Origin of the sequence: Paraburkholderia sp. HD33-4 (assembly GCF_021390635.1) — a bacterium.
Classification (GTDB): domain Bacteria; phylum Pseudomonadota; class Gammaproteobacteria; order Burkholderiales; family Burkholderiaceae; genus Paraburkholderia.
On sequence record NZ_JAJEJS010000001.1, the window covers coordinates 856,888 to 914,558 of the forward strand.

Annotated in this window: 44 protein-coding genes (1 of these 44 running past the window's edge); 19 read left to right on the top strand and 25 right to left on the bottom strand. The window is 62.4% G+C overall.

All coding sequences use genetic code 11. The features are described 5' to 3' along the window. Positions 1 to 394 precede the first annotated feature (394 nt). Positions 395 to 532 (top strand): hypothetical protein, encoded by a 138-nt coding sequence (locus L0U84_RS03845; protein ID WP_233847879.1) that lies wholly within the window; start codon positions 395 to 397, stop codon positions 530 to 532. Between the two features lie 27 nt (positions 533 to 559). On the opposite strand, the gene L0U84_RS03850 is transcribed toward L0U84_RS03845, so the two are convergent. The 6 genes from L0U84_RS03850 to ppc all read right to left on the bottom strand — a co-directional run bounded on the left by L0U84_RS03850 (position 560) and on the right by ppc (position 9,377). Further along, positions 560 to 739: a hypothetical protein gene (locus L0U84_RS03850; protein WP_233847882.1), complete on the bottom strand. Its 180-nt coding sequence runs from the start codon at positions 737 to 739 to the stop codon at positions 560 to 562. Positions 740 to 973: 234 nt separating this feature from the next. After that, on the bottom strand, positions 974 to 2,281 hold the full coding sequence (locus L0U84_RS03855) for an MFS transporter (RefSeq protein WP_233847884.1): 1,308 nt from the start codon (positions 2,279 to 2,281) through the stop codon (positions 974 to 976). Positions 2,282 to 2,650: 369 nt separating this feature from the next. Next, complete coding sequence (locus L0U84_RS03860) at positions 2,651 to 3,115, bottom strand: energy transducer TonB (protein ID WP_442793970.1); 465 nt, start codon at positions 3,113 to 3,115, stop codon at positions 2,651 to 2,653. Between the two features lie 431 nt (positions 3,116 to 3,546). After that, positions 3,547 to 4,953 carry an argininosuccinate lyase gene (gene argH / locus L0U84_RS03865; protein WP_233847886.1) on the bottom strand — a complete coding sequence of 469 codons (1,407 nt, stop codon included), beginning with the start codon at positions 4,951 to 4,953 and terminating at the stop codon, positions 3,547 to 3,549. Positions 4,954 to 5,104: 151 nt separating this feature from the next. Further along, on the bottom strand, positions 5,105 to 5,917 hold the full coding sequence (locus tag L0U84_RS03870) for a helix-turn-helix transcriptional regulator (protein WP_233847887.1): 813 nt from the start codon (positions 5,915 to 5,917) through the stop codon (positions 5,105 to 5,107). Positions 5,918 to 6,131: 214 nt separating this feature from the next. After that, on the bottom strand, positions 6,132 to 9,377 hold the full coding sequence (gene ppc / locus L0U84_RS03875; RefSeq protein ID WP_233847888.1) for a phosphoenolpyruvate carboxylase: 3,246 nt from the start codon (positions 9,375 to 9,377) through the stop codon (positions 6,132 to 6,134). Between the two features lie 543 nt (positions 9,378 to 9,920). Here ppc and hemC point away from each other — a divergent pair. The 4 genes from hemC (at position 9,921) to L0U84_RS03895 (ending at position 16,107) form a co-directional block, all read left to right on the top strand. Beyond that, on the top strand, positions 9,921 to 10,919 hold the full coding sequence (hemC, locus tag L0U84_RS03880) for a hydroxymethylbilane synthase (protein WP_233847889.1): 999 nt from the start codon (positions 9,921 to 9,923) through the stop codon (positions 10,917 to 10,919). Further along, positions 10,919 to 12,910 carry a fused uroporphyrinogen-III synthase HemD/membrane protein HemX gene (gene hemDX / locus L0U84_RS03885; protein ID WP_233847890.1) on the top strand — a complete coding sequence of 664 codons (1,992 nt, stop codon included), beginning with the start codon at positions 10,919 to 10,921 and terminating at the stop codon, positions 12,908 to 12,910. Before hemC ends, hemDX begins: the two co-directional genes overlap by 1 nt. 2 nt (positions 12,911 to 12,912) lie before the next feature. Then, a complete protein-coding gene (locus tag L0U84_RS03890) occupies positions 12,913 to 14,103 on the top strand; it encodes a heme biosynthesis protein HemY (RefSeq protein WP_233847891.1) in 1,191 nt (396 codons plus the stop codon). A gap of 240 nt (positions 14,104 to 14,343) precedes the next feature. After that, on the top strand, positions 14,344 to 16,107 hold the full coding sequence (locus tag L0U84_RS03895) for a winged helix-turn-helix domain-containing protein (RefSeq protein ID WP_233847894.1): 1,764 nt from the start codon (positions 14,344 to 14,346) through the stop codon (positions 16,105 to 16,107). Positions 16,108 to 16,154: 47 nt separating this feature from the next. Here L0U84_RS03895 and L0U84_RS03900 read toward each other — a convergent pair whose 3' ends face one another. After that, positions 16,155 to 16,427, bottom strand: coding sequence for a hypothetical protein (locus tag L0U84_RS03900; protein WP_233847896.1), 273 nt, complete (start codon positions 16,425 to 16,427; stop codon positions 16,155 to 16,157). A gap of 325 nt (positions 16,428 to 16,752) precedes the next feature. Here L0U84_RS03900 and L0U84_RS03905 point away from each other — a divergent pair, with 325 nt between their 5' ends. Together L0U84_RS03905 and L0U84_RS03910 are read left to right on the top strand one after the other, a co-directional pair. Further along, complete coding sequence (locus L0U84_RS03905) at positions 16,753 to 18,492, top strand: SulP family inorganic anion transporter (RefSeq protein WP_233847897.1); 1,740 nt, start codon at positions 16,753 to 16,755, stop codon at positions 18,490 to 18,492. Positions 18,493 to 18,495: 3 nt separating this feature from the next. Continuing rightward, entirely contained in the window at positions 18,496 to 20,322 is a 1,827-nt protein-coding gene (locus tag L0U84_RS03910; RefSeq protein ID WP_233847898.1) for a diguanylate cyclase, read from the top strand. A 97-nt stretch (positions 20,323 to 20,419) separates the two neighbouring features. On the opposite strand, the gene L0U84_RS03915 is transcribed toward L0U84_RS03910, so the two are convergent. After that, entirely contained in the window at positions 20,420 to 21,946 is a 1,527-nt protein-coding gene (locus L0U84_RS03915; protein WP_233847900.1) for an aldehyde dehydrogenase family protein, read from the bottom strand. 311 nt (positions 21,947 to 22,257) lie between these two features. Here L0U84_RS03915 and L0U84_RS03920 point away from each other — a divergent pair, with 311 nt between their 5' ends. Further along, complete coding sequence (locus L0U84_RS03920) at positions 22,258 to 24,303, top strand: sigma-54-dependent Fis family transcriptional regulator (RefSeq protein ID WP_233847901.1); 2,046 nt, start codon at positions 22,258 to 22,260, stop codon at positions 24,301 to 24,303. Between the two features lie 90 nt (positions 24,304 to 24,393). Here L0U84_RS03920 and L0U84_RS03925 read toward each other — a convergent pair whose 3' ends face one another. Next, positions 24,394 to 25,296, bottom strand: a complete 903-nt coding sequence (locus L0U84_RS03925; RefSeq protein WP_233847903.1) for an NAD-dependent epimerase/dehydratase family protein — start codon at positions 25,294 to 25,296, stop codon at positions 24,394 to 24,396. A gap of 21 nt (positions 25,297 to 25,317) precedes the next feature. Beyond that, positions 25,318 to 26,172: an IclR family transcriptional regulator gene (locus L0U84_RS03930; protein ID WP_233847910.1), complete on the bottom strand. Its 855-nt coding sequence runs from the start codon at positions 26,170 to 26,172 to the stop codon at positions 25,318 to 25,320. A 162-nt stretch (positions 26,173 to 26,334) separates the two neighbouring features. On the opposite strand from L0U84_RS03930, the gene L0U84_RS03935 reads away from it, so the two are divergent. From L0U84_RS03935 to L0U84_RS03950, 4 genes are all read left to right on the top strand, one after another. Next, positions 26,335 to 27,318 carry a hydroxymethylglutaryl-CoA lyase gene (locus tag L0U84_RS03935; RefSeq protein WP_233847911.1) on the top strand — a complete coding sequence of 328 codons (984 nt, stop codon included), beginning with the start codon at positions 26,335 to 26,337 and terminating at the stop codon, positions 27,316 to 27,318. Next, positions 27,315 to 28,589: a CaiB/BaiF CoA transferase family protein gene (locus L0U84_RS03940; protein WP_233847913.1), complete on the top strand. Its 1,275-nt coding sequence runs from the start codon at positions 27,315 to 27,317 to the stop codon at positions 28,587 to 28,589. The genes L0U84_RS03935 and L0U84_RS03940 overlap by 4 nt, the downstream gene beginning before the upstream one ends. A gap of 81 nt (positions 28,590 to 28,670) precedes the next feature. Further along, the gene (locus L0U84_RS03945) at positions 28,671 to 29,978 is read left to right on the top strand and encodes an MFS transporter (protein ID WP_233847914.1); all 1,308 of its coding nucleotides are present in this window, start codon (positions 28,671 to 28,673) and stop codon (positions 29,976 to 29,978) included. A 2-nt stretch (positions 29,979 to 29,980) separates the two neighbouring features. Beyond that, a complete protein-coding gene (locus tag L0U84_RS03950) occupies positions 29,981 to 31,111 on the top strand; it encodes an amidohydrolase family protein (protein WP_233847915.1) in 1,131 nt (376 codons plus the stop codon). A gap of 41 nt (positions 31,112 to 31,152) precedes the next feature. Here L0U84_RS03950 and L0U84_RS03955 read toward each other — a convergent pair whose 3' ends face one another. The 3 genes from L0U84_RS03955 to L0U84_RS03965 all read right to left on the bottom strand — a co-directional run bounded on the left by L0U84_RS03955 (position 31,153) and on the right by L0U84_RS03965 (position 33,164). Then, positions 31,153 to 31,821, bottom strand: coding sequence for a response regulator transcription factor (locus L0U84_RS03955; protein WP_233847916.1), 669 nt, complete (start codon positions 31,819 to 31,821; stop codon positions 31,153 to 31,155). Between the two features lie 18 nt (positions 31,822 to 31,839). Then, positions 31,840 to 32,745: a S1C family serine protease gene (locus tag L0U84_RS03960; protein ID WP_326491184.1), complete on the bottom strand. Its 906-nt coding sequence runs from the start codon at positions 32,743 to 32,745 to the stop codon at positions 31,840 to 31,842. Positions 32,746 to 32,954: 209 nt separating this feature from the next. Further along, on the bottom strand, positions 32,955 to 33,164 hold the full coding sequence (locus tag L0U84_RS03965; RefSeq protein ID WP_233847918.1) for a hypothetical protein: 210 nt from the start codon (positions 33,162 to 33,164) through the stop codon (positions 32,955 to 32,957). A gap of 163 nt (positions 33,165 to 33,327) precedes the next feature. On the opposite strand from L0U84_RS03965, the gene L0U84_RS03970 reads away from it, so the two are divergent. Then, entirely contained in the window at positions 33,328 to 33,750 is a 423-nt protein-coding gene (locus L0U84_RS03970) for an ACT domain-containing protein (RefSeq protein ID WP_233847920.1), read from the top strand. Positions 33,751 to 33,921: 171 nt separating this feature from the next. Then, on the top strand, positions 33,922 to 34,383 hold the full coding sequence (locus L0U84_RS03975) for a hypothetical protein (protein ID WP_233847922.1): 462 nt from the start codon (positions 33,922 to 33,924) through the stop codon (positions 34,381 to 34,383). A 43-nt stretch (positions 34,384 to 34,426) separates the two neighbouring features. Here L0U84_RS03975 and L0U84_RS03980 read toward each other — a convergent pair whose 3' ends face one another. The 4 genes from L0U84_RS03980 to L0U84_RS03995 form a co-directional block, all read right to left on the bottom strand. Beyond that, the gene (locus tag L0U84_RS03980) at positions 34,427 to 37,180 is read right to left on the bottom strand and encodes a UPF0182 family membrane protein (protein WP_233847924.1); all 2,754 of its coding nucleotides are present in this window, start codon (positions 37,178 to 37,180) and stop codon (positions 34,427 to 34,429) included. A gap of 131 nt (positions 37,181 to 37,311) precedes the next feature. Beyond that, on the bottom strand, positions 37,312 to 38,631 hold the full coding sequence (locus tag L0U84_RS03985; protein ID WP_233847926.1) for an MFS transporter: 1,320 nt from the start codon (positions 38,629 to 38,631) through the stop codon (positions 37,312 to 37,314). 130 nt (positions 38,632 to 38,761) lie between these two features. After that, complete coding sequence (locus L0U84_RS03990; RefSeq protein ID WP_062126791.1) at positions 38,762 to 39,520, bottom strand: SDR family oxidoreductase; 759 nt, start codon at positions 39,518 to 39,520, stop codon at positions 38,762 to 38,764. 100 nt (positions 39,521 to 39,620) lie between these two features. Continuing rightward, positions 39,621 to 41,060 carry an aldehyde dehydrogenase family protein gene (locus L0U84_RS03995; RefSeq protein ID WP_233847928.1) on the bottom strand — a complete coding sequence of 480 codons (1,440 nt, stop codon included), beginning with the start codon at positions 41,058 to 41,060 and terminating at the stop codon, positions 39,621 to 39,623. A 231-nt stretch (positions 41,061 to 41,291) separates the two neighbouring features. On the opposite strand from L0U84_RS03995, the gene ppa reads away from it, so the two are divergent. Then, on the top strand, positions 41,292 to 41,819 hold the full coding sequence (gene ppa, locus L0U84_RS04000; RefSeq protein ID WP_233847929.1) for an inorganic diphosphatase: 528 nt from the start codon (positions 41,292 to 41,294) through the stop codon (positions 41,817 to 41,819). Between the two features lie 295 nt (positions 41,820 to 42,114). Next, positions 42,115 to 44,211 carry an FUSC family protein gene (locus tag L0U84_RS04005; RefSeq protein WP_233847932.1) on the top strand — a complete coding sequence of 699 codons (2,097 nt, stop codon included), beginning with the start codon at positions 42,115 to 42,117 and terminating at the stop codon, positions 44,209 to 44,211. Between the two features lie 6 nt (positions 44,212 to 44,217). On the opposite strand, the gene L0U84_RS04010 is transcribed toward L0U84_RS04005, so the two are convergent. From L0U84_RS04010 to L0U84_RS04025, 4 genes are all read right to left on the bottom strand, one after another. Beyond that, positions 44,218 to 44,535, bottom strand: coding sequence for a GIY-YIG nuclease family protein (locus L0U84_RS04010; RefSeq protein WP_233847933.1), 318 nt, complete (start codon positions 44,533 to 44,535; stop codon positions 44,218 to 44,220). Between the two features lie 10 nt (positions 44,536 to 44,545). After that, complete coding sequence (locus L0U84_RS04015; protein WP_442793971.1) at positions 44,546 to 45,550, bottom strand: GNAT family N-acetyltransferase; 1,005 nt, start codon at positions 45,548 to 45,550, stop codon at positions 44,546 to 44,548. A 521-nt stretch (positions 45,551 to 46,071) separates the two neighbouring features. Further along, a complete protein-coding gene (locus L0U84_RS04020; protein ID WP_233847935.1) occupies positions 46,072 to 48,165 on the bottom strand; it encodes a recombinase family protein in 2,094 nt (697 codons plus the stop codon). After that, positions 48,143 to 48,340, bottom strand: a complete 198-nt coding sequence (locus L0U84_RS04025) for a hypothetical protein (RefSeq protein WP_233847938.1) — start codon at positions 48,338 to 48,340, stop codon at positions 48,143 to 48,145. The genes L0U84_RS04020 and L0U84_RS04025 overlap by 23 nt, the downstream gene beginning before the upstream one ends. Before the next feature lie 418 nt (positions 48,341 to 48,758). Between L0U84_RS04025 and L0U84_RS04030 the strand changes: the two genes are divergently transcribed. From L0U84_RS04030 to L0U84_RS04040, 3 genes are all read left to right on the top strand, one after another. Next, a complete protein-coding gene (locus L0U84_RS04030; protein WP_233847939.1) occupies positions 48,759 to 49,733 on the top strand; it encodes a hypothetical protein in 975 nt (324 codons plus the stop codon). Beyond that, on the top strand, positions 49,702 to 50,328 hold the full coding sequence (locus tag L0U84_RS04035) for a hypothetical protein (RefSeq protein WP_233847941.1): 627 nt from the start codon (positions 49,702 to 49,704) through the stop codon (positions 50,326 to 50,328). Before L0U84_RS04030 ends, L0U84_RS04035 begins: the two co-directional genes overlap by 32 nt. Before the next feature lie 384 nt (positions 50,329 to 50,712). Continuing rightward, the gene (locus tag L0U84_RS04040; RefSeq protein ID WP_233847942.1) at positions 50,713 to 51,573 is read left to right on the top strand and encodes a hypothetical protein; all 861 of its coding nucleotides are present in this window, start codon (positions 50,713 to 50,715) and stop codon (positions 51,571 to 51,573) included. Between the two features lie 147 nt (positions 51,574 to 51,720). Here the strand turns inward: L0U84_RS04040 and drt4 are convergent, their stop codons facing one another. The 4 genes from drt4 to L0U84_RS04060 form a co-directional block, all read right to left on the bottom strand. Next, positions 51,721 to 53,376, bottom strand: a complete 1,656-nt coding sequence (drt4, locus tag L0U84_RS04045; RefSeq protein WP_233847943.1) for an antiviral reverse transcriptase Drt4 — start codon at positions 53,374 to 53,376, stop codon at positions 51,721 to 51,723. A gap of 62 nt (positions 53,377 to 53,438) precedes the next feature. Beyond that, complete coding sequence (locus L0U84_RS04050) at positions 53,439 to 54,296, bottom strand: hypothetical protein (RefSeq protein WP_233847944.1); 858 nt, start codon at positions 54,294 to 54,296, stop codon at positions 53,439 to 53,441. Positions 54,297 to 54,326: 30 nt separating this feature from the next. After that, complete coding sequence (locus tag L0U84_RS04055) at positions 54,327 to 55,481, bottom strand: YaaC family protein (RefSeq protein ID WP_233847946.1); 1,155 nt, start codon at positions 55,479 to 55,481, stop codon at positions 54,327 to 54,329. A gap of 100 nt (positions 55,482 to 55,581) precedes the next feature. Next, a protein-coding gene (locus tag L0U84_RS04060) for a hypothetical protein (RefSeq protein WP_233847948.1) crosses the window boundary here: on the bottom strand, positions 55,582 to 57,671 show its 3' portion. It continues 157 nt past the right edge of the window; the window shows 2,090 of its 2,247 coding nt (coding positions 158-2,247); its start codon lies beyond the right edge, outside the window — the gene reads right to left on this strand; it ends in the stop codon at positions 55,582 to 55,584.

The following is a 57,671-nucleotide window of genomic DNA, read 5'->3' on the forward strand; positions in this document are numbered from 1 at the left end:
GAGGAATCGATTACACGTCTGTTAAAACTGTCGCTTTTCGTTGGGCGCCGAAGCGTCCGATGCACGCACAGCAAGGCGGCAAGCTGGCATGCCGCGGTGCGTCGAAGCTTGCCCGGCGCGCCTTTAGCCGCTCCGATGCGGCAACGCTGGCACGGCCAGCAAGGCTTCTATCGCGACAGTGCGCTCAACGGAGTATAGGCGGTGTTTTCCGCCATGGCGGCGATATCCTCCGGCAGCGCGGCGGGTCGATCGAACCCGCCGATCCAGCGCGCCGATCCTGTAACAGCTCGGTGATCTTCCCTTACAAATGGCAACGTTCGCCGCGGCGCGCATCGTGTCCAATCGGGTCATTCGGGGTTTGCGCTCGAATCAATCTGACTCGATGGAGAACAACATGAAACGCTTGATCCTGACTCTCGCGGCCGGCACGCTGCTCGCATCGGCACTCGGCGGCTGCGTCATCGCGCCGGCGCCGGGCTATTACTACGGCGGCGGTGGCTACTATCACCACGGCGGCTACTACTACCGCTAAGCCGCGCTCAGGTACGGGCCGCCAGCCTCACGCGACGAGCATTTCGAACGCGACCACCGCGGCAATGGCCGCGGCGTTCGCGGCGAGAGCCTCGACGACGATGCCTCTCCATGTCGCCGGACGGAAGCGCAGCGCGAGCAGCAGCGAGCCGAGCAAGGCCAGCGCGATGATCATCACGATATCGGCATTGTGAAGATGGACGTTCATGTGAATCTCCCTGTTTTTTATAGGGTTATGTCAGGGAGTATAGGCAAGTCAAAAAGACGCGCAAGGCGGGGGATCTACCCAAAGCCGGCCCGCGGAAACGGCGAGGAAACAACGGCTGCCCGATGCCGCCAAGGGCGCGTAAAAACTGCGTGCCCGTACGACACAGGCCGGGCATCGATCGAATCTCGGCAAACACGCATCGACGCAAGCATGGTTCCGCCGATGCGCATTGCATCATTTCATCAGACTCTCGTCGCGCGTCTCGCGCATGCACAGCACGCCGACCAGGCTCACGGCCGCGGCGACCGACACGTACGCGCCGACCCACGGCAAGCCGCCGTGCGCGGCGAGCACCTGCGCGATATACGGCGCGACCGACGCGCCGAGAATCCCGCCGAGGTTGTACGAGACACCGGCGCCCGTATAGCGGACGTTGGTCGGAAACAGCTCCGGCAGCAGCGCGCCCATCGGTGCGAACGTCACCCCCATCAGGAACAGCTGGATCACGAGGAACAGCAGCACGAGCAAGGGTTCGCCGCTGCCGAGCAGCGGCGCCATCGTGAAGCCGGACAGGATCGCCGCGATGATGCCGACGATCAGCACCGGCTTGCGCCCGAAGCGGTCGCTCGCGCGGGCCGACAGCGGCGTCGCGAGCGCCATGAACACGACCGCGATGCACAGCAGGCCGAGGAACGTCTGTCGCGGAATATGCAGCGACCCGACGCCGTACGACAGCGAGAACGTGGTCGCGTTGTAGAACAGCGTGTAGCAGACCACCATCGCGAGCGCGCCGAGCACGGTCGGCACCCAGTGCTGCGAGAACAGCGTCGCGATCGGCACGCGCACACGTTCCTTGCGCTCGATCGCTGCCTGGAACGCGGGCGTTTCGGCGATCTTCAGCCGCACGTACAGACCGAGCGCGACCAGCACCGAGCTGACGATGAACGGCACGCGCCAGCCCCAGCTACGGAACTGCTCGTCGGACAACGACAGCGAGAGCGCGAAGAACAGGCCGTTGGAGGCGAGAAAGCCGATCGACGGTCCAAGCTGCGGGAACATGCCGAACCAGCCGCGTTTGCCGGCCGGCGCGTTTTCGGTGGCGAGCAGAGCGGCGCCGCCCCATTCGCCGCCGAGGCCGATACCCTGGCCGAAGCGCAGCACGCACAGCAGGATTGGCGCGAGGCTGCCGATCGCGTCGTAGCCCGGCACGAAGCCGATGAGCGTGGTCGACAGACCCATCACGAGCAGCGAAGCAACCAGAGTCGATTTGCGGCCGATGCGGTCGCCGAAGTGGCCGAACAGGAACGAGCCGATCGGTCGCGCGACGAACGCGATGCCGAACGTGACGAACGCCGACAGCGCCTGCGCGGTGGCCGAGCCATGCGGGAAGAACACCGGTCCGATGACGAGCGCGGCGGCGGTCGCATAGACATAGAAATCGTAGAACTCGATCGCGGTGCCGATGAAGCTCGCGAAGATGATCCGCGCGCTACTGTTTTGCCCGCTCGCGGGCTGAGCCGCGGAAATCGGCGAAGTGGACATGCAGGGTCTCCAATTGTCGTGAGGCCGCGTGGCGCTGCGCCGTGCTTCTTGGACAGCCGGCGCGCGGGGGCGGCATCCTCGTTGAGGTATAGGTTTCGGCGCCGCACGCGGGTGGCGCCGCGGCACTGCAGTTGGCTCATGCGTCGCGCCGGCGGGTGTGCGGGCGGCGTGAGCCATGCCGGAAGGCTCCGGCGCGGGGAATCGGAAAATTATAGCGAGCGCGCTCGTCGCGCAGCAATGGCGGCGTAAGCTCGTGCGGCAACGAGGAGGGCTTCAGGAGCTATGCGCAATGACTCGAGCTGGTCACGCGTGGCCGGCTCATGCGGCGATGCGCGGGGAGATGCGTGTCAGCGCACGCGCAACCCGCGCTCAGTCGTACGATTCCGCTTGCGGCGAGGCGAGTTCGCGCAACTGGAACTTGCCGTTGTCGTTGAACAGCCAGTCTTCGAACAGCTCGAGCTGACCGCGGCCGTTCAGCAGCTTGCCGGGCGGCAGCGGCAGCGGCGCCGAGCGGCGCAGCGTCGCGAGCGCGGTGCTTTCGGCTTCGTCGTCGCCGTTCGTGCGATACACCTTGGACTCGACGATGTGTCCATTGCGATCGACCGTGAACGACACCACCACGAGCGAGCGCAGCATCGGCTGCGGTTTGCCTTGCAGCACATACGACGGATTGCGCTCGACGATTCGTCGTGCGACCGCGTCGCGGTATTGATCGAGCGTCACGCTGTTGATCGCGGCGACCGGTGTGCTGACGGTTTCGTGCGGCGCCAGCGACGTGATCGTGCAACCGGCCACGGCGAGAACCCCGAGCGCGGCGAGCAATGTCCGTTGCATGCGAGTCGCCGCGAGCAAGTGCGAAGCCGAACGGAGAGGAACAGTAGGGAGAGAAGTGCGAGAGAGCATCATTGACAAACCGCGATGAGAGCCTGATTGAATGGTAGTCAAAAACCGCCACGATTCAATTGGCGTTCGCCCGCTGAATGTCCTTGCGCGTGCGCCGGTGATGCGCATTGCTTGCCGCTGTAATGGCCGGAAATATGCGCGCATTGGTCGGCGAACGAAACCCGCCTACACTTTGATGGCCTCGTGCTGAGGCATCGGTGGAAGTCTTTTCAGCCCGCTTCTGGCGGGCTTTCTTTTGCCTGCGATTCGCCACTCACACGCGGCAATAAAAAAGGCGAACCCGCCAAACGGGTCCGCCTTTTCTTTATCGATTCAACGTACAACGCCGCAAGCGAAGTCTCACGGCACTACCGAACCGCCGATCACTTCAACGCCGCACGCGCCGCCTTCACCGCGGCCAGCACCTGCTCGGGCGCGGTGCCGCCCGGATGATTGCGGCTCGCCACCGAGCCCTCGAGCGTCAGATACGAGAACACGTCGTCGCCGATCAGATGCGCGACGTTCGGCAGTTCGCTGCGCATTTCGTCGAGCGTCAGGTCCGCGAGATCGCAGCCGCGATCGGCGCACACGCGCACCGCGAGCGCGACGGCTTCGTGCGCGTCGCGGAACGGCAGGCCGCGCTTGACCAGATAGTCGGCGAGGTCGGTCGCGGTCGAGAAGCCTTGCAGCGCGGCGTCGCGCATTGCCTGCGGCTTGACCGTGATGCCGGCGACCATCTCAGCGAAGATGCGCAGCGTGTCGGCGACCGTATCGACGGTGTCGAACAGCGGCTCCTTGTCTTCCTGATTGTCCTTGTTGTACGCGAGCGGCTGGCCCTTCATCAGCGTGAGCAACGCCATCAGATGGCCGTTCACGCGGCCGGTCTTGCCGCGCGCGAGCTCGGGCACGTCCGGGTTCTTTTTCTGCGGCATGATTGACGAGCCGGTGCAGAAACGGTCGGCCAGATCGATGAAGCCGACGCGCGGGCTCATCCACAGCACCAGTTCTTCGGAGAAGCGCGACACGTGCGTCATCACGAGCGCGGAAGCCGCCGTGAATTCGATCGCGAAGTCGCGGTCGGAAACCGCATCCAGCGAGTTTGCGCAGATGCCGTCGAAGCCGAGCGTCTTCGCCACGGCGTGACGGTCGATCGGATAGCTGGTGCCGGCGAGCGCGGCCGCGCCGAGCGGCAGGCGGTTCACACGCTTGCGGCAGTCGATCATGCGCTCGGCGTCGCGCGAGAACATCTCGACGTAGGCGAGCAGATGGTGGCCGAACGTGACCGGCTGCGCGACCTGCAGGTGCGTGAAGCCCGGCATGATCGTCGATGCGTTCTTCTCGGCGATTTCGAGTAGCGCCACGCGCAACTCGGTCAGCAGTTCGCCGATGCGGTCGATCTCGCCGCGCAGCCACAGGCGGATGTCGGTCGCGACCTGGTCGTTGCGCGAGCGGCCGGTGTGCAGGCGCTTGCCGGCGTCGCCGATCAGCGCGGTCAGGCGCGCTTCGATGTTCAGGTGCACGTCTTCGAGATCGAGCTGCCATTCGAACTCGCCGCGCTCGATTTCACCCTTGATCTGCGCCATGCCGCGCTGGATCGAGGCGAGGTCGTCGGCGGAAATGATCTTCTGCGCGGCGAGCATCGATGCGTGCGCGAGCGACCCTTCGATGTCGACGAACGCCAGACGCTTGTCGAAGAAGACCGACGACGTGTAGCGTTTGACGAGCTCCGACATCGGCTCCGAGAAGCGAGCCGACCAGGCTTCGCCTTTTTTGTGCAGTTGGGACGTCATGGTGTTGGGCGGTAAGAACGAGCGGTGAAGAGGCTGGCAACGCGAGTGCAAGTGAAGCGCAACAGCGCCGCCGCAGCGAAGAAAGACAGAGATTTTAACACCGGGCGTGGCGGGTCAAGACCCGGCGGGTGGTCTGGTACCCGTCACACGTTCACTCGCGCACCAGCACCACCAGCTTCAGATCCTCGCGATGGGCGGGCTTGAACGTGATCTGGTCGTAGACGATGCGCCCGTCGCGCGGATGGTTGAATTCGCGCCTGCCGCCTTCGCGGCCGCCGACGTCCTGCGAGGCCCAGTAGCGCGCGAACTCGTCGCTCGCGGCCGCCAGCGAATCGATCAGCCCGCGCGTCGGCGCATCGTTCAGATGGCGGATCGAGTCGGCGCGGAATTCGGCGGCGAGGCGCCGCGCGCGCGTTTCCCAATCGACGATCAACGTGCGTGCGGCCGGCTCGGTGAACGTGTAGCGCAGCAGGTTGCGGTCGTGCGTGCCGTCGAGCCAGCCGACGAACAGATCGGCCGCGCGCTCGTTCCACGCGAGCGCGTTCCATTGCCGGTCGAGCACGTAGGCCGGCGTGTCGACGAGCTGCACGGTCTGCAGCAGCGTGGCGGGCGCGTCGGCGGCGGCGGGGTCGGGCTCGGCCGGATCGCGTTGCGCGGCCAGCTCGAACAGATACGCGCGCTCGGCGCGCGACAGCTGCAACGCAACCGCGATGCGCGCGAGCGCGTCGGCGGAAGCGGACACCGGCCGGCCCTGCTCGATCCACGTGTACCAGGTCGGGCTCACGCCGCACAGCTGCGCGACTTCCTCGCGCCGCAGACCGGGCGTGCGGCGGCGCGGCCCCGGCGGCAGACCGACCGCCTGCGGCGACAGCCGCTCGCGATGGGCGCGGATGAAGTCGCCGAGCGCGCGGGCCGGCGTGGCGTCGAGCGGCGGCGGGTGATCGGCGGAGGACGGCGTGATCATGCTATCGGCTGCGCGTGGAGGGGGTAATAGAGATACCAGAATAATCGTTCAACTTGTACTGGTAGATGGCGGGCTCTATTGTAGCGGCTGGATTCGCGCAATGCGTTGTCATCCGTCAGTCGAGCTCGACGCGTCGATGACCGACGCGCAATGAAAAAAGCCGGGTGTGGCCCGCGTCGGCCACACCCGGCTTTTGCTTGCTGCAGCGTCAACCTCAACCGGTATTGCGCAACCCCGCCGCGATCCCGTTGATACTCAAATGGATGCCGCGCCGCACGCGCTGATTCGTGTCGCCCGCGCGATAGCGTTTGAGCAGTTCGACCTGCAGGTGATTGAGCGGATCGAGATACGGGAAGCGGTTCTTGATCGAACGCGCGAGCAGCGGATTCTCGGCGAGCCGCTCGCTCTTGCCGGTGATCTCCGACAACACCTTCGACGTGCGTTCCCATTCCGCGACGATGCGCTCGAACACGTGCTTGCGCAGCTTCTTGTCGGTCACGAGCGCGGCATAACGCGACGCGACCGCGAGGTCGGTCTTCGCGATGACCATGTCCATGTTCGACATCAGGTTCGTAAAGAACGGCCAGCTCTTGTGCATCTTCTTCAGCAGCGCGAGACGGCGCGCGCGCTCGGCGTCGGACGGCGCGCTGTCCAGATGTTCGGCGACCGCGCTGCCGAAGCCGTACCAGCCCGTCAGCAGCAGCCGGCATTGACCCCACGAGAAGCCCCACGGAATCGCGCGCAGATCCTCGATCTTGCGTTGCTTCGGATCCTGCAGCTTGCGCGACGCGGGGCGGCTGCCGATGTTCAGCTCGGCGATCTCCGCGATCGGCGTCGACTCGAAGAAATACTCCTTGAAGCCCGGCGTTTCGTAGACCAGCGCGCGATACGTGGCCATCGCCGCGTCGGACAGCTGCTGCATCGTTTCCTCGTACGCGGGCAGTTCGGCCAGCGTGTGATCGTGCGGCAGCAGCGACGCTTCGAGCGTCGCGGCCACGACGGTTTCCAGATTGCGCCGGCCGATCTCCGGATTCGCGAACTTGCTCGCGATCACTTCGCCCTGCTCGGTCAAACGGATCTGACCGTCGACGGTGCCCGGCGGCTGCGACAGGATGGCCTGATAGGTCGGGCCGCCGCCGCGACCGACGGTGCCCCCGCGTCCATGGAACAGACGCAGCGTCACGCCGCGTTCGTTGAACAGCGACACGAGCGCCAGCTCCGCGCGATACAGCTCCCAGTTCGACGTCAGGAAGCCGCCGTCCTTGTTGCTGTCCGAGTAGCCGAGCATCACTTCCTGCTCGTTGCCCTGATGTTCGATCAGCGTGCTGATGCCCGGCAGCGCGATCAGATCGCGCATGATGTGCGGCGCGTTGCGCAGGTCGGGGATCGTCTCGAACAGCGGGATCACCATCAGGCCCGCGCGCGCGGGGTCGTGCTCGTCGCCGAGACGTCCGCGCAGCAGGCCGGTTTCCTTCTGCAGCAGCATCACCTCGACCAGATCGCTGACGGTCTCCGTGTGCGAAATGATGTAGTTGCGCACCGCGCGCGCACCGAATTTTTCGCGCGTGATGCGCGCTTGCTCGAGCACCGCCAGCTCGCTCTTCACGAGCTCGGAGTAGTCGGCGTACGGCACCCGCAGCGTGCGCGGCTGCGCGAGTTCGGCGAGCAGCACGTGGAGCTTGTCCGCTTCCGGCAACGCCGCGTAATCGTCCTCGACACCCGCGCGCTTGAACAACTCGGCGATCACCGCTTCGTGGATGTCGGAGCTTTGCCGCAGATCGATGCTCGCGAGATGGAAGCCGAACACTTCGCCCGCGCGTGCAAGCGGCGCGAGACGCGGCGCGGCGAGCGGCGCGCCGTGATGCTCGGCGAGCGAATCCATCAGCACGTGCAGGTCGCGCACGAAGTCGGCGGAGTCGTCGTAGGGGATCGCGCGGATCGGCGCGACGCCGCGGCCGGCGCTGCGCAGCGGCACGATGCCTTCGCCCAGGCGCACGCGCGCGCTCGCCGCGAGCCGCGTGTAGATGCCGATCAGCGCGCGCCGATACGGCTCGTCGGTGCGATGCGGCGAGTGGTCGGGCGAGATGGCCGCCAGCTCATTCAACGCATCGCTCGCGCCGACGAGCAGGTTCGACATCGAGAGCTCCTCGCCGAGCTTGTGCACCTGCACCAGGTAGTGCTCGAAGATCACCGCGGCCTGACGCGTGATCGCGTTTTCGAGCGTTTCGGCGGTGACGTTCGGATTGCCGTCGCGATCGCCGCCGATCCAGCTGCCCATCTGGAAGAACGGCGGCAGGCGTGCTTCGAGGCCATGCTCCTTCAGCGCCTCCTCGATGTCGGCGTACAGCGCCGGCAGTTCTTCGAGGAAGGTGCTGCGGTAGTACGACAGCGCGTTCTCGATTTCGTCGGCGACCGTCAAACGCGCATCGCGCAGCATCCGCGTTTGCCACAGCGACGTGACGCGCGCGCGCAGCATCGCTTCGTTGTGCGCGCGCTCGCGGTTCGTGAGCGGCTGATCGCGCTCGGCGAGCAGCCGCGCGATATCGTGCTGCGCGTCGAGAATGCTCTTGCGCTGCACTTCGGTCGGGTGCGCGGTCAGCACCGGCATGATCAGCGCGTCGTCGAAAAATCGCTGCAGCAGCGGCGTCGCGGCGGCACCGGCCGCGGCGAGCCGCTCGAGCGCATGGGCGATCGTGCCCGGCTGCGAGGTCGAGCCCGCCAGCGCGTGAATCCGGTGACGGCGGTTGCGGTGACGATCTTCGGCGATGTTCGCGAGATGCGAAAAGTAGCTGAACGCGCGCACGACGCTGACGGTCTGCTCGGGCGTCAGCGTGCGCAGCTTTTTGTCGAGCGTCTGCGCGGCGGCGCTGTCGTCTTCGCGACGGAAACGCACTGCGGTCTGCCGGATCGTCTCGACGACGTCGAACACCGCGTCGCCTTCCTGCTCGCGCAGCACGTCACCGAGCAGGCGGCCGAGATAGCGGATGTCCTGGAACAGCGGGTGGTCCTTGTCCTCGCGCGTGCGGCCGGCGTTCTTCGCGGTGGGCGCGGCGGCGGACTCCGCCGGCGACACGGCTTGCAGCTTCGGCGCTTTCGGGGCGCGCGACGGCGTTGCGTCGCCTTCGGACTTGACCTTGGCCTTGGCCGGCTTGCGCGCGGTGGGCGAGGTCGCGGCCTGTTCAGCCTTGCTGGCCTTGCCGGCCTTCGTCGCCTTTTGCGCCTTGGCCTGCTTGACGGGCGCCGAGGTTTGCGCGGCCTTCGGGGCTTTGGTGGCGCGAGCGGCGAGGGCGCGGCGCTTCGCGCGCTGGTCGGCGCGCGTGTCGTCATGTTGAGCGACGCTCGACGATATGCCGTGCGCGGCAGCGTCGGACAGGGCGTCAGGCGCCGCGGCGTCGGCCGGGCGAGCGGTGGGCGAGGCAGTGTTGCGGCGGGCGGGGCGCGCCGATCCGGAAGACGTCACGATGAGTTACCTCAGGGAAGCCAGAGTCTGTTGATTGATGAACTGCGACTGCGGAACTGCAACCAGCGAGTGCAACGTGAACTGCGTGCAACAGGGACTGCGGAACGGACTACAAGACGGACTGCTAGTGCGACTGCAAAGGGGACTGCAAAGAGGACTGCAAACGGCGCTTGCTCGAGTCACTACGGAGGGACCAGCGTGTGCCGCGCCGCCTACGAGGAACGACGCAAGCGCTGCCGATCGCGCGATGCCGACGGGGGAGAAAGGAGCCACGGGTTGCCAGCCCGCGCCGGGACCGAACAGGCGGCAGGCTTTGCCGCAGCATGTTCGCCGCATTGCATCATCCCGCATGCCGCCGCGCGGTGCGCGAACGACCGTGCGTGACGAGGCGCAATGGGGGCCGCCGCGCGCTGCGCGAAGCCCGTCTCCTCCGTCGATACCGCTTGTGCACGGCGCTCCGCAATGCCTTGGAACCCAAGGGCGCGAACGAGGGCGCGTGCTAACATTGATTGTTATTCCATCCCGAGATCAAGCAGCAAGCTAATGAACACCGAGACGTCTTCCACGCCACCCCACACGCTTGTGATTGCGTCGCGAGAGAGCCGCCTTGCCATGTGGCAAGCCGAGCATGTGCGATGTGCGCTGCACAAATTATATCCATCTTGTGACGTAAAAATCCTCGGAATGACGACACGTGGTGATCAGATTCTCGATCGCACGCTGTCGAAGGTTGGTGGTAAGGGGCTCTTCGTCAAAGAGCTCGAAGCCGCGCTCGCCGATGGCCGCGCCGACCTCGCGGTGCATTCGCTGAAAGACGTGCCGATGGAGTTGCCCGCCGGTTTCGCGCTGTCCACGATCATGGAGCGCGAGGACCCGCGCGATGCGCTCGTGTCCAATCAGTACGACTCGCTAGCCGCGTTGCCGGCCGGTGCCGTGGTCGGCACTTCGAGCCTGCGGCGTGAGGCGATGCTGCGCATGCGCTATCCGCATCTCGACGTGCGGCCGTTGCGCGGCAATCTCGATACCCGGCTCGCCAAGCTCGATCGCGGCGACTACGCGGCGATCATTCTGGCCGCGGCCGGACTGAAGCGTCTCGGGCTTGCCGAGCGGATCCGCGCGTTGCTCGATCCTGAGGACAGTCTGCCCGCGGCGGGCCAGGGCGCGCTCGGCATCGAGATTCGCGCCGATCGCGCCGACCTCGCCGCATGGCTCGCGCCGCTGCATCATCAGCACACGGCCGCGGCCGTCGAAGCGGAGCGGATGGTGTCGCGCGCGCTCGGCGGCAGTTGCGAGGTGCCGCTCGCCGCCTACGCAACCTGGGGCGACGGCGCGCTGCATCTGCGCGGCATCGTCGCGACGCCGGACGGCCAGCGGGTGCTGAGCGCGCAGGCGTCGGCGCCGGCGCCCACCGTCGAACGCGCGCTCGCGCTCGGCGAGGAAGTGGCGCACTCGCTCGCGCAGCAGGGCGCGCTCGACATCGTCCGCGCGCTCAGTACGGCGAGCGGTCCCGCGGCCGCCCCCGGCACGGCGGCCAGCGAGTGATGGCCGCCGTCACGCCGCAGAAGGCGCCGTTCACGGTCGTGATCACGCGGCCGGCCGGTCAGTCGAGCGAACTCGTCGAACGGCTCGAAGCAGCCGGGCTCGCGCCGCTCGACTTTCCGCTGATCGACATTGCGCCCGTCATCGACGACGCGCCGTTGTGCGATGCGCTCGCGTCGCTCGAACGCTACGCGCTCGTCGTGTTCGTGTCGCCGAACGCGGTCGATCACGCGTTCGCGCGCCGCCACGATATCTGGCCGCACGCGCTGCCGGTCGGCGTGGTCGGCCCGGGCAGCGTGCAGGCGCTCGCGCGCCACGGCGTCAGCGCGCCCGAGCATCGCGTGATCAGCCCCGCGGCGGGCGCCGACGACGAATCGACGAGCTTCGACTCCGAGAGCCTGTTTGCCGCGATCGAGGCGCAACTGGGCGCCGCGGGCCTCGAAGGCAAGCGCGTGCTGATCGTGCGCGGCGACGGCGGCCGCGAATGGTTGAGCGAGCGTCTGCGCGAAGCCGGCGCCGAAGTCGACGCGGTGGCCGCGTACCGGCGCATCGTGCCGGAGCCGTCGATCGGCGCCTGGGCGCGCGTGCACGAACTGCTCGCGGACACGCCGCACGCATGGCTCGTGACCAGCTCCGAAGGCGTACGCAATCTGCACGAACTCGCGAACGAACATCTGACCGCCGGCGAGATCGAGCAGCTCAAACACGCGCCGCTCGTCACGCCGCATCCCCGCATCGCGCAGACCGCGCGGGCATTGGGTTTTGATAGGATTACGGTGTCCGGCGCGGGCGACGAGCGCATAGTCCGAGCCCTCGTTGCCGCGGCCGCCGTGCCTCCCGTCGTCCAACCGGTATCGTCCAACCCGGCTCAACCACGCATGACTGAAACGAACGCATCCACGAACGCCTCACCCCAGCCGCCGGCAAGCGCCGCCTTGCCGCCGAACCAACCCTTCACGCCGTTCGAAGCGCAAAAGCGCCGCAGCACGAGCGGACCGCTGCTGTGGTTTGTCATCGTGGTCATCGCGTGCGCGGCGGGCGTGGGCGGCTTCGCGATGAACCGCAAGCTGGTGCGCACCGAGCAGGAACTCGCGCAGCGTCAGCAGGCCAACGACACGCAGACCAACGAGCTGCGCATCAAGATCGACCAGGCGCTCGCCACCGTGCATCAATCGGACTCGCAGGTCGCGCAGCTCGAAGGCAAGCTTGCCGATGCGCAGGCCGGGCAACAGGCGCTGCAGCAGCAGTACGCGGATCTCGCGCGCAATCGCGACGACTGGACGCTCGCCGAAGTCGGGCAGATGCTGTCGGCCGCGAGCCAGCAGTTGCAGCTGACCGGCAATACGCAGCTCGCGCTGTTCGCGCTGCAAAGCGCCGATACGCGCCTCGCCGCGTCGGACAGCCCGCAGGCGGTCGCGGTGCGCAAGGCGATCGCGCAAGACATCGACAAGCTGAAGGCCGCGCCGTCCACCGATCTCACCGGTCTCGCCATCAAACTCGACAACGCGATCGATCACGTCGACGCTCTGCCGCTGTCGGGCGAAGCGCCGATTCCGCATGCGACGCCGCATGCGGCCACGTGGGCCGACACCGCGAAGGTGGCCGCGGCCACCGGCAAGCCGCGCTGGGAAGTGTGGATCGACGAGGTCACGCACGGCATCGGCGAGCAGCTGACGAGCCTCGTGCAGGTGCGTCGCATCGACAACGCCGACGCGATGCTGGTCACGCCCGATCAAGGCTACTTCGTGCGCGAGAACCTGAAGCTGCGTCTGCTGTCGGCGCGCCTCGCGCTGCTCTCGCGCAACCAGACCACGCTGAAGTCCGACCTGCAGGCGGCGCAGTCCGCGTTGACGCGCTACTTCGACGCGTCGTCGAAAGACACGCAGACGGTCATCGATCTGGTCAGGCAGGTGGACGCCGGTTCGGCCGCGGTCGATCTTCCGAACCTCGATACGAGCCTGCAGGCCGTCAATCAATACCGGAACCGGGGTTAATCATGGCGATCCGGGGACTCCTATGGCTCGCGGCGCTGTTCGCCGTCGCGGTCGTGCTCGCGGTGGGCGGGCGCTTCGACGCGGGGCAGGTGCTGCTGATCTATCCGCCTTACCGCATCGACATGTCGCTGAATCTGTTCGTCGTCGGGCTGGTGGTGCTATTCATCCTGCTCTACGCGCTGTTGCGCATCATCCGCAATATCTGGCGCATGCCGCAGCGCGTCGCCGCATACCGCGCACGTTCGCGTGTCGCGAAGGCGCACGCGGCGTTGCGCGACGCAATCGGCAACCTGTACGCGGGGCGTTTCTCGCGCGCGGAAAAGGCCGCCAAGGACGCGCTCACGAACGGCGACAACAAGGGCGCGGCCGGTTTGATCGCGGCGAGCGCCGCGCATCGCATGCATGAGTACGCGCGGCGCGACGAATGGCTCGCGCAGATCGACGAAGCTGACTGGCAGGACGCGCGCCTGATGGCCACCGCCGACATGCGCGCCGACGGCCGCGACGCCGACGGCGCGCTCAATGCGCTGACCGAGATGCAATCGCAGGGCGCGCGGCGCATCCACGCGCAGCAGATCATGCTGCGCGCGCAGCAGCAGTTGAAGAACTGGGGCGAAGTGCTGAAGCTCGTGAAGACGCTGGAGAAGCGCGAGGCGATCCATCCGGCGGTCGCGGTGCGGCTGCGTCAACTGGCGGCGGAGAATCTGCTGCGCGATCGTCGCCACAACGCGGACGCGCTGCTCGAATTGTGGAGTTCGCTGTCGACGACCGAGCGTCATTCGCCGCGCCTCGCCGATACCGCCGCCGAATTGCTGGTCGCGTTGAACCGCCCGCAGGAAGCGCGCAAGATCGTCGAGGAAGCGCTTGCGCAGAACTGGGATGCGCGCCTGTTGCGCCGCTATCCGGATACGGCCGGCGGCGATGCGCTGCCGCTGATCCAGAAGGCCGAGGCGTGGCAGAAGGAGCGGCCGGAAGACGCGGACCTGATGTTCGCGTTGGGGCGCCTGTGTCTGCATCAGCAGTTGTGGGGCAAGGCGCAGTCGTTCCTCGAACGCGCGCTGAAGCTCGCCGACAACGAGACGCTGAAGATCCGCTCGCATCGCGCGCTCGCACGCCTGCACGAGCAGCTAGGCGATGCCGACAAGGCAAGCCAGCATTATCGCGAGAGTGCGTTGGCGATGAACGTGACGTGAGTTCGGCGTTTTCGGCCGCGCGCTGAAAACGCGCAAGCCTCCGTCACCGCTATCTGATGGCCGCAGCCCCGCGCTGCGGCCATTTGTTTTTCAGGCGGCCGGCGCCCCGGCGGCCGGCGCTCCGGCGGCCGGCGCATGCGCCCCTGTCCTTCAAAGCCGACAATCCTCTCCTACCATGAAGAGCTAAGCCGTCTTCCTATGACGGATCGGCGCAGACCGCCTGCGTGCACGGAAAAACCCATGAAGACACGAGGACTGATCAGGTTTGCCGACTTCGAACTCGACGTCGAGCGCTACGAGTTGCGGCGCGCCGGCGACGAGATCCGTCTCGAGCGTCTGCCGATGGAATTGCTGATCCTGCTCGCGTCGCGTAGCGGCGAGCTGATCTCGCGCGCGGAAATCGTCCGCGCGCTGTGGGGAGCGAATAGCTTCCACGACACGGAAAACGGCATCAACACCGCGATCCGCAAAATCCGCCTCGCGCTCGACGACGATCCCGTCGCACCGCTTCACGTCAAGACGGTCAAGGGCAAGGGCTATCGGCTCGACGGGATCCGCGAGGCAGAGCAGCTGGCCGAGCCGAGCCAGCCGCCGCACGCGGTGCGCGTGATCGTGCTGCCGTTCGACAACATGACCGGCGACCCGGGTCAGGACGCGTTCTGCGATGCGCTCGCCGCCGAAACCTCCGCGACGCTCGGCCCGCTCGGCGGCGAGCGGCTCGCGGTGATCGCGCGCACGACCGCGGCGCACTACCGCCGCTCGGGCAAGAGTATCGCCGAGATCGCGCGCGAGCTGACGCTCGACTACGTGCTCGAAGGTTCGCTGACGAGCGACGGCCAGCGCCTGCGCATTCTCGCGCAGCTGATTCGCTGCGCGGACCAGACGCAGATCTGGAGTCATGCATACGAGCCCGAATCGGCGGGCACTTTGAACATTCAGCAGGAAGTCGGCGCGGCGCTGGCGGCCGAGGTCACGCCAAGGCTCACGCAGCATCGGTTGAGCGCGCTCGCGCGACGCCTGCCCGTCGCGCCCGCGGCGCACGATGCCTATCTGCGCGGCCGCTACTACTGGTATCGCCGCGTGCATTTCGATCCCTGCTTCGCGGCCACGCATGCGCTGAGCGGCGAGGACTTCTTTCGTAGCCGCGGCTATTTCGACAGCGCGGTCGAACATGATCCGACCTATGCGCTCGGCTATGTCGGCCTGTCGAATTTTCATGGCTCGACGGTCGTGCACGGCTTCTATCCGCCGGAGGAGGGCTGGCCGCTCGCGCGCGCGGCGGCCGAGCGCGCGCTGGATCTCGACCCCGAGTTGCCGGAGGCGCATCACGCGATGGCCGCGGTTCACTACTTCTACGATTGGGACTGGCGTCGCGCCGAAGCGGAGTTTCTGCATGCGCTGCGCCTGAACCCGAGCTATCCGGAAGCGCATCGGCTGTATGCGCGCATGCTGATGTCGGTCGGCCGTGACGCCGAAGGCCACGCGCTGATGAAACGCGCCGAAAAACTCGATCCGCTCGCGTTCCAGGGCTCGCGCGCGTTCGGCCTGATTCTGTCGGGCGAGCACGAGCAGGCCGTGCGCGAATACTTCTCGCGCGCGGCGGCCGAGCGCTCGCCGCTGATCTACCAGATCCTCGCGACCGCGTTCGAGGTGAAAGGGCTCGTCAAGGAGTCGGTGGAAGCGACCGTGGAAGCGCTCGTCTGCTGCAACGAACTGGCCCGCGCGCAAGCGATCCGCGAACGCTGGGACGCCGGTGCGCACGACGCGGTGCTGCAATGGCTGCGCGCGGACCTGCTCGCGCGCCATCGAGACGGCTACACGTCGCCGCTGCTGCTCGCCGAGATTGACGCGCGGCTCGGGCGCGCGGACGACATGTTCCACTGGCTCGACCTCGCGCTCGCCGAGCGCTCGTCGCGGCTATGCGAGGTGCGCACGAATCCGTGGTTGCAGCGCTGGCGGTCGACCGGACGGTTTCGCAGCTTCGAAAAACGCCTGGGCTTCTGAGTCCGGCCGGCCTCGCTACAGCGATCGTCGCGACGCTCATCGCGCCGTCATTGGCCGCCCCTGAACAGCTCCTTCATGCGCTGCTGCATTTCGGGGTCGTGTTGCGACGCGATGAACTCGCGATAAACCTGCTCACGGGTCTTGCCGGCGGGCGCGCCCATCGCGGTTTGCGGCGCGGGCGAGCCGCCGACGGCCGTCAGCGTGTTCTGGTCGGCAGGCTGGGAAATTTCGGTGGGAGCTTGCGTCTGAGCATGAGCGGCGGCACCGAAGGCGAGGGCGGCGCTTGCTGCTGCGGCGCCGATGAAAGTGGACGGTTTCATTTCGTGACTCCTGACAGTGGCTCGGGGGAGCGGCTGCGGCGACGCCGCGAGGCCGACGGGTCGGCGGGAGGTCGATCGACGCGCGCCTTGGAACCCATGGTCCGTCGCGAGGGGCGGCGCGCCAATGGAGCCTGGCTGTAGAAATCGTTAATTCTCGGGCCAGCGACGCCATGACCGTGCAGACCGAAACGCCCAGTGGCGGCGTCGATGATGCCCAGCCGGCCGGCCCGATCCCTGTCACCGACGGAAGGTCTGGACTATCCTACGAATGACAGCACCGCCCACAATCCGTGGCGCGGCGTCCCCTACTGCGGACATTCCAACTATGGAAGCGGACAGGCCCGTTCCTCAGAAAGAACAGACTGCTGCGATCAGCGCACGCCACTGGATGCGCTGGCTGCCCGGACTGACGGTGCTCAGGACGTACCGGCTGAGCTGGCTGCCGAGCGATCTGACGGCGGGACTGGTCTTGACCACGATGCTGGTGCCGGTCGGGATCGCCTACGCGGAGGCGTCCGGTGTCCCTGGCGTGTATGGCCTCTACGCGACGATCGTCCCACTGCTGGCGTATGCGCTGTTCGGCCCTAGCCGGATTCTCGTGCTCGGCCCCGACTCCGCGCTCGCCGCTCCGATTCTGGCGGTGGTCGTGCAAATCGCGGCGGGCGACCCTTCGCGAGCGATTGCGGTGGCCAGCATGATGGCGATCGTGTCCGGCCTGTTCTGTATCGTGATGGGCTTGCTGCGGCTGGGATTCATCACCGAGCTGCTGTCGAAGCCCATTCGGTACGGCTACATGAACGGCATCGCGCTCGCCGTGCTGATCAGTCAGTTGCCCAAACTGTTTGCGATCTCGATCGAAGAGCGCGGACCGTTGCGGGACATCGTGAGTCTCGTGCAGGCCGTCGCCGACGGCAAATCCAACTGGTACAGCTTCGCGGTGGGCGCGGGAAGCCTTGTGCTGATCCTGTTTCTGAAGCGCTTCGAAAAGCTGCCGGGCATCCTGATCGCCGTGATCGTCGCGACGTTGTGCGTGACCGCATTGCACCTCGACAGCCTCGGCGTGAAAGTGCTCGGCAAGATTCCTCAAGGCTTGCCGACTTTTGCGCTGCCGTGGGTCACCGACGCCGATCTGGTCAAGATACTGCTCGGCGGCTGCGCGGTCGCGCTGATCTCGTTCGCGGATACCAGCGTGCTGTCGCGGACTTTCGCGGCACGTTTTCGCAGCCGCGTCGACCCCAATCAGGAGATGGTCGGGCTCGGCGTGGCCAACCTTGCGGCCGGCCTGTTCCACGGCTTCCCGATCAGCAGCAGTTCGTCGCGCACGCCGGTCGCCGAGGCGGCGGGCGCGAAGACGCAACTGACGGGCGTCGTCGGCGCGCTGGCGGTCGCGGTGCTGCTGATTGCCGCGCCCAATCTGATGCGCTACCTGCCCAACAGCGCGCTCGCCGCGGTCGTCATCGCGGCGGCGATCGGCTTGTTCGAGATCACGGACCTGAAGCGGATCTTCCGCATCCAGCAATGGGAGTTCTGGCTGTCGATGGCCTGCTTTGCCGGCGTCGCCGTGTTCGGCGCGATTCCCGGCATCTGCTTCGCGATAGTGATCGCGGTCATCGAATTTCTGTGGGACGGCTGGCGGCCGCACTACGCGGTGCTCGGTCGCGTCGAGGGTTTGCGCGGCTATCACGACCTGCAGCGCTACCCGCATGCCGAGCGAATCCCCGGACTCGTGCTGTTTCGCTGGGATGCACCGCTGTTCTTCGCGAACGCCGAGCAGTTTCAGGAACGCCTGCTCGAAGCCGTCGCGGAATCGCCGGCGCCGGTACGGCGCGTGGTCGTGGCGGCCGAACCGGTGACGAGCGTGGACGTCACCTCCGCCGACATGCTGCGGGAACTGACGCGCACGCTCGACGAGCGCGGGATCGCGCTGCACTTTGCGGAGATGAAGGATCCGGTTCGCGACAAGCTCAGGCGCTTCGAGTTGGGCGATCTGATTGGCGATGCGTGCTTTCATCCGACGGTGAGTAGTGCGGTGGATAGCTATATCGAGGGGGGCGGGAAGGAATAGCGCATGATGGGCGCGACGATGGGCGACACGAGCCTCGCTCGGAATCGCTCGTACGGTGGATTGTCGGACCTGGAGTTGGATCACCGGAGAACAGGTATGCGCGTGCCGTCCGCTGCACCAACGCCTGCAAAAACGTCTGCAAAAGCGGTTTGGGACCGCGTCAGTTCACGTCCACGGCATACCGTGATCCTGTGTTTCGCCTTGGTGTTCGTTGTCACTTTGATTCTTGCCGTCCACCAATATTTTCTCGTGCGCGCTCGAGAACTCGATAACCGTTCGCATCGGCTCGAGATTCAGGCGAGAGTTCTGGATGTCGCGGTCCGCAATAACAGGCAGCACTTGCAGCTTCTTCGTGAGAGTGGGGAGCGGTTCCTCGCGGACCGCACGGCGCAGCTCGACCGGACTGCGGATGGCTCGCTCCAGGCAGTACTGCGGGCGCAGGACGAGCGAGTCTGGAATCTTCAGGTCGGCGATACCGACGCCCCCATCCGGGGTATCGGCACACATCAGCTTGCGGTGATGCCCGGGTTGCACCGCGACGAGCCCAGGTTTCTCGAGGACCTGCGGCTCGCCCAATTGATGAGCCGGCTGCTCGCCGTGCAATTCGAGATGGGCACGGGTCTCGAACGCGCGGTGTATGTGTCGCCGGCCGGTATCGTGGTCGCCTACCCAGCCGTCGACGATGACGAAGTAGTCCGGATCCTGCAAACGTTGGGCAGCTCGCGCCTGTTGCAGCTTGCCAGCCAGAACCCGCTCGCCTATAAGGTCACGTTCGATCCGATTCACGGGCGCGAGAATCCGGCGGAACCGCGCCTGCTGTTCGGCACCCCGGTGATGAGCAACGGCGTGGTTCGCGGCTATCTGTTCTTCATCATCCCGCAACGCATCGTTCAGGACTATCTGCGGACCGACACCACGCCGGACGAAACTCATGCTCTCGTCGACCGAAGCTGGAAGCCGATTGCAACGAGCGGGACTACCCTTGCCGCGGCGCATGAGAATTGGCTCGAGACTCTGCCGCCGCGGTGGAATACGCTCTCCGCTTCGACGCTGTTTCAAACAGGCACGGGGATGCTGAGTGCCGGGCAGGACTTTCTTTTATTCCGCAAACTGGATACGGCAGATCTCTTATTGGTCGATCATGTTCCCGCTGCGTCCGTATTTCGCGCCGTCGTCCGTTTGAGCAGCGCGCTGTTTGCCGGCGTGTGGCTACTCATGGCATTCCTGCTCTGGTCCACGCTGTTCGTCGTCGACCGCCTTCTCTCCACGCAGATGACACTCAACCAGCGCTTGCGGGAATTATCGCTCGCGGACCCGCTGACCGGTCTCGCGAACCGCCGTCGTTTGAACGAGGAATTCGGCGCACTGTCGCGGCGCGACGTCGAGCGCCACATCGCGCTGCTGATGGTCGATATCGACCATTTCAAGCGGGTCAACGACAACTGGGGGCACGCTGCCGGAGACGAGGCCCTGAAGCACCTGGCCGATGTGGTCAAGCTCACCGTGCGCCCGGGGGATCTGATGGCACGGCTGGGCGGCGAGGAGTTCTGCGTGCTGCTGCCCGATACGCCCGCGGACGACGCCGCCCGGATTGCCGAGCGCGTGCGCGAGGCCGTCGCCGGCAATGCCTGCGTTCTTCAGGAGGCGACGTTGCTTCGTTCGGCGCCGGGCCGTGAAATCCGCTTCACGATATCGATCGGCGTGGCGGAGAGGATCGCGGACGACTGCCGCGACCTCGAGCGGCTGATTGCGGTCGCGGACCAGCGACTGTACGCCGCGAAGGCGAGCGGGCGAAACAGGGTGGTGGCATGCGAGTCCACGCAAAGCTGACTCGCGACTGAAGGAACGCCGCCGCGAGATTGCGGCGGCCAGGTGTGCGCGACCACGCTGGTCGGCGCGCGTCGCCGGTTGACGACGCGCCCTCCGCTTAGAAGAACCCGAGCGCCTCCGCCTGATAGCTGACCAGCAGACACTTCGTCTGCTGATAATTCGACAACGCCATCTTGTGCGTTTCGCGCCCGATCCCCGACTGCTTGTAGCCACCGAATGCCGCGTGCGCCGGATACAGGTGGTAGCAGTTGGTCCACACGCGTCCCGCCTCGATCTCGCGTCCCATCTTGTAAGCGCGGGTGCCGTCGCGCGTCCACACGCCGGCGCCCAGGCCATAGTACGTGTCGTTCGCGAGTTCGATCGCTTGCTGTTCGTCCTTGAACGTCATCACCGACGCGACCGGCCCGAAGATTTCCTCCTGGAACACGCGCATATCGTTGTTGCCGAACAGCATCGTCGGCTTCACGTAGAAGCCCTCGCCGAGACCGGCCCCGGGCGAGGCGCGCTCGCCGCCGACGAGGCACTGCGCCCCTTCGTCCCGGCCGATGTCGATATACGACAGGATCTTGTCCAGCTGCTGCTGCGACGCCTGCGCGCCGATCATCGTTTCGAGGTTCAGCGGATGGCCGGCCTTGATGCGTTCGACACGGGCAATCGCCTTCTCGATGAAGCGCTCGTAGATGGACTCCTGGACCAGCACGCGCGACGGGCACGTGCACACTTCGCCCTGATTCAGCGCGAACATCGCGAGACCTTCGAGCGCCTTGTCGAGGAACGCGTCGTCGCGATCGAGCACGTCGGCGAAGAAGATGTTCGGGCTCTTGCCGCCGAGTTCGACCGTCGACGGGATCAGGTTGTCCGCGGCTGCGTGCAGGATGCGCTTGCCGACCGGCGTCGAGCCTGTGAACGCGATCTTCGCGATGCGCTTGCTGGTGGCGAGCGCTTCGCCCGCTTCCTTGCCGAAGCCGTTGACGATATTGACGACCCCGGCCGGGAACAGGTCACCGATCAGTTCGATCAGCACGAGTACCGAAGCCGGCGTCTGCTCGGCGGGCTTCATCACGACGCAGCAGCCGGCCGCGAGCGCGGGCGCGAGCTTCCACGCGGCCATCAGCAGCGGAAAATTCCACGGGATGATCTGACCGACCACGCCAGCCGGCTCGTGAAAGTGATAGGCGACCGTGTTGTCGTCGATCTCCGAGATGCCGCCTTCCTGCGCGCGAACGCAGCCCGCGAAATAGCGGAAATGATCGACAGCGAGCGGCAGGTCCGCGGCCATCGTTTCGCGCAGCGGCTTGCCGTTGTCGATCGTCTCGGCGACCGCGAGTAGCTTCAGGTTCTTTTCCATCCGCTCGGCGACCGCGAGCAGCACGTTCGCGCGCTCAGTCACCGACGTTTTCGCCCATTTGCGGCGCGCTGCGTGCGCGGCATCGATGGCGAGATCGATGTCCGCGGCACTCGAACGAGGTATGCGACAAAATGGCTGCCCGTTGATCGGCGACACGTTGTCGAAATAGTCGCCGCCGACCGGCGCGACCCACTTGCCGCCGATATAGTTTTCGTAACGCTGGCGATACGGATATTCGATGTCGATGCCGAGGGCTTTCAGGTCAAATGGATTCATCACTTGTCTCCGTTTTGTGATGGTGATCGGGTGACTGCACGGGACCACATGAGGCACGAACCGTACCAATGCATCGAGGTGCGAAATTTCAGGAGATACGGTGGGCTCGATAGGCGGAAGTGTTCCGTTCTGGAACAGCTGCGCGGGCAGCGGGTGTTCAAAAACGCCGCAGATTCGCCCGACGCTGACCCAGATCAAGGATGCGGGCCTGCGTTGGGATGCCGCAAGGGGCGGGCGGAGTGGCAAAGGGAGTATTCTGTCGACACGCATCAAAGCGTCCGGCACGACCCGGGCGCATTCAGGAGGAGACAATGCGCGACGACGTTCATCCGGTCAGCGTGGCGGCGGCTAACCGCTCCAAAGGTTGGCCCGCACCGGCGATCCAGAAATCCCACGAACGCTCCGAGACGTTCGGCCTGCGCGCGTCGATCCGGCCGGATTACGACATCCTGTCCGACACGGGCCTCGCGCTGAAGCGCGAGCAGAACCAGGTGCTGTGCGCGCACGCGATGCCGGTCATGGAGACGCTGCGCGAGCAGATCGTCAATACGCAAAGCATGATCGTGTTGACCAACGCCGAAGGGCTGATCCTTCATTCGATCGGTGACGACGACTTTCTGCATCGTGCGGAAAAAGTGGCGCTGCGGCCCGGCGCGAACTGGGCCGAGGATCGCCAGGGCACCAATGCGATCGGCACCTCGCTGGCCGAGGGTTGTGCGATGGTCGTGCATGGCGATCAGCACTATCTGGCGGCGAACCGCTTCCTGACCTGTTCGAGTGTGCCGATTCTCGATCCGTACGGCGATCTGATCGGCGTGCTCGACGTGACCGGCGACCACCGCAGCTATCACCAGCACACGATGGCGCTCGCGAAGATGTCGGTGCAGATGATCGAAAACCATCTGTTCTCGACCGCGTTTCGCGACGTGCTGCAGGTGTCCTTTCACGGACGGCCCGAGTTCCTCGGCACCCTGATGGAAGGGATCATTGCGTTTACCGATGATGGGCGTTTTCTGTCCGCGAATCGGAGTGCGCAGTTTCAGTTGGGCTTGTCGCTCGCGGCGTTGCGCGCGCATACGCTGTCGTCGCTGTTTCAGATCTCGTATGCGCAACTGATCGATCGTTTGACGCATGGCGTCGCACCGCATCTGATGCTGAATCTGCATAACGGTGCCGTGGTTTGCGCGCGTGCGCAGTTAAGGCGAGCCTCGGTAGGGCTCGCGCGTGGCGCGGTGGATGTGCAGCGGGCTCCCGCACCGCGACCCGTGTGTGCGAATCCGCGTCAGCCGGCTGCGGGACTGTCGCGGCTCAGCGATCTCGACACCGGCGATGCGCGCGTGTCCACGCTGATCGCCAAGGTTCGCAAGGTGCTCGGCAAGGACATTCCGCTTCTGATCACCGGCGAGACCGGTACCGGCAAGGAGTTGCTCGCGCAGGCGATTCACAACGACTCGCCGCGGCGTGATGGGCCGTTCATTGCGGTCAACTGTGCTTCGATTCCTGAGTCGCTGATCGAATCCGAGTTGTTCGGGTATGAAGAGGGTGCATTTACCGGCGCGCGCCGTAAAGGGTCGATCGGCAAGCTGGTGCAGGCGAATGGCGGCACGCTGTTTCTCGATGAGATCGGCGATATGCCGTATTCGATGCAGGTGCGGCTGCTGCGCGTTTTGCAGGAGCGGGTGGTGACGCCGCTTGGGGCGACGCGGGCGGTTCCGGTTGACGTATCGATCATCTGCGCGACCCACCGCAACTTGCGCGAGATGATTGCGCAGAATCAGTTTCGTGAGGATCTTTACTATCGGATCAACGGGCTTGCGGTTCGGTTGCCGGCGTTGCGTGAGCGCAGCGATCTGGCGGTTGTGGTCGAGAAGATGTTGCAGTGGGAATCGGTCGAAAGCGGGGGGCGGCAGACGCTCAGCGTTGCGACGGATGTGATGGCCGTGTTCGGACGACATGCGTGGCCGGGCAACTGCCGGCAACTGGCGAATCTGCTGCGGACCGCGTCGGCTATGGTGGAGGACGATGGGGTGATCCGGTGGGAGCATCTGCCGGATGATTTTCTGGATGATGTGAGGGGCACGGGTTGTGGCAGTGGCGGGGGTGGGCAGGGTGACTCTGCTGCGTCGTGCGCTTCGGGCTCTTCAGCCGTTGCGGCTGCGGATGGGCCGGCTGCCGGCGATGCGTCGGTGCCTGACGGCGCGCGGCTGCAGGATGTCGCCGCGTCGGTGGTGGCGATGACGCTGGCGCGCTATGGCGGTAACGTGTCGGCGGCGGCGCGCGCGCTTGGGGTGTCGCGCAACACTATCTATCGCAAGATGCCGGCGGCGGAGCCGGCGCCGGCAGCGGGCGAGGATTGATGCGGGAGCTTTCGCGGGACCGATCGGGAGTGGCCGGGGTGACCGGCCTCGCTACCCCCTTGATTCGTATTGTCTCGCGTGAAAGAGGTCCTACCCGACGAACTGTTTCGCTTCGTCGCGCCAGTAGTGTTGCTGTTTCCACCCGAGAAGACGCTTGAGCTTTTCGTTGCTGAGCAGCGTCTCGAACTCGCCGAATTGCTTCCTGAGCGGCACGCCGGGGTAGTAGCGTCGGAGCAGTTCAGCGGTGGGTACGTCGGACGACACGTCGTCGGCCGCGACGTTCATGACCTGAAAGCCGAGGCCGTCCTTTTCGATGGCGAGCCGGCACGCGCTCGCGAGATCGCGGCCGTCGATATAGCTCCACGCAATCCTCTTGCGCAGCGCCGGATCCTTGAGCCACGCCGGAAACTTCGCGTAGTCGTTGGGTTCGAGCACGTTGCCGATGCGAAAGCAGTAAATGTCAGAGCCGGTGCGCGTGTGGAACGCCTTCGCCGTCACTTCGTTGATCACCTTCGACGTCGCGTAGCTGTCCATCGGGTTCACCGGGTATTCCTCGTCCAGCGGGAAGTACTCCGGATTGCGATCCCGGTGCGCGAACACCACACCGTATGTGGTTTCGCTCGATGCCACGATCACCTTGCGGATGCCTAGCTTCGACGCTGCGTCGAGGATGTTGTACGTGCCCATCACGTTGATCCGGTAGACCTCGTTGTCGGGCGTGATCATGATGCGGGGGATCGCCGCAAAATGCACGATCGCGTCGATCGGCTTGGGTTCGAGGTCGTCGACGAATTCGCCCGCCGCCGTGCTCGATGCCAGCGCATTGAATACCTGGCCCGCATCGGTGATGTCCGTAATCAACGTGCGCGCCGTGCGCGCTGCCATGGGCACGCGATCAAGATTCATCACCTCGTAGCCATGCTCGACCAGGTCCTGGACGACCCATTTTCCGGCCATGCCGCTGCCGCCGGTCACAATCACGCGCTTCGTCATGTGCTCCTCTTTTGCTGTTTGCTACTTGTCGTGGCGTTTGTCCGCGCGTGTCGCGCGGCCTCGTTCGATCATAGGACCCTTGTGAGTGTCCTCACTTCTGCTTCTGTTGGTCAATTCCGCGATGCTGGCATCGTACCGGTCACCTTTGCCGCCGAGCGCAATCGTTGCGCGCTTTGCGCAATCGAGTAAGGCCGCAACGGCTGCATCGATGGTCGGACGAGTACCAAATCTTTCCCTGGGTCCCGATAGCGTGAGGGCACCCACTAACTGGCCGGTCGAGTCGAACACGGGCACCGAGGCCGAGGCGGTCTCGGGATCACGCTCGCCATAGGACGCCGCCCAGAGGGCCTGGCGCACTTCGCTCCACCGCGAATCATGCGCCTCTGTGAAAGCGAGCAGCACTTTGCCCGACGCGCCTTTCTCGATCGCGAACTCTTCACCGACGCGGATCGACACCCTCACGCTTCTGGTTGGCTCGACGCGGTAGAGCACCAGCCGGTGATCGCCTTGGCGCACGTAGAACGATGCGGTCTCCCCCAGATCGCGGCTCAACTGCTGGAGCAACGGCTCGATGACGGGACCTACCTGGAAGGAGCGCTGATAGAGAGCGGCCAGACGCAATGGCTGGTGGCCAACCCCATACTGGCCATCGCTCATCTTGCGGATGAAGCCTCCATGCTCCAACGCGCCAAGCAGGCGCAGGGTGGTGCTTTTGTACAACCCGGTGCGGCGTGAGAGTTCAGTGAGCGTCAGCTGGTCGTCGCTTGGGCCGAACGCGTTGAGTATGGCGAACGCCCGGTCCAGCACGGCCACACCGCTGGAATTTTCACCGGCGTCGGCAGATGGGTCGGACGTCGAAAGGGCGTCGGTAGCCACGTTGTCTTTCTCCTCGTGATCATAGGCGCCACTGTACTGTTCTATCTGGCAGAACTCAAGTTCTAAATTCCTGGGTTTACCCCTCTTATCGCCGATGTGGTCGCCGCCTATAGTTCTTTCTAACAGAACGTAGGTCTATCAGATAGAACTAAGGAGTCAAATGTGAGCATTTCAAGTCCGCAGGTGCTGATCAGCGAAGTCGGGCCGCGCGATGGTCTGCAGAGCATCAAAAGCGTCATGCCAACCGCAGCCAAGCTGCGATGGATCTCCGCACTCGCCGCTGCGGGGCTCAGGGAAATCGAAGTGGGTTCGTTCGTGCCGGCCAGACTGCTGCCTCAAATGGCTGACATCCGCGCAGTCGTTGCGCATGCCCTGTCGATCCCGGATCTGCGCGTCGCGGTTCTCGCGCCGAATCTTCGTGGAAGCCAGAGCGCGTTCGAAGCGGGCGTGCATAAGGTCACGCTCCCAGTTTCGGTGACCAACGCACATTCGCTGGCCAATATCCGGAAAACCAATGAGCAGATGATCGAAGAAGTCCGCAATATCGTCGCGCTTCGCAACGAACGGTTTCCTGGCGTCGAGATCGAAGCCGGTGTTTCGGTTGCCTTCGGCTGCACGATCGCGGGCGCAGTGAGCGATGACCAGACGATGCGCATGTGCGAGGCAATGGCCGGCTGCGGCGTCGACGAAATCGGCCTGTCGGATACAAGCGGCTACGCGAATCCGGCACAGGTTCGCCGGCTGTTCCGCCGTCTGCGAGCAGAATTCGGCGAGAAGGCTGGCGGCGCACACTTCCATAACACGCGTGGACAGGGACTGGCCAACGTCGTCGCAGCGCTCGACGTCGGTGTGACGACGATTGATTCGAGTCAGGCGGGTCTGGGCGGCTGCCCCTATGCGCCGGGCGCAACCGGCAACATCGTGACGGAAGACCTGACCTTCCTGCTCGAAGCGATGGGCTACGACACAGGCGTGGACATCGACAGACTCATCGCAGCGCGTGCCATTCTCGCCGAGGCGCTGCCTGCCGAAGCGTTATATGGACACGTGCAGGACGCGGGTCTTCCCAAGGGATTCAAGTATGCGGACGGCCGTGCGCCCAGCGCGCCGCAACCGGAAGGCTGCCTGATCGGAGTAGCGCAATGAGCGACATACAAGCCAACCAGAATTTGCCGTATAGCGGCATACGCGTCGTCGAGATGACGCACATGGTGATGGGACCGACCTGCGGCATGGTTCTGGCGGACCTGGGCGCGGAGGTGCTCAAGGTCGAACCGATTTGCGGCGACAGCACGCGCGCTTTGCGTGGCTCCGGTGCAGGCTTCTTCGGCACCTTCAACCGCAACAAGAAGAGCATTGCGGTCGACGTCAAAGATCCGCGTGGCGTGGAGATCGTTCACAAGCTTCTTGCCGGAGCGGACGTCTTCAGCGAAAACTTCAAGAGCGGCACGATGGACAAGCTCGGCCTCGGTTATGCCGCGCTGCAGAGGCTCAATCCGCGTCTCGTCTACGTGTCGCATAAAGGCTTTCTGCCCGGCCCCTACGATCATCGCACCGCGCTCGATGAGGTCGTGCAGATGATGGGCGGCCTCGCTTACATGACGGGACCTGACGGCAGACCGTTGCGCGCCGGGACGAGTGTCAACGACATCATGGGCGGAATGTTCGGTGCGATCGGCGCGATGGCGGCACTGGCTCAACGCGAACGCACTGGCCGTGGTCAGGAAGTGCAGAGCGCGCTGTTCGAGAACAATGTGTTCCTCGTGGCCCAGCACATGATGCAGTACGCCGTGACCGGCAACGCCGCGGCGCCCATGCCGAGCCGCATTTCGGCATGGGCCGTCTACGATGTGTTCTCGGTCAAGAACGGCGAGCAGATATTTCTGGCGGTCGTCTCGGATACGCAATGGGCGCTGTTCTGCGACGCTTTCGGGCTTGCGGAACTGAAGGCGGACGAGCGCATAAGCTCGAACAATCAGCGCGTGCAGGCCCGTGAATGGCTACTGCCGCTGCTTCGAAAACATATGGAAGCCTTCAGCGCTGCCGAGATCAGCGCAGTCTTCGAGCGCTGCGGGCTGCCTTATGCGCCGATCACGAAGCCGCAGGATCTGTTCGATGATCCGCACCTGCTCGCTACCGGCGGACTCGCCGAGGTGACTTTGCCGCCTGACGCAAGCGGCGCGGGGCAGGCCATCGCGACGAGGACCGCGCTGCTGCCTTTGACGCTCGGCGGTGAGCGCCTGCACCTGCGCGCGGCGCCGCCTTCGCTGGGTCAGGACACCCAGGCGGTTCTTACAGCTCTCGGATACACGCGGGAGGATCTCAGGCAGTTGACCGAGGCCGGGGTCGTCAAGTGTCAGGACACCCAGCCTGGCGATGCGTCGAACCCCTCGGCGAACGAACTCGCCAGCGCCTGAAGCAGCAACCCAAACAAAGAATCACTGAGCCGCGAAGGCCGGCAGGGCCTTCTGCGCGCTGTGATTCGTCTGGAGACGAGCATGACATCCATTTCATCGAACATCGCGACCGGCGGCGCGGCAGGTTCCACCCTCGAGCAGTCCGCTGTCAGCAAAGCCGCGTGGCGCTTCATTCCGCTCCTCGCACTTGCGTACTTCTTCAACTATCTGGATCGCACGAGCGTCGGCTTCGCGGCGTTGACGATGAATCGCGATCTTGGCCTGACCGCCACACAGTTCGGCTGGGGTGCGGGCATCATGTTCGCGGGGTACTGTCTGTTCGAGGTCCCGAGCAACCTGGCGTTGTACCGCTTCGGCGCACGGCGTTGGCTCGCCCGCATCATGATCACGTGGGGCTTCTTCGCAGCGGCGACGGCGCTGGCTGTTGGCCCAAAAAGCTTCTACGCGATCCGGTTACTACTCGGCATCGGTGAGGCCGGCTTTTTTCCCGGTGTGATCTTTTTTCTCGCGGTCTGGTTTCCGGCCGGCTATCGCACGCGCGTGCTCGCATGGTTCACCGTCTCCACGCCACTGTCGTCGCTGGTTGGCGGCCCGCTCTCGGCAGGGCTACTCCATATGGACGGTGTGCTGGGACTGGCGGGGTGGAGGTGGATGTTCATCGTTCAAGGATTGCCCGCCTGCGTGCTCGGCTTTCTGGTACTCAAAATGTTGGCGGATAAACCCGCCGATGCGAAGTGGTTGTCCCACGAGGAACGGCAAGCTCTGCAAGGCGCGTTCGATCGGGAAGGCACGTCCAGTCAGAAGAAGAAAAATTTCGTCGCGGCGTTGAAGGACGTGCGCACCTACGTGCTGGCGATGATCTCCTTCGGCTTCACGATGGGCTCTTATGGCATCGGCATCTGGCTGCCTCAGATGCTGAGGGCTCACGGGATGAGCGTGACGCAGACTGGCTGGATGTCGGCCGTGCCTTACTTCTTCGCCACCATAGCGTTGCTCTGGTGGGCCAAGCGAGTCGACAGTCGCGGCGGGCCGATCGCAAATCTGGCCGCGGGTCTTCTGATTGGGGCAATCGCACTGGGTGTCTCGACGTATTTCCATCACCTGATTCCGGCAATGACCGGCATCACGCTGGCATTGATCGGCACGATTGCGGGCCGGACGATCTTCTATACGCTCCCGTCCCGGTTCCTTTCGGGACAGGCGGCTGCCGGCGGTCTCGCTTTCATCAACTCGATCGGTGCGCTCGGCGGCTTTGCGGGACCGTACCTCGTGGGCTATCTGAAGGACAGTTTCGGCACGTTCTCGGCCGGCATGATTGGTCTGTCCATCGTGCTAGGCATCACGACATTGCTGACCTTGTCGCTCTATGCATTCGGTCGCGGAGAATGAGCATGAAGAAATCCCTTTCGCCGCGACGTCGGCAGTTGCTTGGCGCTGCCGCGGCATCAATGATTTTCCCCGCTGTCACTCTGCGTCAGGCATTTGCAAAAGAGGAAACGCACTCCGTGAGCACAACCAGCAATTACCTTCCCGTTCGGGCGGAGTGGCTCGCTTCCGGCGCCGAAGCCGCGCTCGAGCCCGACATGCCGATCATCGACGCCCATCATCACTTCTACGAGCGTCCCGGCTGGACTTACCTTCTGGACGAGTATCTTCAGGACGCGCGGTCCGGCCACAACATCACCGCGTCGGTGTTCATGCAGGCGCTGACACGGTATCGCCCGTCGGGCCCTGAGCCGCTGCGCCCCGTCGGAGAAATCGAATATGTCGCAGGCGTCACGGCTCCTTTGCAGAGCGGCAGGCCGCAGGTTGCGAAAGGGATGGTCGGCTATGCGGATCTTCGCCGGGGTGCGGCGGTGCGCGATGTTCTCGAAGCAGAACTGCATGCCGGCGATGGCCGGTTCCGTGGCGTCAGGCACCTCGTTACCTGGGATGCTGACCAGACGCTGGTAAATCCATTGTCGGCGGGGCCGCGAGGGTTGCTGCTCGACCCCGGCTACCGGGCGGGAGTCGCGCAACTGGGTTCGCTGGGTCTGTCGTACGACGCGTGGTTATTCTTCCCGCAACTGCCGGAGCTGTTCGACCTGGCCCGAGCCTATCCCGATACGCCTGTCATCATCAACCATTGCGGCGGCGTGGTCCGAATCGCCAGCTATGCAAATCAGCGCGCGGACGTGTTCGATGCATGGTCCCGTTCGATGCGCGCACTCGCCGAGTTGCCGAATGTCTATGTGAAGGTGGGTGGCCTCGGCATGCGTATCAATGGCTTCGAGTTTGAAAAGGGCGAGCGTCCGCCGTCGTCGGATGAATTGGCACAGGCGTGGAAGCCATGGATACATACATGTATCGAGGCGTTCGGTGCGGACCGCTGCATGTTCGAGAGCAATTTCCCGGTGGACAAGGGCTCCTATCCATTCAGCAACGGTTGGAACGCCTTCAAGAAATTGACTGCGCAAGCGAGTACCGGTGAGCGGGAAGCCTTGTTCCGGGGAACGGTGAGCAAGGTCTACCGTCTCACGTAAGTGATTCCGATGGAGCAGCGTGGATGCTTTGTCGAGTGTGCTCACACCATGATGAATCCGTGCCGCATGCCGAGCATCACCGCCTCGGTGCGGTTGGTCGCACCGAGTTTGCCGAAGATCGAGGAGAGGTGAAATTTCACCGTGTTGTCCGAGATGTCGAGTTGCCGCGCGATCTCCTTGTTGCCGAGTCCGTCGGCGAGCATCGCCAGCACTTCGATCTCTCGCAACGTCAAGGCTTCGAACGGTTCGCCGGATGTCTTCTGGCGCGAGGGGCCGGTTCCGGACAAGAGCCTTGCGAGGATGTCGGGTGTCAGCACGCAAAGGCCTGCGGCGACGGCTTCGATGGATGCAACGATTTCCGCCGGCAGCGCGTTGCGCGGCAGGATCGCGACCGCATCCGCGGGCAACGCATCGAGGATCCCGTCGCTGTCCGGGGCGTCGCTCAGCAGGACGAGCGACGGTGACGCGTGTGAGAGTTCGAATAGCGTCTTGAGCGCCTCGCTCGCCTCCGGCGCGATGTCGGTGACGACGACATCCGGCACCGCCCCGGCGAGGCAATCGACGAGCGTTTCGGCGTCGGCTGCGCTACCCAGGAACTCAAGCGCCGGGTTCGCCTCGACGAGCGCTTGCAGGCTTGTGCGCTCCTGCCACGAGGCCGCAATCACCACGACCCGTAGAGCCGCCGTCTGTACCGTCTGTCCATCCGACATTTCGTCGCTTCCCGGACGTCACCTGCACGAATTGCGTGGGGGCCGTTCGCCCACCGTTACCGGACACGCGTGGCGTTCGCCACCTCGGATCAAGCTGAGTTGCAACTGCTGCCCAATGCTTGCGGAGCTCAGCGCGGCACTCACGTCGCCGATGTCGCGGCAAGGCTTGCCGTCGAGTTCGATCAGCACATCGCCTATCAGCACGCCCGCCTGCTCCGCCGGGCCGCCCCGCGCAAGCGAATTGATCAGCAAGCCACTATTGAACGACAGGTTCATTTCATTGACCCAGGTGTCCAGCAAGGTGACCTGTTGGGTGCCGACACCAAGGTAGCCCCGTGAGACGCGCCCTTTGGTCAACAGTTCGTCGGTGACGCGCTCCACCGTCATCCGCGGAATCACGATACCGGCGCCGCGCATCAGTGCCGAAGTGCAAATGCCCACGACCTGCCCGCGCATATCCGCAAGGGCGGCTCCGGAGAAACCTGAGCGCAGACCGCCGTCCAGTCGCACGAACGCATCGAGCTGTCCGCCTTTCCACGTGCGCCAGGGGCCACCTACGCTGCCGATCACGCCAAAGTCGGCGCTGATGCCGGAATCGTCAGCACGCGCGACGGCTAGTGCAAGATGACCCGGCTTCAGTGAGTTGGCATCGCCGGAACCGAGCGGGTCCAGGTCCGCGACGTCCAGTTTCAGCACACCGACGTCGGACCCCAGATCCAGACCCGCGAGAACCGCGGCGACAGTACGGCCGTCGGCCAATGTGACTTCGATTCCGTCCTCACGCCTGATCGTATGTGCAGCCGTCACGACGACGCCAGCTCGCCAGATTACCCCGCTCGACGGCATGCGATGTCGGCCGTGTACTGCCACGACACTGCGCCCGACGCGCTCGACGATGTCCGCCAGATTGTCCGAGAAATCCATCAAGGGATTTCCGCTCGAGGATGTGGTTTCCATTTCAAGTCCCCTGCCAATTGCGTGCGACCTGCTGGTGCCCCGCGTCGTCGTTTGCTCACCGGTCCAGGTAGAGCCATGACGACGGGTTCACAATGACAGAACCACGGGGGACGCACACCACCCAAATGGGTAGCCGGCGAGATGCATACGGACTTCACGATGCGACGGGTCAGCGGCTAGCGCCGCCCGCTACGGCCCCATACATAGCGTACCCACCGCTGCCACCGGCTCTGCGGCGGAGCGGCCGGCTTGTGCGCAGTCTGCGCTTCGCGGTCGCGCCGGACGGACTTCTGCACCTGTTCGTGGATCTGCCGCAAAGTCATGCCGCCGGGGCCTTTCAGTTCGTCGGGATCGGTAGCGGGATCGGACTCTGGATCGTCTGTCATGAGAGTCGCCTGTTGGTGATGAGGCCACTTGATCTTGATACAGATGCCCGGTAGCGGCAAGTTGGACGCGGATTGCCGAGCGGCGCGTCGTCCGGCAGAGCTTGCCCGCGTGCCGTTCGTGAACTAGATTTTTCTAATGAGGTTCGAGGCGGGAGGCATTGCCATGGAACTGAGCGTGGAACGGGTCGATGTCTGGGCGGCTACCATCGACGACAAACCGGGAGGCCTTGCGAAGGTCTTAAGCGTCTTGCGGGATGCGGGAGTCGACTTGCAGTTCGTCGTGGCACGTCGTACGGCAGAGGCATCGGGTAAGGGCGTCGTGTTCGTTGCTCCGCTACAGGACGACAGTGCGATCCGTGCCGCCACCCAGGTGGGGTTCAGCGTGACGCCGAGCCTTCACTCGATCCGGGTAATGGGTCTGGACCAGCTGGGCATCATCGCGCAATTGAGCCAGGCGTTGGCGGATGGGGGGATCAACCTGCGCGGCGTCTCGGCCGCCGTACTTGGCACGCAGTTCATCGCTTATATCGCGCTCGACTCGCTGGACGACGCCGAAAAGGCGATCGACATTCTACAAAGGGCCTGAAGCGCCCGTACCGGCCTGGCTCCCCCGGGCTAGCTAACTGCGCCGCTGCGTCTGACACGAGCGCGGTAGGCCTGCGCAAGTCCATTGCGGCAATGCCGAACGGCCATTTGAACGGCGAACCAGGCGCCGGGCATGGCGACGAATCCCGATGCCGGAAGGAGGTCGGGAGCGATGAAGACATCGACGACCAAGAGGCGAGTGCTTTGGGCGCTCTCGTTCTGTACGATCGTGACCGGCACGGCAGTCGCGGGGGCATTGCTGTTCGAGCTGTCGGTGATCGGCTATGTCGAGAGCGATCTGCGCGGGGACGTGGCAAGAGCGCAAGCGGGCATCGCAAGCAGCGAGCCTGCAACTTCCGAGGAGCGCATCAATCCGTCCTATCTGAAGCGGTACGGGTTGGACCGCAACCTGTACAAGGACAGTCGCGGAAACTTTGCGCCAACAGGCGCTGACTGGCGGCAATGGGGGTTGCGAACCAAGGTCGCGGCCACGGTGATGTGGCTGGGTCACGATCCGCCTGGAACGTGGTGGACTTACGCTCAGATCAAATGCGTCGACCGGTTTCCCGAAGCTCACGCCGACAGCGAGCGGATCGCCGATGTTGCCGACGCATGCCTCGGTGTACCGCATTGATCGACACACAGCCGCCCAACGCGGACGGGCTAATTTCTCCCGGTCATTTCTGGTTATCGGAACGGCCGGCACCGAGTGCCTCGAGCAACGGCCTGAGGGCATCCAGTTCCGTGCCGAAGCCGCTCCAGTCTCCCGCCTTCAGTCGCTCGATGGCGCGTTCATAGTGGGCAAGTGCCTCGCGCGCGCGAGCGTCCGCTGTGCCTTGGCGTGGCGGTGCCGCTTGCGCGGACTCCCTGAAAAGCGCCGCCAGCGCGTCACCCAGGGTGTCCTCCATCACCACGCGATCACCATAGGCGGCAATCACCCGCTTCAACTCCGGCAACTGACCGGACGCCGCGCGCAAATAGAGCGGCGAAACGTAGAGGATCGAGTTCTCGATCGGCACGACCACGAGATGACCGCGAATGACGCGTGAGCCCATCTGGTTCCACAGCGAGATCTGCTGCGAGATCTCGGTATTCTGCTGAATACGCGCTTCGATCTGAAACGGGCCAAAGACCAGCTTGTCCTTGGGAAAGGTATACACGATGAGCTTGCCGTATCCGGGCGAATCGCAACGCGCCGCCAGCCAGGCAATCATGTTTTCCCGCTGGCTCGGCACCATCGGCAGCATCAGGATGAACTCGGCGCGCGCGTCGCCGGGCAGTCGCATGATGGTGTAGTACGGCGGCATCGTGCTGGCCGAGCTCCCGCCATCCATTCCGACCAGCTCCTGAGGAAACTGCCACAGGTCCTCGCGGTTGTAGAAGACCTCCGGCGCATCCATGTGATAGGTGCGGTAGAGCTGCGCCTGGATCAGGAACAGATCTTCGGGGTAGCGGATATGCTGCCGCAACTGCGGGGGCATCGCGTCCAAAGGCTTGAACAGACCCGGGAAGCTGCGCTCGTAGGTGCGCAGCAGCGGATCGGCGGGATCGCTGACATAGAAATCGACCGTGCCGTTGTACGCATCGACCACGACCTTGACCGCGTTTCGGATGTAGTTGGCGCCGTCGCCGAAACCCGGCCGGGAGTAGGGGAACCACTGGCTGACGGTGTAGGCGTCCTGGATCCAGAACAGGCGTCCGTTGCTCGCGACCACATAGGGGTCATGGTCGAGAGTCAGGAACGGCGCGATCGTACGCACGCGGTCCTGAATGTTGCGGTGAAGCAGGATCCGGCTCTGGTCTGTGATGTAGCCGCTCAGCAGGATGTTCGGATCGTCGAGCTGCCAGGCGAACAGGCTGCGGCTTCCCACACCGCCGAGGGTGACGCCGTCGCGCCCGCTATACGTCGTGTAGGCATTGGTCGGTCGTTGGGGATAGTCGAATTCAGCGACGTTGCCGTTCACGATCACATAGTCCTGCCGGCCTTCGCTGAAATACAGACGTGGTTCGCGAATCACCGGGGCGCCGTTGGAGACCGGCGGAATATCGTGCAGATAGAAAAACGGTAAGCCCTCGGCGGATTTCTCGGTGACCGGCGACATCACGACGCCGATGCCGTGAGTAAAGATAAGGTGCAGGTTCACCCAGGTTTGGGCGTTGGGCGGAAGCATCGCCGGATCCAGTTCGCGCGCCGACAGCATGACCTGCCTATATCCGGAGTCGAGCTGATAGCGGTCGATGTCCACCGACAGAAATTTGTAGTAAGTCCTGATCTCCTGCAACTGCGCGTAGGTATCCATCAGCGGCTGCACATCCCAGAGCCGGATGTTGTCGATGGTCGCCCGATTGGCCTGCAGCGAGTCGAGCGTCAGTCCCTGCTCAGCCTCGAACGGTTTGACCTCGATCTTTGCGAGGCCATAAGCCTGTCGCGTTAGCGCGATGGTGTGCTCGATATAGGGTGTTTCCAGTTTCAGCTCGCTCGGTTTGACATAGAAGCGTTCAAACAGCGATGGATAGATCACAGCGAACGCAAACGAACTGCCGAACACGAGCAGCGCGAGAACGACGGGCTGCAGATAGCTCCGCCGGCGCATGTTGATCCAGAGGGCGACGGATGAGGCCGCGGCAAGGCCCACGAGCATCCACAGGACCGGCAACTCGACGTGGACGTCGGTATAGCTGGCGCCGACCACGACGCCGTTGTCGCCGTAGAGCAGCAGAAAGCGGTCGAGCCACCACGACCAGGCCTTCACTGCAAAGAACAAACCGAGCAGTGCCGAACCGTGAGTGATCGCGGCACCCGACAGCGTCCGCGGTGGCCGCTCCAGCGCGATGTCACCGCGCAACGCGTAGACGGCACCTGCGACGATCGCGCTGCAGAAGACCAGCCGCAGCAGCCAGTTCTTGAGTGCAACATACGCGGGGAGCGAGAACAGATAAAAGCCGATGTCCCTGTCGAAGATCGGATCGCGCTCGCCGACAGGCACCTGATAAATGAAGCGAAGCGCGACGTCCCAGTTCGAGACTTCACTAGCGGCGATAAGCAGCCCAACGACGAGCGCGACGCAGGCAATACTGGCGCGCCAGGGAACGTGCGGCGCGATCAGCTCGGATAGATCGCCGGCAATTTCCGTCGCACGCGACGGATCGGCTGCTTGCGCTCGCAAGATATCGACGCGCGTCGCGTAACGATGCGCCAGAATCCCGGACAGCCAGATCGCAGATGCCGAGACTGCGAACACCGCGGCAAACAGCAGCGCTTTTGCGCAAAGGATGGTCCAGAAAACGCCGCCATAGCCGATCGAAGAGAACCACAGCCAGTCCACCAGGATGCCGGTGATCCGTCCGACGACAATCAGGCCGGCGATGACGGCGATCGTCGTGATTGCATAACGTCTCAGGCGCCCGCCGGACTTTACCCCCGACCGCATGGTCCCTCCTGTGCTGGCCGCCGCCGTTGCCGCCGCCGTTGCCGTGTCGCGATCGCGTCAATCGCGCAATACCGGCCTGTCGGGAGCCAGGCGTACGAAGCCCGCCAAGGCTTCGCACCTGCAAAGCTGCTTCACCTGTTGACCATCTTCGCCGGCACACTAATGGCAAGCAATCCGCCTAGCACCATGAAGGCCGCAAGCATATACATTCCCGAATCATTCGCCGCCGTAACCTCCTTCAACCACCCCACGGCATAAGGACTCAGAAAACCCGCCAGGTTCCCGATCGAATTGATCATCGCAATCCCCGCTGCGGCGCCGGTGCCTGCCAGAATCGCCGTAGGCAAACTCCAGAACAACGGCAGGGTAGTGAGGATGCCCATAGTGGCCAGCGTCAGCCCGGTCATCGCAAGCAAGGTGTTATGCGTCCAGATGACGGAAAGCACGAGGCCCACAGCGCCAAGAAACGCCGGCAACGCAATATGCCAGCGTCGTTCCCGCGACCGGTCCGCACTCCGCGCAACCAACACCATCGCCACGACCGCCGCCGCAAACGGCACCGCCGACAGCAACCCGATCACGAACGCATCGGTCACGCCAGTCGATTTGATAATCGTCGGCAACCAGAAGCTCACCCCATACAGTCCCATCACAAAGGAGAAGTAGGTGAGGCTCAACATCAACACCCGCCCGCTCGTGAATACTTCACGAATCGGCATATCGTGCTTCGTCGCTTCCTCGGCCGACACCTGACTCTCGAGCAACTGCTGCTCTTCCCGAGTCAGCCACTTCGCCTTCGAAATCCGATCATCGAGCAACACGAACACGATGATCCCGACGAGCACCGACGGCACCCCTTCGAGCAGAAACAGCCACTGCCACCCGTGCCATCCATTCACGCCATTGAAGTTCTTCAGGATGTACCCGGACACCGGACCGCCAATCACACCCGACAACGCGATCGCCGTCATGAACCAGGTCGTCATGCGCCCCCGACGATGCGCCGGATACCAATAGGTCAGATACAAAATGATCCCAGGAAAGAACCCCGCCTCGGCGAGCCCGAGCAAAAAGCGCATCACATAGAACATCGTCGGCGTGGTGACGAACATCGTCAGCATCGAGATCACGCCCCACGAAATCATGATCCGCGCGATCCACACGCGCGCGCCGACCTTGTGCAGGATCACGTTGCTCGGCACTTCGAAGATGAAATAGCCGATAAAGAAAATCCCCGCGCCGAAGCCATACACCGCGTCGCTCAAACCGAGATCGGTGCTCATCCCCAGCTTCGCGAAGCCGACGTTCACCCGGTCCAGATACGCGACGATGTAGCAGAGCATCAATAGCGGGGCGAGCCGCCACGTCACCTTGCGATAGGTTGCCTCTTCGAACGTGGAAGGCGGCGCCCCGGCGCCGGGATGATGAAGCGGATCTGCAGGACTAGCCATGACTGTGTCTCCTCTTTTTTTATGGAATTGAAGTGCCGCCGCCAATCGATTCTATCCGCGCCAAAACTTTGGCATGACGAATCGATATTGGGGGAAAACACTGACTGCGCACGCAGCGCGTGACTAACCACTACACGCAGCGTCCCCCATCCACTTCGAGGCACACGCCGGTTATGAACTCCGCCTCATCCGAAGCCAGATACAGTGCCGCATTCGCAATGTCCTGCGGCGTCGAAAATCGCCCGAGCGGTATTCCCGCCAGAAACTTCTGCCGATTCTGCGGCGTATCCTCGACCCCCATGAACTCGGACAGCAGCGCGGTCTCGCCGATCACCGGATTCACGCAATTCACGCGAATCCGCTCCGGTCCGAGCTCGACGGCGAGCGACTTGCTCGCGACGATCACCGCGCCCTTGCTGCCGTTGTACCAGACGAGCCCCGGCCGCGGCCGCACGCCGGCCGTCGACGCGATGTTGATGAAGTTGCCGCCGCCTTGCTCGCGGAAATACGGCACGAACTCCTGCACGCTCCAGTAGATGCTCTTCACGTTCACCGCGTAGACGCGGTCGAACTCGGCCTCGGTCACTTCGAGCACTGGCTTGTTGCGATGCGTGGTGCCGGCGTTGTTGACGACGATCTGCACGCTGCCGAAGTCTTCCAGCGCGGCCTCGCGCAACGTGCGCCAATCGTCGCGTTGCGCGACGTTGCCGGGTACCGCGATCGCCTTGCCGCCCGCGATCGCGATCTCGCTCGCGACGCGTTCGGCGGCCGGCCCGTTAAGGTCATTGACCACGACGTTCGCGCCTTCGCGCGCAAAGGTCTTCGCAATACCTTCGCCGAAACCCGAACCGCCGCCCGTGACGATGGCCGTTTTACCTGTCAACCGCATGATGTCTCCGTTGTTCGTGATGGATAAAGCGATGCGTTGTTGCGTGTAACGCGTTGCATGCTCGGCTCGCGTTGATCGCTAGCCGAGCCGGGTTCGCCAGCTAGCCGTGTTTGATCGCGATCGTCTTCAGCACCGTGAAGCCATACAGCGCCTCGAAGCCTTTCTCGCGACCATGTCCCGAGTGCTTGACGCCGCCGAACGGCAACTCGACGCCACCGCCCGCGCCATAGTTGTTGATGAACACCTGGCCCGAGCGCACGCGTCGCGCGAGCCGCATCTGGCGCGCGCCATCGCGTGTCCAGATCCCGGCGACGAGCCCGAACTGCGTGCCGTTCGCGAGCGCGAGCGCTTCGGCTTCGTCGCGGAACGACATCGCGGCGAGCACCGGACCGAATACTTCGTCGCGCGCGAGGCGGTGGCTCGCGGGCACGTCGCGCAGCAACGTCGGCGCCTGATAGAAGCCGCTTTCGGGCGCTTCGGGAATCACCTCGCCGTGTGCGGCCATCGCGATGCCGTCGTGCTGCGCATCCGACAAAAAGTCCCACACGCGCTGCTGCTGTTTTGCGCTGATCAGCGGTCCACAATCGAGGTCGGCGTTCGAAGGCCCGACGCGCAGCGCCTGGAATGCGCTGCTGAGCCTGTCGAGCAGCGGCTCGTAAATCGCCTGCTCGATCAGCACGCGGCTGCCCGCCGAGCAGGTTTGCCCGGCGTTCTGCACGATCGCGGAGATCAGCACCGGCAGCGCGGCGTCGAGATCGGCGTCGGCGAACACGATCTGCGGCGACTTGCCGCCGAGTTCCAGCGTGACGGGGACGTGGTTTTCGGCGGCCATCTGCGTGACGAGCTTGCCGGTTTCGGGCGATCCCGTGAACGAGATGTGATCGATGCCGGGATGACGCGCGAGCGCGGCGCCCGCTTCGTGTCCGTAGCCGGTGACGATGTTCAGCGCACAGGCCGGCAGGCCGGCCTCGGCGGCGAGTTCGGCGACACGCAGCACGGAAAGGCAGGCGTCCTCGGCCGGTTTGACGACGCACGCATTGCCGGTCGCGAGCGCTGCGCCGACGCTGCGCCCGAAGATCTGCATCGGGTAATTCCACGGCACGATGTGGCCGGTCACGCCGTGCGGCTCGCGGATCGTCAGCACCGTGTAGCCGGATTGGTAGGGCAGGGTCTCGCCGTGCAGCTTGTCGGCGGCGCCGGCGTAGAACTCGAAATAGCGGGTGAGGGCGGCGGCGTCGGCGCGCGCCTGCTTGAGCGGCTTGCCGGTGTCGCGCGCTTCGAGCCGTGCAAGGTCCTCCTGGCGCGCGGCCACCAGCAGCGACAGCCGGTACAGCACGCGGCCGCGCTCGGCGGCGCTCAGCGCGCCCCATGCGCCGTCGAACGCGCGGCGCGCCGTGTGCACGGCGCTGTCGATATCGGCCTCGGTGCCGCGCGCGATGCGCGTGAACGGCTGGCCATCCGACGGATCGAGGACGGCGATCGATTCGCCGCCGGAAGCGGCGCACCACTCGCCGCCGATGAAATGCCGTGCTTCTTCCATGCATGCTCCTTGCTGACGTGCGGCCGCCGTGCGGCGGCGCGGGTTCGAAGGGGAGACACAAAACGGTAGAGACGCGAAGCGTGAGTCGCCAGACGATTATCGCGCCGATCCAACCGCGGATGCCACCTGCCGATTGGCTATAATGGCGCATTCCGCACACGGTTCGCGTCGCATCCGCAGCCCGCGCGCCGTTCGCCGCCTTCCGATTTCCATCCCCTTCAGAGAGCGCTCATGAGCTTCAATCACGTTCCCGCAGGCAAAGACCTTCCGCACGATTTCAACGTCATCATCGAAATCCCGGCGCAAAGCGACCCGGTGAAGTACGAAGCCGACAAGGACCTGGGCCTGCTCGTCGTCGACCGTTTCATCGGCACCGGCATGCGCTATCCGGCCAACTACGGCTTCATTCCGCAGACGCTGTCGGGCGACGGCGACCCGGTCGACGTGCTGGTGATCACGCCGTTCCCGCTGCTGGCCGGCTCCATCGTGCGCGCTCGCGCGCTCGGCATGCTGCAGATGACCGATGAATCGGGCGTCGACGCGAAGCTGATCGCCGTGCCGCACGACAAGATCTGTCCGATGACGGCGAACCTGAAGTCGATCGACGACGTGCCGGCTTACCTGAAGGACCAGATCAAGCACTTCTTCGAACAGTACAAGGCGCTCGAGAAGGGCAAGTGGGTCAAGGTCGAAGGCTGGGCCGACGTCGATGCTGCGCACAAGGAAATCAGCGAAGGCGTGGCGAACTACAAGAAGTAAGCGCGTCGCGGTTCATCCGCTCGCGGCATGCAGTACGAAAACCGCGCGAGTCCGCAAGGACCGCGCGGTTTTTTCATGCGGTTTGCGCGGGACTCGACTACCGTGCAACGAGCGTCACGATTTCCGTCTCGCCCGCGCCGGCCCTCGCGCATAACCTGAACGCATGACGCCGATGAACGGAACGCATTTTTATATTTAGGTGTAAACCCTTATGATTCGCCGCACGACCTTTGCGCGCGAACTTGCTTCGGCACGCCCGCGCGACTCCATAAATTCAACCAAACCCACTGTCCGGATGATGAACCGCAGCAAGTCACACTCGACATCGCCGCGCTGGTCGACCCGGCTGCATTCGCTCGTCACCGCGATCTATCGCAAGCGGCCGATCTGGATGGTGTCGTTCGCGGCGAGCGAGGCGAATCTTTCGGAGGGCTTGAGGGCGGCCTGCGCGTCGACGGCGATGCTCGCGCTCGGCAACGTGCTGCACGATCCGCTGTTCGCGTGGGCCGCGATCGGCGCGTTCTGGACCTGTCTTGCCGATGCAGCCGGCTCCAATCGCGCGCGCTTCATGTCGATGCTGGGCTTCGCGCTGCTGTCGACGCTGTGCGGCGGTATCACCGCGTTCGCGTCCGCGTCCGGCACCGCGTGGGCCGCGCTCGCCGTGCTCGCGTTCACGACGCTTGGCGCGTTCGGCCGCATCTGGGGCGCGGCCACGTCGCAGGTGACGATCCTCGCGGCGACCGCCTGCGTCGTGATGGTCGACCGGCCGATGCACGACGCGCGTGCCGGTGTCGCGTTTCTCGGCGTCTATCTGATTGGCTGCCTGTTCGCGATCGTGCTGAGCCTGTCCGTGTGGCGCATTCATCCGTTCGGCGCGAGCCGCGCGTCGTTGCGCGCGGTGTATCTGCGCCTCGCCGATGTCGCGTTCGATAGCGCGCGGCTCGTCGGCGAGCGTGCCGCGCCGCGCGAATGGGCCGCGCATGCGGCGCGCTTTCGCGCCGATGCGCGCGCGTCGCTCGAACGATCGCGCGATGCGCTCGCGAGCGTGCCCGCATCGAAAGCGGGCGGCGCGGCCGTGTACGACACGTTGCTCGGCTTGCTGACCGATGGCGAAGCGTTGTTCGCGTATCTGATCGCCGTATCGGGCGCGGGCGAGAAAGTGCCCGACGATCCGCGTCGCACCCAACGCGCGGTGCGCTCGCTCAATGCGATCGGCGAAGTGCTCGGCGACATCGGCAGCGCGACCGGCGACGCGCGCTGGGAACGCCTCGCGCAACCGCAGACGCGGCTGCGGCGTCTCGCGCATCGGCTCGAAAGCGGGCTGCTCGAACCGGTGAAGCTGCAATCCGGTTTCGAGCTCGTCGATTTCGCGCCGCGTGAGGTGCACGTCGAGTCGTGGAGCGCGTGCGTCGCGCGTTATACGGCGCGCGCGTGGTCGACGCTGAAGGCGAACCTGTCGTGGCAGTCGGTCGGCTTGCGCCATGCGGCGCGCGTCGGCGTGACGACGACGGCGGGCTTTCTGCTGATCCGCGCGTTCGGTCTGCCGTTCGGCTACTGGGCCACGATGGCGACACTGCTGATCCTGCAGCCGTCGATTGCCGCAACATGGCCGCGCAGCATCGAGCGCGCGGCGGGCAGCATCGTCGGCGGCGTGCTCGCGGCGGCGATCGGCTATGCGATTCATTCGCCGCTCGGCATCTCGCTCGCGGTGTTCCCGCTGGTGATGGCGACGATGGCGCTGCGCCCCGTCAGCTACAGCCTGTTCGTGCTGTTCCTGACGCCGGCCTTTGTGCTGGTCGCCGACTTCGCGACGCCGGGTGCCAACGAATTGACGTTCGCGCTGACGCGGCTCGGCAACAACGTGCTCGGCTGCGTGCTCGCGCTGCTCGCGACGTTCCTGCTATGGCCGACGCGCGAGAAGCTCGACGTGCGCGTCTATCTCGGCGACGCGGTGCGCGCGAATCTCGCGTATCTGCGCGCGTCGCTCGACGCGCCGCGGCACAGCGGCCACGAGATCGAGCAATTGCGCCGCGCGGCGGGTCTCACGAGCAACAACGCGGAAGAAGCGATCGGCCGTGTGCGGCTCGAAAAGCTCGAAGACTCGATGGCCGATACGGTGACGCTGACCGTGCTGAGCCTGCTGCGCAGGATGGCCGGCACCGCGACGCAGTTGCGTCTCAGCGCGAACCGTCGCGACATGCATGGCGAGCTCGACGAGTGGGTCGTGGCGATGAGCGCGGCGATCGAGGCCGCGTTGAACCGCACGTTGCGGCCGGTGCGGCTCGAGTTGCCCGCGCGTGAGCGGTTGACGTCGCTGGAAGCGGATGTGGTGGGGGAACTCGCGCGCGTGCATCGCCTGTTGACGGAGAGGATGCGCGAGGCGAGGGGCTAGCGCGACTCAGCCGTCGGAGCTATCGCCGTCTTCGGCGTCTTCATTCACAGCTACCGCCGGCAACACCGACTGCAACGTGAACACCCCAGCCGCCAGCGCCCGCTTGTCGGCCGCCGTGAGCCGCTTGACCCAATACTCGGCGCTCGACGCGCTCGAGCGGTCCGCCAGCTCGAACGACGCGAGCACCCGCACCGGCTTGCGCGAGCGCGTATAACGCGCGCCCGTGCCGCTCACGTGTTTGTCGAAGCGCGCGGCGACATCGGTCGCGATGCCGGTATAGACGCTGCCGTCCGAGCATTCGAGCAGATAGAGAAACCACGCCATAGCCGCGCTTCTAGCCTTTGAACGGATTGTGTTCGCGCAGCTCGTCCACGTACGCGTGGATGCTGTTCTTTTCGTTGTCGAGGAAATGGCCGACCGCATCGGCGAAGGCCGGATGCGCGAGCCAATGCGTCGAGCGCGTGGCCGTCGGCAGAAAGCCGCGCGCCATTTTGTGCTCGCCCTGCGCGCCGCCTTCGAATGCGCCGAGCTTTTCTTCGATGCAGAATTCGAGCGGTTGATAGTACGCGGTTTCGAAGTGCAAACACGGCACGTGTTCGAGCGCGCCCCAGTAGCGGCCGTACAAGGTGCCGCCGGTTTTGTCGTCGCGCTGATAGACGACGAGCGAACTCGCGATCGGCTTGCCCTCGTATTCGGCGATCACGAGCAGCAGATTCTCAGGCATCGACGCGCCGATCATGCGGAAGAAATCGAGGTTCAGATACGGACTCGAAAAATGCTCGCGATAGGTTTGCCGATAGCACTTGCTGAAGAAGCGCCAGTCGGCATCCTTGATGTCCGCGCCGCGGATGCGCCGCATGGTGATGCCGGCGTCGCGGACCTTGCGACGTTCGGCGCGGATGTTCTTGCGCTTCTTCTGTTCGAGCGTCGACAGAAAGTCTTCGAAGTCGCGATAGCCGTCGTTGAGCCAGTGAAACTGCACGCCTTCGCGTTGCATCATGCCGATATCGGTGAGCGCGTCCGCCTCGCCTTGCGTCGGAAACAGCACATGCAGCGACGACACCTCGGCCTGCTCGGCGAACGCCATCAAGGTGGCCGCGAGATGGCGCAACGCGTGCTCGTTCGCCGACAGCAGGCGGTTGCCCTGCACCGGCGTGAACGGCACCGCGCACAGCAGCTTCGGGTAGTAGGGCAGACCGTTGCGCTTGTACGCGTCGGCCCAGGCCCAGTCGAACACATATGTACCCACCGTCACTTGCACCTGTTTTTGAACGGGTTGAACTTCGCCAACAATGTAAGCTCGTTTGGGGCATGAAGCTAGGGTTGGGGTGGTTTTCATGCTCTTCGTGTTACGAATTAGGCAAGCCGGCTACGCCGGCGCGTCAGGCATCCGAGTGTGTGCAACTTTGGAACCGCCGTCAGGCGGCTGTCCACGCCCTTGTGGTGTGGGCAGCGAAGTTGTGCACACGGGGAAGAAGAAAGCGCATATGGGTCCGTGCCAGACTATGTACTCTTCGGGCAGGGGCCTCCAGTGGCACCGATTACCATTGTGCCCCATTTAAGACCCAGGGATTTCGCGTCGCAGCTTGGAGCAGCCGTCACCGCCGTTCCCAATTGATGAGCCGATTTCGCTGTAACTCCTGCATCAGGTGCCGCCGCAGCCGACCCAAGGATTTGCGCGCTTCTTCGAGGGGCGCGTGGTCATTCCGCAGACGCCAGTAACGTTCAGCGGCAATCGCCACCGACTCGGAGATAGCGTAACGTCCCGTTTGGACTTCTCCAAAGTCGACAACCCGAACTAGAAATCACCGAAGGACCTTTACTCGACTGTGGAGTCTCGTGACATAGTGCATCCTTTGGTTAGAAACCAGGCAGCTTGAGTGATTTCTCTGCTTCCTGTCGGGCCTTGAAGTGAGGCGGTCGCCTTTCCTTGATGGCCCGTACACCTTCCCTGACGGCTTCGGAATCGAGCGCAGCAACAGGCACCTGCCAGGGCGCGGAGGGCATGAGTTGGGTCGCAGGCAGTATTCCCTCACGTATCAGGCGGTGAATCGAGCTTCCGTAGATTCCCAGTCGCCGTGAGGCCTCTTCCACGCTCATCGTCTCCGCATGCGACGCCGTTGGATCGAACGGCGCAATGCCCAGCCGTTCACGCATTTCGGTAACACGAACCGTGGTCCAGGTCTTGCCGTCTGGCGATTTGCATCGCATGCGGTTCATGGTCACCGCAAGCTCCCTGTCCGGCCACTGACCACCAAGCTTGCGCATGACCTCAACAGCACTGAAGTGTTGGCTGGACGGATATCGACCAACATTCACGCGTGCGACGCGCAGCTCCGTGTGCCGGCCACCGGTCCAATGAACCGTGGCGACAGCTTCGTTCGTGTCGTCGTCCAGATCAATCACGACCTCCAGAATGAGAATACGGGTCAGCCGCTGCTTTGTTCGCATGTCGGTGCCCGGCGCATTCCACGTCGCCGGGAGATCGTGCGCGAGCGTCATCAACTGTGTCTGGTCGATCGCGGGCCGGCTTGCAACCTCGCGGTCCAGAAGCGCTGCGCGCTCTTCGAGGTGAGCGACACGCTCGAGGGCCGCATTCCAGCGCGCTTCAAGCTCGCGTGCAACCAACCGCTTCATCGGATCGACAACCTCATACCGGCGTGCGGCGAGAGATGCGTCGTAGCGTGCTTCCTCGAGCTCACAGGCCAACGCACGACGCACATCGTCATCTGCGCGCGATATTTGCTGTGCAGCACGAATGGCCGCTTCCACCGCATGCTCCGAAACCACTTCGACAATCGCGGCCGCCACCGCCTTGTCGATACGTACTCCACCGATTCCGATGCAGCGAAATGCTCCGACATGTGCTTCGTCGCCGCGGCAGTAATAGCGATGCGCGTGGCCGGCTCTCATGCCGTAGTTGACTCGCATCATTCGACCGCACCGGCCACATCGCGCCAGGCCAGTCAGCAATGCGCGTCCGCCACGAGCAGATCGGCGGGAAGCGCGCTTCTTCATGTGTGTGTTCTCGGCGATCATCCTTCGATGCTCCTCGAACTGATCCCACGTGATATACCCTGGATGATGGTCTCGCAACAGGACGCTCCAGTCCTTCATCGGCTTGGAGTGACCTTCAGTCTTACGAGCCCGTCCGTCGACGACGGCAGTGCGTTGGGTCGTCCTTCCAAACACATACGCCCCAGCATAAACCGGATGTTCCAGGATCTGGACGACCGTGTGATATGCAGGCCGACTCCATTCGATCCGGACGCCGGCTGGGCCGTGCCGCGTGACGGGCAGCTTGACGTCCGATTGTATGGCCCATAGCAGCACCTGACGTGCGCTGCCGAGTTCGCGGAACTTACGGAAGAGCACCCGGATGGCCTCCGCAACCCGTTCGTCTGGATCGATCTCGATCTGCCCAAGCTCGTTCCAGCAGTAGCCCGGAGGTAGCGCGAAACGCAATTCGCCGCGCCGAGCCTTCGAATCACGGGCGGCAATGCCGCGCTGACGCAGCAGACTGAGTTCGTACTCCGACATCGTGCCTTTGAGTCCCAGCAGGAGCCGGTCGTTGACCAGCCTGGGGTCATAGATACCGTCGTGATCAACCACGACCGTGCCGACCAGTGCGCAAAGATCAATGAGATGGTGCCAATCGCGGCCGTTGCGCGCAAGTCGCGAGGCCTCGAGACAGAACACGGCGCCGACCGATCCTGCACACACTGACGCGACCAGCTTCTGGAATCCGGGCCGTTCGATACTGCCGGACCCTGAACGTCCAAGATCATCGTCGATGGTTATTACCGAAGCAAAGCCCATGGCCCGTGCAGATTCGGCGAGCGCGTACTGACGATTCTGGCTCTCCGTGTGCTCCACTACCTGGCTCATGGTTGACTGCCGGACGTAGACTACCGCACCTCGGCAGAGATGTTCAGCGGAGATCTTCTGGCTCATCGCGATCTCCTGGGTCGTTGGTGTTCGCCGGTTTGCCCAGCGCTTCCAGCAGAAGTGCCGCGAGCGCTTCGATCACTTCCTCCCGTCGATTCCCCACAATGTCTGCGTTGAACGTTGGGTCTCGGTGCAGTTCCAGCGGAAGTTGTACGCCGGGTTCTCTTTGCGGTCGTCTCATCGGAATGGCCCTCCGTTGACAGAGGTTCCGATGATCCTCCTGCGTCGCAGTGGCGCTTCCGGTCAGACAGGATGCGGCATAGGAGGGCCAGCGCATCCGCGCTCACCTGCGGCTCGCCGAGTGACATTGCCGAGCATGCCGACGCATCGAGCATCCACGCTGGCAATTCGCGGGAGATCTGTTGTGGAACGTCGAGATGAACCATCTGATTCCCACGACGCCCTGTACGGCGGACCAGTCTGTATTCCTGGCCATAGGCAGGGTGCCAGCGGTATGCGATCACAACGATTTGTGATCGGTATGTTGAATGTCGTGCGGCTTGGCAAACGAACCGGCGTATTGTTTCCACAGTTATCAGTTACAGGACATACGGCTAGGCGGTTGCTCATATCGTTTCGACGACTGAGGGGAGATTATCATGTCGGACTTTCGGGTCAGGGGGCACTCAAGCGACGCACGGGAGCTCCTAAGAGATGCCGAAGCGATACTCGAAACGAGTGAACTTCGGGCTGCTTTGGAATTACGACTTGAATCAATAAAAAAACTAAATAAAATAAAATCGAAAAACCAAATCAATATAATTTTTAAAGTCCCGTCGCTCCGAAACGCCGTGCTCATGGGTGTCGTCGATTTTTACCACGACGCGACGAAGTTGTTGTTGGAAATCGAAACAAGGCCTTTGATTGAAAGCTATCTTCTTCATTCAGCGGAGACGGGAAACCCGGTGCCGAGTCTTTTCGGATTCGTCGAGGAAAGAATTCTATCGCTCCCGTTTCAATGTGACGCCAGTGAGTACCGTAACATACTTGACCGTGCAGGGGAGCAGCTTCTAGCTTTGCTGCTAGCGGAGAAACCGTGGCCTGCGGTGAGAGTGGGAGGTATTGAGTCGTTGATTATAGTTTCGACGCAAGAAGACTCATCGCACAAATCGAGTTCATTGGAACGTGTCCAAACAGAGACTTCGGCTATTCGGGATGAGGGATTTGTTGTTACGTACATCCAGGCCGAAAAAGCAATTCCAGTTCTTTGCGCGTCTATCTTGAAAAGACTTTCTCTTAAAATGGAGAGTCGAGGCTACAGAAAACCAGAAGATGAGAGCCTGCCGGCTAATGTTGAAGTTTCTAACTATGACCATGGATGGCTGGTCTTTCGGCGTCAGCAGTTGGACATGGAGAGAAGGGGGTTCGGTGGTCCTACGTATCCCGTTCCTGGTTATCTAAATCCCGGGGATTATTTCTTCGGTATCGAAAACGGACGTGTTACATGGTGGGATACGGCCACTCTTTGGACAGTTCCAGAAGAAGGTATCGTAAGACCGTTTCTGCCATACCCGCCCGAAAAAGCCGAGGAGTATTTGGAAAATGCTCGAAAACTTCGCAGCGACGATAAATGAGGCTTCCGCGGCTATAAAAGCTGTAAGTGGCTTGGCCGCATTGGCGTTGAATGTAAAAATCGCACCGTTTATGGTGGAGAGTCCAATAAATCCAAAATTTTTCAACTCCTTGGTTGTTGTTGTCGTTTTCGGAATTACTTTTGACGTTAAGTCATCTGAGTTGAATTTTTGGCTGTTCCTATCAAGCCTGGGCACGATTGTTTTTGTCGCGCTGTACGTGGGGCTTCGTACCAAATATACGGTAGAAAAGCAGGTCTTTGTGAAACCACCTTTTTGGAAAATAAAGAAGAGGCCAGAGCGAAAGAAGGAAAAAGTTTTGACAGGTTTTGCACTCAAACCTGAAATAGTCAAGCAGCTAGGCGGAAAGAAAATGAGCGCGAAACAGCTTATGGAAAACGCTGGCTACCAAGAATCCAAAATCTGGACGGATAATTCAAGAACGTTTCTTACAATAACTGCGTTTGTGCTATACGTGCTCGTGGGTATATGCACGACTGCGACGCTTTCGTTGGCTACGGGCAAGCTTGTTTCTGGCAACTCCGGCGAGGCGGTCGCAAAGGCTCCTGTCAACGATGGCTCAGTGGTTAAGCGTTAAGTGGGGAACATCAGCAGCTTTTAGCGGCAAGATGTCCTTCGCTGGTCACCCTCCGGACCAAGACGCATCGTTCTTGCCGCCCGTCTATAGGTATCCACATTGACATCGGTAAGCGCGCTTCGGTGGAAATTCAGAGCACAGAGGCCGGGGTGCTTGCCGGCACGGTCAGCGTGCTGAAATGCGGCAAAAGAAGTGAGATGTAATCCAAATCGGCAACGCTAAAATTGGGATGCCGAAGACAGTTACCGATGCTCAACGGCGCCATCGTGCGTCTCCCGACTGTCAGGCGAATCAACGGCCGGATGAAGCTTGAGTGCAAGTGCTGTATTCTTTGAGCGACAAATCGACCAAAGTCTCTGGAGACCGAGCGCGAGCGCAAAAATAATGGATGAAAGTACCCTTGAGAAAGTTGCGAGCTTCATCTGTGGCAACGGTGAAGACGACCCTCAATATCGCACGTCGTCTCAGCTAACCGCATTCTTCGCTAGGGCCGGTTTGCCGCGTTTCGTCCATGACGGTAGTACTAGAGTTTGGTGGGTGCTCGACTGCCTGAAGCAGTGTTCAAGAGAAGAACTGGCATCCGTCCTCAAACGGCTCGCATCACCTAAGGAATATGGAGGGGATAAAACAAAGGTGGCACAAGCGCTCAAGGGGCTGAATGAGGCTGTGTACATCGAGGGCTTCAGGCTGTGTCTTGATGGGCTGGAGCCGAAATTCGAAAAAATTGACGTCATATTTGACGTGGATGCGGCTTCTGAAGAGGTCGTGCTGAAACCGCTTCCGGCCCCCGACTTCTTTGCCCTAAGCCTTGAGCCCGGAATAGGGGCGGTCCTCCATTCTCGTTGGACCGAAGCCCAGCGATGTCTCGACGCCAAGGCGTACTTGGCCGCAATCATCATAATGGGCAGTCTGCTCGAGGGTCTCCTCCTGGCGGTATGCCAAAGGAATCCGAGATTGGCCAACTCATGTGCCGCTGCGCCCAAAGAAGCGCAGTCAAACAAAGTCAAACGCTTCCACGAGTGGACTCTGGCAGAGATGATTGACGTCGCGCATAGCGTTGGATGGCTCGACCTGGATGTAAAGCGGTTTAGCCATGAGCTTCGCAGCTTCCGGAATTTGGTCCACCCGTATGAACAGATGGCAAGCAGAGCCAACCCGGATGAAGACACGTGCAGTATCTCATGGCTAGTAGTTCAAGCAGCTGTAAATGATTTGGCACGCGCTATCAGGAAGACGCAGTCTTAGCGAGAAGGCCAGCAGGGCCAGTCTGTTCATGCGCAGGTGTTTGGGTTGCTTGACATTGCTATATCTGCGTTTCAATGGAGTCGGCCGACGGAGCTAAGTCGGCAGGTCTGTCCACGGGGAATGAACCGCGAGCGCGAGAACCGACAGCTATTCTCCGAACGGGTCTTGCGCACGAACGCGAGCGGCAATTTGCTGATTTCTCGCCGCGACCCAATCGTTCAATAGTAGTACCGGTTCATTCTCTTCTCGAAACGGATTGTTGACGTAAAGACAATACTCCTCGGCATCAGTTTCTTTCTGGTCGGTCGGAATGAAATCAACTTTGTGGTTCCGCAATATTTCGAAACTCAAATCATCTTCTGCCCGTTGGATGACGTCGCGGTAGTAAAGCTGATAGAGAAGCAGCCACTGTTGGTCACGGTCATGATACCCGGCGTTTAGGGTCTCTCTCGCAAATTCGATAACGGCGTCATCAGCTTGGTGAAGCTCAAAGAGTAATGCGCACGCAACGCAATCTTTCGATGCTATAACGCTTGCTATTGCCTCCGGGCTCAGTTGTATCTTCGCGCGTTTGGCCAGGTGCAGTGGCCATGCCATGCCATCGGAACGGCGATGTTTGGCATTCTCAACAATAATCGCGCTTATGTGCTCCCTGTATGGAGCTAGTAGCTCTCGCTCGTCCTGCACCAAGACTTCGAGGTAAGGCAATAACGCAGGATAATGCCAGCTCAAGTTTACAAGGTAGCTCGCTACGCTGAAGAGGGCGCCGTCATCGAGATGCGGAAGCAGCGAGCCGACAGCATATTTAAGGACGCTGCCGTCGCGTGTTTCATTATTTAGGCGTGTGGCAAAGTCAAGATATTGAATAGCGTCGGGCGTGAAGATGCGAGTCGTGCCATCTTCAGCGCGCGCGACTCGGCTATTCAGTTCTGAGCCGAGAGCAACGACCCACGGTTCCACGAGCGGCTCTGGGAGTGCGACGATGGTCGTTTTCTGCAAGTTCAGCCGCAGTCTGTACGCAGCGAGCTCGGTCCCGAGTGTGGTTAAAAACTCGTTTGCCTTCTCGTGCGTTTCGCAATAACCAATGTAATCATCAATGTAGCGGCGAAAAACGAAACCGGCCTCGCGCAATTTGGTGTCCACGCGACCAAGAATTAATTCGACGAGCACGCTCGAGGTGCCCGGACCAATAGCCAGACCCACCGTTTCTCCGCGCCTGGCTGCCATCTGGAGGCTGTCGAGTTCGTTGCTCCAATGCTGAGCGCCATTCTCTCGCATTCGAGCTTTCTCGCGTTCGAATCCGACCGCGGCCCAAGGAATCGAGTGAGAGTAGATGCTGTGAAAACACCCGGCGATGTCGGTCTCCACACGGAATCGCTTGGCGAAGCTTGTCTCAAGCGCGGTCGTCGTACGGGTCTGCGCGTCCTCGTAATTCATGATGAACATGCGACCGTCCTGGTGCTGTTCGGGTTTGATTGCGCTGTTCTCGCTATTTGTAAGTGGTCCGAGCTCATCCCAGTGTTCCCAGATTTTGCTGGCCAAACGAGCGTATGGCCGAGGATGAATTAGGGCGAGTTCCCGGGGAACGTTGTTATGGCGCGTCATCAGATACGAAACGTCATCATAGCGAGCACTGCGTCGGCCCCTGGGTTCGTCGTAAGAGGCCACCAGTGCAGCTATTTCAGGAGTGAATTGCCGTGTTGACACACTCGGGGGAAGCTCTCCAACCGGTGCCTTCTGGTTCGGAAAGTAGTTCCATCGGGAGAGACCTTCGTAGATATGACGATGATGGATGATTGCCATTGGTTACCCAGACAGAGCTGTGTATATGAAGAAGGTATTGGCGTTCGCCTGGGGCTAGTATGTCAGTACTCGCTCTTCAGTGATGGGTCGACCGCGAATCTTGGGAGGTAAGGACCTCGTCGGACGTGATTCATCAGGCTCCAATATGCGGAGCGGGCGAACGAATGATTGCATCCCGCAGGATACTGGTAACTGTACGCTAGGTCGCGAGGCCCTTCCTGGTACGACCTTTGGAATTCGGGTGTGAGGTACAGGTAGATTCCCCAGAGAAGGTCGTTAAGCATCTGTGCTATATGACTCGAATGGTAGACGAAGATATTTTCGTGGAACCATTCGTAGAATCCGGGAAGCGCTTTGAATCCCGCCTCAGCATCAATCTCCACACCGCTTTTTCGAAGCGTCTGGATTATTTTTTCAACGTTTGATTGGAGTCGAGAGAAATTGTGCTTAGCGATGTCCCCACATATTTTGATGTAGCGGATTCGTTCGATGCGAATGTCTGCCTCGACATCGATTTCCCCGAACCACACTTTTTCCACTAGACACTCGTCCTCTAGCCAGGGCGACAACGCGTCAAGAGGCTTCGTAATGCACTCGACTTGAGTGCCGAGATGCGGTGAGGCGCATATCTGCCGAAGGTAGAACAGAAAAGTGTAGTCAGTTGGCCGGCCCGCTTTCGGAGGTTGCGGCAGACTGAGATAGCTCTTGTTGCCACCTCGCTCGTTCGGCTGGGAAAGGAAGTCGCCAAGCAGGATATTGAACAGCCTGCGGTCGTTCGCGTTCGCAAACAGTAACAATACGTCGGTCGTACGCTTCAGTTTTTTGAAGAATGAGTAGTTGACCAGCCCGCTCAACATATCCCAAGCCGCCAAGAGGACAATCGCCTCTTGCTCCAAGTCATTGAATTGCTCTGCGCGCATGCGTGATTTCCGGGGGGGCGACCCATTTGCCTATGTCAGACCAAAAATTGAACCCGATTGAACGGTGTATACGGAATCACCGGTCAAGCGCTCAAGCGCAATCTTTGGGAGCACGTTATCGACGATGACCAGATAATGCTCCAGCAAAGAGCGAAGATGGTCCAATTTTCCGTCTTCAATCTCATGCCAGAGGTTCGGCAAGTACCTCGTTATTATTGAAAACGCGTACAAAATGACGAAGTGAAGCGTGAAGATGTCGTGTATTCCCCAATATGGCACCACGATGCTCGAGCCGCAATAGCCGGACTTGTGGAGGTCGAGTCCTTGGTACCAGTGTTCCGAGGCTGGGTGTTCCAGTGTCCCGATGGGGAGCGTGGCGTCCGAACCTTCGTCCTTCATATCCTTAAAGTCCTTGACTGGAAGGCCCAAGACGTTTGCCTGTTCTGCCGTAATCTCATACCCGACTGGACATATCGCAATGGAAGACGTCGTGGTCAGTGCTGGTGTAAGGGATTTGGCGTTGAACAAGCTGCCTATGGTTGACACTCCAAGATGGTCAAGTTGCTTTTCTAAATCAGAGATGTGTCGCTTCGAAACATGGAAGGCCAACGGGTACGTGCCAAGGTACTCCTGTGTCACGCTCTGGAGTTCTGGAACTCGACGCAGAAGGTCAGCCAATGTGACTAGGCGTGCCCGCTCCTCATCGTTTGGCTGCTTGCGAATCCTTCGGTCAAAAGCAAACTCGTCGATTGGCAACTTGCGCGTTTTGCAATAGGCCGCGAAGTGCCCAGATTTCATGGCGCCGACCAGATAGTTTGCCGGGAACCCATCCATATCCGCGGCTATGGTGAACAGGCCATGCCCCTGTTCTGTGTGCCGTTGTATTGAGGGCAACGTAGAAGTTTCATCGCCAGCAGCAATCTGCTCGGCTATCGACATCTGAAGCAGCGCATAGTACCGCGACAGCACTCGAGCATTTAGTCCGCCCGACTTTGTCTCCCAATAGCCAACCGCCGAGCGCACGGCCCAAGCCATGCCAGCGGCCTTCTCCTCTAGGGCGGCTTCGGGCATCGTCGGCGAACGCCCGAGAATTACTTTCGCGCACAACTGATGGCTGGAAAGCCGCTTCAGTCGCAACCAGACCACCTCGGCGAGGTTGTCAGCGTAGATGTGTTCTGACTTCATTGGGGCACACCTCGAATTTAAGCCAATTTATAGTCGCTGGTTACAAATAATCGACGCTGAATAGAAGGTGGCGCGACCATCATAGGATAGCGCCCATGACCTACCAAGCGGTGGTGGAGCTCATTCGAGCCTTTGCGGCCTTGAAACGGGGAATCATCCTTCTCTGAAACTCGACTTCCGATTCGATTCCAAACCACTTTCGTACATCGTCGCGACTCCACCTCAACGGTTGTCGACCAAGAGGGCGAGCGAGCGGTGGTACCCGCCGTTGTCGACGATACACATCGTTCTTGACGTTTCTCACGGGACGTCGAAGCCACGTGGCCAATTCGTCTAAATCGAAGTATTGGGACGCTACTCGTGCGGACTTTCGGCGTGGTAGTTGCGTAGGTTTGGCTCGTCGAGAGCCGCGAACGGAGGGTATCCTGAGTTCCGCCCTAGGTAACGTAGAATCCACGGCGAAGGTAAGCTTGACCATGTCCAACGCGAATGTGTTGAATGTCAACGACGACTGCCCAATCTTGTAGCTGCGTCGGACCGGAGCCATCAATCTCAACAATTGCACAGCAAACGAGTCCACCGAAAGGTAATCGTCTAGGTCTGCCTTGCTCGTGCGTCGAAAACGTCGGGTGCGGTACACGTGACCGCCGACGCTCACAGTACCGCTTTCGAGCATCCTTACAGCTTCGCGCACAGACCGAACAGGATGGTGACCGACGGTCCATCCGTTGAACATTCGGTTACCCATCATCACGCAAGTCGCAATGCGTAGGTTGGGCGGACATGTCCATCCCAATCTCTGAAACAATTGAGTTCGCTTTTCAGTATCCTCGAATGCTGCTATCGCACGGTCAAGTTGGCCCGCTGCTTCTTGCGTATAGTTCAGGGACCGCCGGAGTTCATGCACCCCCGTTGGATGAAGCGGGTTTTTGCATTCAAATATATAAAGCGTATCCCCTTTCATTGCAAGCACGTCAATGTCTAACACGCGGCCATGATATTTTGTTTGCAATGGAGCGCAAGTTTTGAAACCTGCTGCGGAGAGGGCGTCCCCCAACATGACCTGCACGGGGTCTTTGTCATTGGGCCATGCGATTCGAGATTCCGTACTTTGGAGAAGATTGCGGAAGACGTTGGAGAATCCGAGTATGTTCATCGGAACTACGTAGCGACCATCTACTTCAAGAATGGGGCGATACTGGATGTCGAAGAAGCCTCGGCTTTCACGTGAATGAGAGAGAGCGTCAATTACCTCGTCTACATGTTCAGGAAGAACGGACATGGAGAAAAATTTCCTGAGCTCCTCCCGCTTGAAAACCGGAATTCTGCTTCTCATCGCTATGGGCTCGTCTGGTGAATGCAAATCACGCAACTCACGCCAAAAAATCTTGCGAACAAAATCGACGTATCGTTGTGCTTGTCTCGCTTCCTCTACAGGCAATCCACTTTTCAAACGCAATGCAAGAAGTTCATCTGGCGCGCAGAAGAGGTTGTAGGCGGTCACATCAACATGGACCGCATCTTCCCGGAACCGGAGTTCTCGAAACTGTGTTGTTCCAGCAGCTGAACCCGGAAGCGAAAGAGCGTACCGGGGAATTGGATGGGTAAGGAGGCGAAGGCAGTGTAGACCGCTTCGCGTTACGAGAGAGTCGACGGCCTCAGCGTAGGTGGGTATATCCGCGTGAATCAGGCCGCTTTGGTGCGCGACCAGATTGCTTGCGTTTTGATACTGGATATAGCCAAACCGGATGCTTCGTTCCAGCAACTCGTCGGCGGCCTGAACAGTGACTCCGCCGCCTTTGGACGTTGCGCGATATTGATAGGCGTCGATGAGTGTTTCCGCCTCACCAATCTGTCGCAGCAGCATCGCGTCTTCGAGTACATTCCGATACTCGCCTGATGCGATGCCTTTCTCGTCAATAAGACTGAAGTAGTATGGTTCTATCCTTACAGTGTCGAAATACAAATGAGTGAGAAGCGATAATCCTTCTCCGAGTTCTTCAATGCTGTGCTCAACCGACGTAGGGTCTCGACCATTTGTCTCCGACTTCTGGAACATGAAGTCCAACTCGGCGTACGCACTCTTGAGCGCTACGGACTTCTTCTTGTGGAGCATGGACTCCAGCTTTCGTTTGACCCGCATTGCGTCTTTCGATAGCGTGGTGAGCGCCACGACCGACTGAAGATATT

Coding starts and splice junctions, on each gene's coding strand:
- L0U84_RS03845 (WP_233847879.1), top strand. CDS start 395: ATGAAACGCTTGATCCTGACTCTCGCGGCCGGCACGCTGCTCGCATCG.
- L0U84_RS03850 (WP_233847882.1), bottom strand. CDS start 739: ATGAACGTCCATCTTCACAATGCCGATATCGTGATGATCATCGCGCTG.
- L0U84_RS03855 (WP_233847884.1), bottom strand. CDS start 2,281: ATGTCCACTTCGCCGATTTCCGCGGCTCAGCCCGCGAGCGGGCAAAAC.
- L0U84_RS03860 (WP_442793970.1), bottom strand. CDS start 3,115: ATGCAACGGACATTGCTCGCCGCGCTCGGGGTTCTCGCCGTGGCCGGT.
- argH (WP_233847886.1), bottom strand. CDS start 4,953: ATGACGTCCCAACTGCACAAAAAAGGCGAAGCCTGGTCGGCTCGCTTC.
- L0U84_RS03870 (WP_233847887.1), bottom strand. CDS start 5,917: ATGATCACGCCGTCCTCCGCCGATCACCCGCCGCCGCTCGACGCCACG.
- hemC (WP_233847889.1), top strand. CDS start 9,921: ATGAACACCGAGACGTCTTCCACGCCACCCCACACGCTTGTGATTGCG.
- hemDX (WP_233847890.1), top strand. CDS start 10,919: ATGGCCGCCGTCACGCCGCAGAAGGCGCCGTTCACGGTCGTGATCACG.
- L0U84_RS03890 (WP_233847891.1), top strand. CDS start 12,913: ATGGCGATCCGGGGACTCCTATGGCTCGCGGCGCTGTTCGCCGTCGCG.
- L0U84_RS03895 (WP_233847894.1), top strand. CDS start 14,344: ATGAAGACACGAGGACTGATCAGGTTTGCCGACTTCGAACTCGACGTC.
- L0U84_RS03900 (WP_233847896.1), bottom strand. CDS start 16,427: ATGAAACCGTCCACTTTCATCGGCGCCGCAGCAGCAAGCGCCGCCCTC.
- L0U84_RS03905 (WP_233847897.1), top strand. CDS start 16,753: ATGGAAGCGGACAGGCCCGTTCCTCAGAAAGAACAGACTGCTGCGATC.
- L0U84_RS03910 (WP_233847898.1), top strand. CDS start 18,496: ATGATGGGCGCGACGATGGGCGACACGAGCCTCGCTCGGAATCGCTCG.
- L0U84_RS03915 (WP_233847900.1), bottom strand. CDS start 21,946: ATGAATCCATTTGACCTGAAAGCCCTCGGCATCGACATCGAATATCCG.
- L0U84_RS03920 (WP_233847901.1), top strand. CDS start 22,258: ATGCGCGACGACGTTCATCCGGTCAGCGTGGCGGCGGCTAACCGCTCC.
- L0U84_RS03925 (WP_233847903.1), bottom strand. CDS start 25,296: ATGACGAAGCGCGTGATTGTGACCGGCGGCAGCGGCATGGCCGGAAAA.
- L0U84_RS03940 (WP_233847913.1), top strand. CDS start 27,315: ATGAGCGACATACAAGCCAACCAGAATTTGCCGTATAGCGGCATACGC.
- L0U84_RS03945 (WP_233847914.1), top strand. CDS start 28,671: ATGACATCCATTTCATCGAACATCGCGACCGGCGGCGCGGCAGGTTCC.
- L0U84_RS03950 (WP_233847915.1), top strand. CDS start 29,981: ATGAAGAAATCCCTTTCGCCGCGACGTCGGCAGTTGCTTGGCGCTGCC.
- L0U84_RS03955 (WP_233847916.1), bottom strand. CDS start 31,821: ATGTCGGATGGACAGACGGTACAGACGGCGGCTCTACGGGTCGTGGTG.
- L0U84_RS03960 (WP_326491184.1), bottom strand. CDS start 32,745: ATGGATTTCTCGGACAATCTGGCGGACATCGTCGAGCGCGTCGGGCGC.
- L0U84_RS03965 (WP_233847918.1), bottom strand. CDS start 33,164: ATGACAGACGATCCAGAGTCCGATCCCGCTACCGATCCCGACGAACTG.
- L0U84_RS03970 (WP_233847920.1), top strand. CDS start 33,328: ATGGAACTGAGCGTGGAACGGGTCGATGTCTGGGCGGCTACCATCGAC.
- L0U84_RS03975 (WP_233847922.1), top strand. CDS start 33,922: ATGAAGACATCGACGACCAAGAGGCGAGTGCTTTGGGCGCTCTCGTTC.
- L0U84_RS03980 (WP_233847924.1), bottom strand. CDS start 37,180: ATGCGGTCGGGGGTAAAGTCCGGCGGGCGCCTGAGACGTTATGCAATC.
- L0U84_RS03985 (WP_233847926.1), bottom strand. CDS start 38,631: ATGGCTAGTCCTGCAGATCCGCTTCATCATCCCGGCGCCGGGGCGCCG.
- L0U84_RS03990 (WP_062126791.1), bottom strand. CDS start 39,520: ATGCGGTTGACAGGTAAAACGGCCATCGTCACGGGCGGCGGTTCGGGT.
- L0U84_RS03995 (WP_233847928.1), bottom strand. CDS start 41,060: ATGGAAGAAGCACGGCATTTCATCGGCGGCGAGTGGTGCGCCGCTTCC.
- ppa (WP_233847929.1), top strand. CDS start 41,292: ATGAGCTTCAATCACGTTCCCGCAGGCAAAGACCTTCCGCACGATTTC.
- L0U84_RS04005 (WP_233847932.1), top strand. CDS start 42,115: ATGATGAACCGCAGCAAGTCACACTCGACATCGCCGCGCTGGTCGACC.
- L0U84_RS04010 (WP_233847933.1), bottom strand. CDS start 44,535: ATGGCGTGGTTTCTCTATCTGCTCGAATGCTCGGACGGCAGCGTCTAT.
- L0U84_RS04015 (WP_442793971.1), bottom strand. CDS start 45,550: ATGAAAACCACCCCAACCCTAGCTTCATGCCCCAAACGAGCTTACATT.
- L0U84_RS04020 (WP_233847935.1), bottom strand. CDS start 48,165: ATGAGCCAGAAGATCTCCGCTGAACATCTCTGCCGAGGTGCGGTAGTC.
- L0U84_RS04025 (WP_233847938.1), bottom strand. CDS start 48,340: ATGAGACGACCGCAAAGAGAACCCGGCGTACAACTTCCGCTGGAACTG.
- L0U84_RS04030 (WP_233847939.1), top strand. CDS start 48,759: ATGTCGGACTTTCGGGTCAGGGGGCACTCAAGCGACGCACGGGAGCTC.
- L0U84_RS04035 (WP_233847941.1), top strand. CDS start 49,702: ATGCTCGAAAACTTCGCAGCGACGATAAATGAGGCTTCCGCGGCTATA.
- L0U84_RS04040 (WP_233847942.1), top strand. CDS start 50,713: ATGGATGAAAGTACCCTTGAGAAAGTTGCGAGCTTCATCTGTGGCAAC.
- drt4 (WP_233847943.1), bottom strand. CDS start 53,376: ATGGCAATCATCCATCATCGTCATATCTACGAAGGTCTCTCCCGATGG.
- L0U84_RS04050 (WP_233847944.1), bottom strand. CDS start 54,296: ATGCGCGCAGAGCAATTCAATGACTTGGAGCAAGAGGCGATTGTCCTC.
- L0U84_RS04055 (WP_233847946.1), bottom strand. CDS start 55,481: ATGAAGTCAGAACACATCTACGCTGACAACCTCGCCGAGGTGGTCTGG.